Below are 57,671 nucleotides of genomic sequence, written 5' to 3' on the forward strand. Positions count from 1 at the left end.
CCAAGCCGTTGGGCGCCGCGGACGCTGTGTAGAGTCGAGTTTGCTCGACTGATCCCGCGCACGGCAGTCGAGCAAGCTCGACTCTACCAAGCGTGGGCACCATGGACCTCTTCTACCCGTGCGTCTGGCGCACGGCTGGCATCGCATCCACGCCATTTTTCGCAGCAGTGGGCCTGCCTAGACTGCGCTCCCCACATTCACGGAGCGCACGCCATGTCGCTTCACCTGCCGTGCGCTGCACGGATCGGCCGCCGCCGATGAGCACGGTCGCCATGCCCCGGGCCCCGGCCGCCCCCATTGCCCCCGCCTTCGACCGCCGCATCGTGGTCGGCCTGTGCGGCGTGCTGCTGGTGGTGCTGGTGTCGGGCTTCAACGAGAACATCACCAAGGTCGCGCTGGCCGATATCCGCGGCGCGATGGGCTTCAGCGTCGACGATGGCAGCTGGATCATCAGCGTGTACAGCGCGATGTCGGTCAGTGCCATGGCCTTCGCACCCTGGTGTGCCGTGACCTTTTCGCTGCGCCGCTTCGCCCTGGTGATGATCGCCGCCTTCATGCTGCTGGGCGTGCTGTGCCCGCTGGCCCCGAACCTGCCGACCTTCCTGCTGCTGCGCGCGCTGCAGGGCCTGGCCGGTGGCGCGCTGCCGCCGCTGCTGATGAGCGTGGCGCTGCGCTTCCTGCCGCCGGGCATCAAGCTGTACGGCCTCGCCGGCTATGCGCTGACGGCGACGTTCGGACCGAGCATGGGCACGCCGCTGGCGGCGTTGTGGGTCGAGCACGCCGGCTGGCAGTTCGCGTTCTGGCAGATCGTGCCGTTCTGCGTGGCCGGCATGGCCATGGTCGGCTGGGGACTGCCGCAGGACCCGCTGCGGCTGGAACGCTTCGCCCAGTTCAACGGCGTGGGCCTGGCGCTGGGGCTGCCGGCGCTGGTGATGCTGGTGCTGGGCCTGACCCAGGGCGCGCGCCTGAACTGGTTCGATTTACCGCTGATCACGGTGCTGCTGGGCGGTGGCGGCGGCCTGCTGGTGCTGTTCTTCATCAACGAATGGTTCCACCCGCTGCCGTTCTTCAAGCTGCAGCTGCTGGCCCATCGCAACCTCAGCTACTCGCTGGTGACCTGCATCGGCGTGCTGTTCGTGCTGCTGGCGGTCATCTCCATTCCGTCCGGCTACCTGGCCAGCGTGCAGGGCTACCGACCGCTGCAGACCGCACCGATGCTGCTGTGGGTCGCGCTGCCGCAGGTGATCGCGCTGCCGCTGGTGGCCACCCTGATGAACCAGCGTGCGGTGGATTGCCGCTGGGTGCAGGCGACGGGGCTGGTCCTGCTGGCCGCCGCCTGCTTCATCGGCGCGCACCTGGACGTGCAGTGGAACCGCGACAACTTCCTGTGGGTGCAGCTGCTGCAGGTGGTGGCACAGCCGATGGCGGTACTGCCGCTGCTGCTGCTGGCCACCACCGGCCTGGCGCCGCAGGACGGCCCCTATGCCTCCGCCTGGTTCAATACCGTCAAGGGTTTCTCCGCGGTGTTCGCGGGCGGTGTGCTCGACGCGGTCGGGCAGTCGCGGCGCCACCTCCATTCCACCGCGCTGGTGGACCACCTGGGCAACCAGCCGTGGCTGCCGGCCAGCACCGATCTGCCCGCCCGCCTGCACGCCCAGGTACAGGCGCTGACCTCGGCCGACCTGTACTGGCTGGTCGCGCTGGTGGCCCTGGGCTGCCTGCCGCTGCTGGCCTGGGCCACCCGCGTCCATCCGCCACGTGCCGTGGCCTGACCCCTTCGCAAGGAATCCCCCATGACCGTCAACAAGACAATCCTCAATACCGGCCTCGCCCTGGGCGTGCTGGCCCTGGCCCTGTCCATCGGCGGCTGGCTGCTGCTGCGCGACGGCCGCTACCAGCGCACCGACAACGCCTACGTCAATGCCGATTTCACCGTGGTTGCGCCGAAGGTGGCCGGCTTCGTCAGCAGCGTCGACGTGCAGGACAACCAGCGGGTGAAGGCCGGTGACGTGCTGGCGCGCATCGACGACCGCGACTACCAGGTGGCGTTGCAGGCCGCGCGCGCCGATCTGGCCAACGCGCGCGCGCAGCTGGCCAATGCGCAGGCCGCGCTGGCCCAGCAGGGCTCGCTGATCGAGCAGGCCCGCGCCAGCGTCGATGTCAGCCGCTCCGAACTGACCCTGGCCAGCGCCGACCAGCAGCGCTACCGCGAACTGGCCCGCGATGGTGCCGGTACCGTGCAGAACGCGCAGCAGGCGCAGTCGAAGCAGGCCGTGGCCAACGCGCACCTGCAGCAGGGCCAGGCTGCGCTGAGCACCGCACGCCAGCGCACCGACATCCTGGCCGCCGGCGTGCAGTCCGCACAGGCCGCCGTGCAGCGCGCTGAGGCCGCGCAGGCACGCGCGGAGCTGGACCTTTCCCACACCGAACTGCGTGCGCCGATTGACGGTGTGGTCGGCCGCCGTGCGGTGCGCGTGGGCGCCTACCTGACCCCCGGTACGGCGGTGGCCGCGGTGGTGCCGCTGCAGCGCGCCTTCGTGGTCGCCAACTTCCAGGAAACGCAGTTGACCCGCATGCATGCCGGGCAGCCGGTGGAGCTGACGGTGGACGTGTTTCCCGGCACGCGGCTGCACGGCCACATCGACAGCATCGCCCCGGCCACCGGTGTGACCTTTGCCGCCGTCGCGCCGGAGAATGCCACCGGCAATTTCACCAAGGTGGTGCAGCGCATCCCGGTGAAGATCGTGCTGGAGCCGGGCCAGCCGCTGGCGGAGCAGCTGCGCGCCGGCATGTCGGTGGAAGCGCGCGTTGACCTGCAGGGCGGGGAGGGCGCATGAACGCCCCCAGCGTGATGAAGACGCTGGCCAGCGCGGCGCTGTGCCTGGCCGTGGCGGCCTGCACGATGGGCCCGGACTTCGCACGGCCACAGGCCCAGCTGCCGGCACAGTGGCAGGGTGAAGCTGTGACAACTGCGACCCTCGACAACGACGCGGCGTGGTGGGCGGGCTTCGATGATCCGCTGCTGGGGCAGCTTGCGCAGCAGGTATTGCAGTCCAACCTGGACCTGCAACTGGCGGCCAACCGCGTGCAGCAGAGCCGCGCGGCGCGTGGCATCAGCGCGGCGGACCGGCTGCCCTCTGTGGCGGCCGGCGCCAGTGGCGTGCGTGCGCGTAACAGCGAGGTGGGCCTGAGCGATCCGTCCGGCAACGCCGGCCGCGAGGACTACGGCCTGTTCCAGGCCGGCATCGGCCTGAGCTGGGAACTGGACCTGTGGGGCCGCGTGCGCCGCCAGGTGGAAGCCGCCGACGCGCGCGTGCAGATGGCCGAGGAGGATGCGCATGCCGTGCGCATCGCGCTGCTGGCCGAAACCGCCCGGTCCTACCTGCAGCTGCGCGCAACCGCGCAGCTGCTGGCGATCACCGAGGACAACCTGGGCATCGCCGAGGACATCCAGCGGCTGACCGAGGCGCGGCAGCGCCAGGGCGTGGCCAGCACGCTGCAGGTCTCGAGCGCCGCGGCGCAGGTGGCCGCGCTGCAGGCACGCATCGCCCCGCTGCGGCACCGCCAGTCGCAGCTGCGCAATGCACTGGCCTTCCTGCTGGCCAGGCCACCGCAGGCACTGGATGCGCAGCTGCAGGACGTGCGTGCCGATTGGCCGGTGCTGCCGCCGGTGGCGGTGGGGCTGCCCAGCGAACTGGCCGAACGCCGACCGGACATCCGCCGCGCCGAAGCAGCGCTGCATGCGGCCACCGCGAACATCGGCGTGGCCAAGGCCAGCTTCCTGCCGCGCATCACCTTGAACGGTGATGCGGGCTTCCAGGCCAGGCAGCTGGATGAACTGGACGGCTGGGATGCACACCGTTTCAGCATCGGCCCGTCGATCAGCCTGCCGATCTTCCAGGGCGGGCGCCTGAAGGCAAACCTGGCGTTGAGCCGGCTGCAACAGCAGCAGGCCGCGCTGCAGTTCCAGCGCACGGTGCTGCAGGCCTGGCATGAGGTGGACGATGCCATCGATGGCTACGCGTCCGAGCAGCAGCGCACGACGCAGCTGCAGGTGGCGGTGGCGCAGAGCGAGACCGCCTTGGGGGCGGCGCGCCGCCAGTACCAGGCCGGCGTGGTCGACATGCTGGATGTGCTGAGCACCCAGCGCATCGCGCTGGACAACCAGGCTGCGTTGGCCAACAGCCAGGCCACGGCGGCGATAGCGAGAGTGGAGCTGTACCGCGCGCTGGGCGGTGGCTGGTGACGACATGGAATCGCCGGGCATGGCCCGGCGCTACCCGTCGTGGCGGTAGCGCCGGGCCATGCCCGGCGGCTCGGTAGTTGCCAACCTTGGTTGGCAGCCGTTTGCAGGAGCGCCAACCAAGGTTGGCGTCTACCGGGATGCGTCGTGCGCCGGGCCATGCGCTGTGGACCTGGCGGATACATCAACGCCCGTCAGCTACCTCGCCGTAGAACCAGTACTCCTGTTCCAGTCCGTCATCGTGCTCGGTAGGAGAAATACTGACCTGCACGTCGCGCTCCTGAACCCCGTCGGGCAGGACAAGGTGCCACTCGCTGGCCAGGCTGCGCGAGGTAATCGCGGTGACCTCGCCATCCTCAGTAGTGGCCACATGCCCTTGGAAATAGTCTTCGTCCAGATAAAGGCAGATCTCACTTGCAAACATGCCTGGCCAAGCGATGCAGCAGGTTACCCGCACGTCCGCCTGCGAAACAGGGCGTGACTGGATCAGGTTGGTGCAAGCCGTGATGAGCGACTGGGCGCAGGCCTGCTGGATTTACCGAGTGGAGGCAGGGCCTTCGATCAGATCGGCACGGCTGGGAACCTTGTAATTCCAGTAGCGGGTTTCACTCCCAGCGCGTCTGGCCAGGGAAACGCACCGCGGAAGCTGTCAGCCCACTGTTGCAGGTAGCGTAGACGGCGTGGGGCATCGCGCAGCTTCTTTTCGCCGCGCGTACCCGGCCGGGTGATGGCATCTTTGTTTCTCATCCCGACAGTGTGCCAGCCGCATACGCGGTGCGCTGGAAAGCGCCAACCAAGGTTGGCGTCTACCAGAGCATGGCCATCGGCGTCGGGTCGATCACGACACGGGCGCAGGCGGGGGGCCTCAACGCACGTCGCGCAGTTCCCAGTGGTGGCCGGCCAGCAGGCGCAGGCGCTGCTTGAACACATCACTGTCGATGCGGGTGGTGGCCACCAGGTTGATGCGCAGGTCCTTCTGCTCGCCGGTCACGGTGGCGTCCGGGTCGGTCACGCCCCACTGCGGTTCCACCGCGTCCGGGTCGGGCTGCTTGGCCTTCCAGCGCTCGAACAGGGTGCCGCTGCGCAGGGCGTCCTGCAGCTCCTCGGCAAAACCGCCGGCACTCTGCGAATGGAAGGACAGGTCAGGGTCGTTGCCGCGGGCCTTGGACGGGTCGGGCAGGCTGATGTGGTACTGCGCAGGCATGGTTCGTCTCCTTGAGGTGCGGCAAGGCTGGCACAGCCGCAGTGCAATGCTTGTGTACGCCAGAACGGCTTATTCGAAGCGATGCGGCCCATCGGCAAAGCCGATCGTCACCGCGCCCTTGCCGACGTTGACCATGCCGGTCAGGCTCATCACCGACTCGTACACCGCCACGTCGTGGCTGGCGCACAGGTCTTTCATCGCGGCATAGCCGGGCAGGGCACGCAGTTCCTCCAGCTCGCCGCCGTAGCTGACGCAGACGGTGGGGGTCATCAGGCCGTTGCGCACGCGCTGGCCAACCACGCCAAACAGCTTCTGTACGGCGTTGTCGAAGCCCTTGATCTTGGCCACCGGCCCGGTCTCGCCCTTGTAGCCGTGCAGCACCGGCTTGATGTCCAGCGCGCTGCCCAGCGCGGCACTGAGCAGGCCGACGCTGCGGTCGCCCTTGTGGCGGGCGCGGGCGCGCATGTAGTACAGGTCGCGGGTGACCATGTAGCCGTGCACGTTGCCGAACAGTTCTTCCAGCCGCTCGCGGATCTGCTGCACGCTGGCACCGCTGTCGCGCAGCCGCACCGCCTCCACCGCGGTCACCGCCTGGGCGGCGAACAGGTTCTGGGTATCCAGCACGCGCAGCGCGAACGGCGAGTTGTAGCCCGCCGCCTGGCGCACCGGCTTGTAGTCGTTGAGGATGGCGAAGCTGGCCTGCAGCGCGTTGTCGTGGATCGGACTGCGCGTCCTGGTGATGGTCATGCAGAACACGTGGTCGTAGTCGATCACCAGCTGCTGCAGGAACAGATCGCGGATCTGGTTGACGCTGAAGGGGATGGTCTCGGCTTCGGCACCATGCTCGGCCACGTGGGCGTGCAGGAAGCTGAGCGTCGCCTGCTCGTCGCGGTGGTCGGCCAAGACCGCATCGCCGATCCGCACGGTGATCGGCAGCACCACGATGTTGTGTGCGGCAATGAAATCCTGCGGCAGGTCGCAGGCTGAATCGACAACAATTCCGATGCGCATCCGGCTCCCCCTCCAGGGCGGTTGTAGGTTCGGAATGTGAAAGCTATCTCAATTTTATCCGTGGCGCGCGAGGGAATTACGCCACTGCCTGTTCAGCGATTGCGCTGCACCGCCACTGGAAGCGTTACCACGGCCTGCCACTCCGGACGCTGCAGCAGGCCGGGGTCGGCCAGCACGGCGGCCATCATCGGGTGCGCATCGTTGCCCCAGAACAGCTCGCCGTCGATGGACAGGGTCGGCACGCCGAACAGGCCGGCGTCGATCGCGGCCTCGGTATTGCGGCGCAGCTGTTCCTTCACTGACGCTTCGGCGCAGGCCGCCTGCACGTCGTTGATGCCCAGCCGGGCCGCCGGTATGCGCAGCGTTTCGGCGCTGTCACCGGTATTGCCTTCGCGCCAGATCCAGTCGAACAGCACATCCACCGCCTGCGTGCTGGCACCGGCGGCCAGGCACAGGCGCAACGCGGCCAGCGGGTTGAACGGATGGGCGGGCGGGAAGCGCAGCGGCGCGCCCTCGGCCTGCGCCGTCCACAGCAGCTGCCGGTAGGTGAAACGGCGCTTGGCCGGGATCTCGGCCGGGCCGAGGTGGCCCAGGTGGTGCAGCACCGCGCCGAAGGCGATCGGCACCGGCTGGATGGCGGCGAACTGCGGCAGCTGCTTGACCTTCTGCCAGTGCAGGTACGAATAGGGCGAGACAAAATCGAAATACCAGCGCAGGGTCGACATCGGCGGTTCCTCGGGACGGATCAGGGTTGCGCGTTGCGCTGCAGGTAGCGGTCGCGCAGTTCGGTCTGGCGCGAACGCATCGGCATCGCGCGGCCGCCCAGCCAGACCTGTTCGGCGTAATGGGCCACATCCAGCGGGTCGCCTTCCCACAGCACCAGGTCGGCACGCTTGCCCGGTTCGATGGTGCCGATCTGGTCGGCCACGCCCAGCACCTGTGCCGGCACCCGGGTCAGCCCGGCCAGGCCATCGGCCCACGGCAGGCCATTGGCCACTGCATTGCCGGCCAGCTGGCGCATCTTGCGGGCATTGTGCGAGGCATCCTCGCGCTGGGCGAAGCTGACCGGCACGCCCGCACGCTGCAGGCGCGCGGCGTTTTCCAGGGTGGCGCCGATCTGGTCGAAGCTGGTGGGCAGGTTGCCCAGCGCATCGACGAACACCGGCACCTGTGCCGCGGCCAGTTCCGCGGCCATCTGCCAGGCCTCGGCGCCGCCGGCGATGGCGATCTTCACCTTCTCGCGTGCGGCCCAGCGCAGCAGCTGGCGGATGTCGGCAGCACGGTCCACTTCCACCACGATGCGGCCCTGGCCGGCCAGGTAGCGGGCCAGGGTGCGGCGGCCCGCGGGCGTCAGCAGGGCATGCGGCGAATCGGCGGCGACCTGGCCGCGCGCTTCGTCCACCATCTGCTGCAGCAGCATCCACTGCGCCGCACGCGACTGTCCGGTCAGTTCCGAAGCGGCCGCGCCCAGGCGCAGGAACAGCGCACGCGGTCCGATCGGGTCGGCACTGCCATCCAGGCGCATCACCCCGCCTTGGCCGGCCACGAAGCCACCGCCGGTGGCGGCCCCCAGCGCGGTGAAGCCGATGCCGTCCAGGCGCGCCACGGGAATCAGCACCGACGCCGGGTTGTAGGCGAGGGTGACGTCGAATTCCGGGCGCAGCGGCTGCTCGCCGAGCTTCAGCGTGCTGTCCACGGTGCTCGATTCACCGGAGACCTCCTCGATGCCGATCTCGGTGATGCCGCCGAACAGCGCCGGAGTGAGCGGGCGGCCGTTGGCCTCGACCACCGCCACGCCGGCCGGAGCGGCCAGGCCGGGGCCGACGGCGCGGACCAGGCCGCCCTGCACCAGCACATCGGTGTTCTGCAGGCTGCCGCGCGCGCTGGCGGTGTGCACCGTGGCATTGCGCACCAGCAGGTCCTGCGCCGAAGCAGTGCCGGCGATGCCTGCCAGCACCATGACGGTAGCGCCGAGCCATGCGCGGCGGCTCTTGTTCAACACGGCCATCAGCGCACCTCCTGGCCAAGCTGGAAATCCGAGCGCGGCAGCGTTTCCGGCGCGGTGCGGTCGTACAAGCGGCGGCCGTCGACGAACACCTTTTCGGCCAGCGCATACGAACTGAAGGGATTGCCGTTCCACACCACCACGTCGGCCATCTTGCCGGCCTCCAGGGTGCCGGTCTGGCCTTCGATGCCCAGCGCCTTGGCGGCGTTGGCGGTCATCCAGGCGATGGCATGTTCCGGGGCGATGTCCGGCATGCGCGCGCGGCGCGCCGCGGCCATCACCTTGGCGGCCTCCTGGTTGAGGCGCTGGATGCCCTCGGGCGAGTCGGAATGGACGATGGCGCAGCTGTTCTTCGGCCGGTCCACCAGCGCGATGTTCTCGGCGATACCGTCGAAGGCTTCCATCTTGAAGCCCCACCAGTCGGCCCAGAGCGCGCCGCAGACGCCGTCTGCAGCCAGCCGGTCGGCCAGCTTGTAGGCCTCCACGCCGTGGTGGAAGGCGGCCACCTTGAAGCCGAATTCCTTGGCCAGGTCGAGCATGGTGGCCATCTCGTCGGCGCGGTAGCAGTGGATATGCACGCGGATGTCGCCCTGGATGGCGCCGGCCAGCGTGTCCAGCTTGAGGTCGCGCTTGCCGCCGGCATCACCGGCGCTGTCACCCTTGTCGCTGCCGAACCAGCCCTTGCGCTTGGCTGGCTTCGGGCTGTTCCTGGCGATGTAGTCGGCCGCGTCGATGAAGGCGGCGCGGTAGCCGGCCACGTTGCCCATGCGGGTGGCTGGGGCGGTGCCCTTGCCGCCATAGACGCGCTTGGGGTTCTCGCCGCAGGCCATCTTCAGGCCCCAGGGCGCACCGGGGAATTTCATCGCCTGATAGGTGGTGGCCGGCACGTTCTTCAGCACCACGCCACGGCCGCCGACCAGGTTGGCCGAACCGGGCAGCACCTGCATGCTGGTCACGCCGCCGGCCAGTGCGGCGGTGAAGCCCGGATCCTGCGGCCACACCGAATGCTCGGCCCAGACATTGGCGGTGACCGGTGCGGTCATCTCGTTGCCGTCGCTGTGCGCGCTGACGCCGGGGCTGGGGTACACGCCCAGGTGCGAGTGCACGTCGATCAGGCCCGGGGTAACCCACTTGCCCTGCGCATCGATGCGGTTGATGCCCGCATCGGCCTGCAGCTGCGGGCCGACGGCGACGATGCGGCCGTCGCGCAGCAGCACGTCGGCGTGATCCAGGCGCTGGCCGGTGCCGGTCAGCACGGTGGCGTTCTGGATCAGCACCGGGCCGTCGGGATGGGCCTGATAGGTGCTGGGGTAGGGGTCGGCGACGAAGCGCGAGGCGCCCACCGCGGGGGCGGTGCCCAGTGAGGCCAATGCCAGGCCCAGCCCGGCGCGCAACAGCGTGGATGGCATGCGGATTCCCCTGGCAGGCGCGTGAATCCACCGACGCTATCCGGCGCCGGGGGCGGTTGCCAAGTGACGTTGGACAGGGGCGGATGTAGGAATTTTCCTATAGAGAAATTGTGAACGAAGCATTAATTTCTGATGGCGCCTGCGATGTTCGAACGCAGCAGCGTGTGGCTCTCCCCTTGCTGGCAGCCCTGTGCCAACGCGCATGGCTGGCATCGCACTTCCCATGGAATTCAAGGACGTACCTGTTGATGAGCGTTTCCACGTCGTACCGCACCGCCGCTGCGCGCCGCGCCTTCCTGCCCTCGCCGCTGGCGTCGGCCATTGTCGGCTCGCTGCTGGTGGCGGCCTCGCTGCCAGCCCTGGCCCAGGGCAGCAGTGATGAGCTGTCGCGCTATCAGTTCCAGCGCAGCCTGCAGGCCGCCTTCGCCGCCCCGTCGCTGGCGTCGACCGCCGTTCCGTCGTCGGGTTTCGCGCCGGCTGCAGGCGATGATGCGGCCGAGCCGATCATGGGTCAGGCCGGTGATGCCGCCAGCTGGCGTACCAGCGAATTCAACAACGACTGGGGCCTGGGCGCGATCAATGCCGATGCCGCCTATGCCCGCGGCCTGACCGGCAAGGGCATCCGCCTGGGCGTGTTCGACAGCGGCAGCGGCCTGGACCACGGCGAGTTCGCCGGCAAGGACCACCGCAGCATCCATATCGCCGACCTGCTGGAAGACGGCAGCCTGTGCGGCAACACCGGTTTCATCGCCGGCCCGGATGCCTGCTTCAGCAGCGACGGCGACGATGTCTCGATCGAATACACCGCGTTCGACGCCAGCGTCCCGCAGAACATCCGCGACATCATCATTTCCGACCCGCGCTACGTGCAGCCGGGCATTTCCTTCCAGACCCACGGCACCCATGTTGCCGGCACCATCGCCGCCAATCGCGATGGCAACGGCACCCACGGCGTGGCCTTCGGCGCCGACCTGAGCGTGGCCAAGCTGTTCTTCAACAGCGCGCAGGTGTGGGCGCGTACCGCTGCCGGCTACCAGGTCGTTTCCGTCGGCGGCGTTGGCCCGGACAGCACCGCGTTCGAAAGCATGTACGCGCAGATGAACGAACAGGGCGTGCGTGCGCTCAACCACAGCTGGGGCCTGAGCAACGAGCCGACCACCGTGGAAGACGTCGACGGCCTGTACGAATACAACATGGATTACCTGGACATCTTTGCCGAAGGCTCGCGCAGCAACGGCATGATCCAGGTGTGGGCCGCAGGCAACAACCAGGTCTACGCCGACGAGGCGGAAGACGCGCCGATCGCCGGCATCTACGCCACGCTGCCGCGCGCCTTCGCCGACATCGAGCCGTACTGGCTGAGCGTGGTGAACGTGGCCGAAGTGGCGCCGGGCAGCTATGTGCTGGACAGCTCTTCCAACCGCTGCGGGCTGAGTGCCAACTGGTGCCTGGCCGCGCCGGGCACCGACATCCTGTCCACCGTCTACGGCAGCGATTCGGCGCTTGACGCGCAGCTGGTCGACGGCGGCAACGGCAACGTGCTGCTGGAAGTGCTGGAACGCGTGCCGACCTACAGCTACGGCTGGATGACCGGCACCTCGATGGCGGCCCCGCACGTGACCGGCGCACTCGGCCTGCTGTTCGAGCGCTTCCCGTACCTGGACAGCGCGCAGGTCCGCGACATCCTGCTGACCACGGCCACCGACCTCGGCGCCGAGGGCGTGGACGATGTCTACGGCTGGGGCATGATGGACCTGGCCAAGGCCATCGAGGGCTACGGCTCGCTGCGCGTGGACACCGACGTGGTGATGAACCAGAAGGCCGGTGGCTTGAAGGTGTGGGAAGGCGATGCATGGGACGACTGGACCAATGACATCGGCGGCCCGGGCAAGCTGACCAAGAGCGGCATCGGCTGGCTGCGCCTGAGCGGCGACAACAGCTTCAACGGCGCCGTGGTGCGCGAGGGCGTGCTGGAGCTGGACGGCGTCAACGCGCTGACCAGCGCCGTGGAGGTGACCGGTGGCAGCCTGGTGCTGAACGGCACGCTGGAAAGCACCGCGCTGAACGCCAACGGTGGCGTCAGCTTCGTCACCCGCACCGGCGTGCTGGACGGCTCGGACCTGAGCGTGGCCGGCGGCGTGGTCTCGTTCAACGGCGTGCAGACCGGTGGCCAGACCTTCGTCGGCGCCAAGGGCACGCTGAAGGGCGTGGGCGAACTGGGCGACACCACCGTGTCCGGCATCATCGCGCCGGGCAACTCGATCGGCACGCTGACCATCAACGGTGACTACGTGCAGACCGCCAGCGGCGTCTACCAGGCCGAACTGGCCCCGGGCGGCCGCAGCGACCTGCTGCACGTCACCGGCACCGCCACCCTCGGCGGCTCGCTGGTGGCCCTGCCGGAAGCGGGCACCTACTATCTGGGCGAGCAGTTCAACTTCCTGCAGGCCGATGGCGGCACGATCGGCCAGTTCGCGACCACCGATTTCAGCGCGTTCTCGCCCTTCATGCAGTTCAGCCTGGTCTACGGCGCCTCCGGTGCCCGGATCGAGGTGGCCCGCGGCGCCGCACTGGCCACCGCTGCCACCACCGCCAACCAGCGCGCCGTGGCCGGCGTGGCTGACACCCTGGCCGTTGGGCAGGGCCTGCCGCGTCCGCTGACCCTGTTGTTCCCGGAACAGGTGGGTGCGGCGCTCGACGGCCTGAGCGGCGAGCTGCACGCAGCCACCGCGGCCGCGCTGGTGGAAAGCAGCCGCAACGTGCGTGATGCCGCGCTGTCGCGCCGTGCCGGTGCCACCGCACCGGGCGCCAGCGATGCCGATGCAACCGGCGTCTGGGTGCAGGCCATCGGCGGCAGCACCACTCTGGACGGCAACGCCAACACCGCCCGCACCCAGGCCAACAACAACGGCCTGCTGGTCGGCGTGGACCGCGAGTTCGGCGGCTGGCAGGTGGGCGTGCTGGCCGGTACCGGCCGTACCGACGTGAAGCAGCAGCAGGGCCGTCGTGCGCGCTCGAAGATCGACAACACCCACTTCGGCGCGTACGCCAGCCACAACTGGGGCGGGTTCGGCCTGCGTGGTGGCCTGGCGGTGAGCAACCACGACGTGGACAGCACCCGCGAGCTGGCGTTCTCCGGCTACACCGACACGCTGAGCGCCCGCTATGATGCCCGCACCCGCCAGGCGTTCATCGAAGCAGCCTACCGCTTCGGTGGCCGTGAAGCCGGCCTGGAGCCGTACCTGCAGGTGGCCCGCGTGGAAGTGGACACCAGGCACATCGACGAGCGTGGCGGTGCCGCCGCCCTGCAGGGCCGGGTCGATGACGCCCGCACCACCGTGGCCACGGCCGGTGTGCGCTTCGACAAGGGCCTGAAGGCCTCGTTCCAGCAGGACAGCTGGCTGCACGTGACCGGTGGGGTGGGCTACCGCCGGGCCAGCGGCGACCGTGACCCGTCGGCAACGCTGGCCTTCGCCAGCGGCAGCGACGCGTTCGTGGTCAGTGGTGCGCCGATCGCCGACAGTGCGGTGGTGGCCGAGCTGGGCCTGTCGGCCTGGCTGACCGAGCGCCAGCAGCTGGAACTGGGCTACAGCGGCCAGTACGGTGATGAGAGCCGTGACCATGGTGCCAACCTGCGCTGGTCGGTGCGCTTCTAAGCGCCCGGCGCGGCACTAACGGTTCCCGGGCAGGACGTGCCGGGAATCCCCGGGAGGGCGGCCGCAGGGCCGCCCTCCTTTGTTGCGGCGCTGGTGTGGGCCGAGCGCCGCACGCGTAAAATGGCAGCCCCCACGCCGTAGCGGATGCGCCATGAAGAGCAAGCAGGAGATCGTCGACAACTGGTTGCCACGCTATACCGGCGTGCCCCTGGACCAGTTCGGCCCGCACATCCTGCTGACCAACTTCGGCGGCTACCTGCACGCCTTTGCCGAGCTGACCGGGGCGCCCATCGTCGGCCTGGACCGGCCGATGGCCAGTGCCACCTTCGACGACATCACGATGATCAACTTCGGCATGGGCAGCCCCAATGCCGCCATCATCATGGACCTGCTGTCGGCGGTGATGCCCAAGGCGGTGCTGTTCCTTGGCAAGTGCGGTGGGCTCAAGCGCAAGAACCAGCTGGGCGACCTGGTGCTGCCGATCGCTGCCATCCGTGGCGAGGGCACCTCCGGCGACTACCTGCCGCCGGAAGTCCCGGCGCTGCCGGCATTCGCCCTGCAGCGGGCGGTGTCCACGATGATCCGCGACCTGGGCCACGACTACTGGACCGGCACGGTCTACACGACCAACCGCCGGGTCTGGGAGCATGATGAGGCCTTCAAGGAGCGGCTGCGGGCAATGCGCTGCATGGCCATCGACATGGAAACGGCCACGGTCTTCGCCGCCGGCTTCGCCAACCACATCCCCAGCGGCGCCCTGCTGCTGGTGTCCGACCAGCCGATGATCCCTGACGGGGTCAAGACCGAGGCCTCCGATGCCAAGGTCAGCTCCCAGTTCGTGGAGAACCATATCCAGATCGGCATCGAGGCGCTTAAGCTTATCCGGCGCAACGGCAAGTCGGTCCGCCACCTGCGCTTTGACGAATGATGATGATGGTCTGGCGCCAGGCGCCGGCCCTGGAGAGCAGGTGATGGACGTTGCCGCGCAAGTGGTGGAATTCTGGAGCGAGGCGGGCCCGACGAAGTGGTTCGCCCGCGATGACGCGTTCGACGCGCGGTTCCGCGAGCGGTTCCTGGAGGAGCACCATGCGGCCGCGTCGCGTGGGCGCGAACACTGGCTGGGCAGCGCCGAGGGCGCGCTGGCGTTGATGCTGCTGCTGGACCAGTTCCCGCGCAACTGCTTCCGCGGTACCGCCCATTCCTTCGCCACCGATGGCCTGGCCCGGCATTACGCCATGCGCGCCATCGAGGAAGGCCTGGACCTGCAGCTGGTGCCAAAGCTGCGCGCCTTCATCTACCTGCCGTTCGAACATTCCGAAGATCCGTTCGACCAGGATCGTTCGGTGGCCATGTTCGACGTGCTGGGCGACAAGGAATACCTGCAGTACGCCGAAGTCCACCGCGACGTCATCCGCCGCTTCGGCCGCTTCCCGCACCGCAACGCCGTGCTGGGCCGCATGCCCAGTCCGGAAGAACTGGATTTCCTTGCCGAAGGCGGGTTTGCCGGTTGACCGTCGCCTGGCTGCGCAACGAAAAAACGCCGGCGAATGCCGGCGTTTTTCGTGGTGGGGTCAGAGCCCTTTCCTGCAGAAAGGGATCCGACCCCCGGTGTTGCCGATCAGTACTTCGGCACGCCGTTGTCCACTTCGTCCGACCACGCGTCGATGCCGCCGGTGACGTTGAACACCTTGGTGAAGCCCAGGGTGCGGAACTGCTCGGCAGCCTGCGCGCTGCGGCCACCGTGGTGGCACAGGAAGGCCAGCGGGGTGTCCTTGGGCAGGCCTTCCAGCTCGGCGCGGCCGTTGCCGTCGAAGCTCTTGAACGGCACGCCGACCGCGGCGATGGCGCGTTCGTCGGCCGGGCGCACGTCGACCAGGGTCACGTTGCCGGCACGCACCAGATCGTCGGCATCACGCACGCTGATTTCCTGCACCGGCTTGGGCGCGTTCGGGTTGTCGATGGCCAGGCCCTTGCCGCGGATGTCATCGACCCAGTCGATGGTGATGCCGTCGGCGCGGCGCGCGCTGGACAGGTCGAACTGCACGCGCAGGCCGTTGGATTCGGCGGCGATCGCGCTGTCATCGTGCGGGGCCAGCTGGAAGTTCGGCTGGAAGCGCGCGTCGATGGTCAGCTGCAGCGAAGCGCCCGGCGCATCGGCCAGCGCGCCCTTCAGCATTTCCACGGCGGCCGGGGTGACGGTGATGCGCGGCGGGGTGCGGTCCGGTGCGGCCAGGCCGAGCACGGTGCTCAGTTCGCCGCTGGCAGCCATCTGCAGGATGATGTCGCTGCCACCGACCAGTTCGCCGTCGATGTACAGCTGCGGGATGGTCGGCCAGTCGCCATAGGCCTTGATGCCTTCACGGATTTCCTGGTCCGCCAGCACGTTGACGTGGGCGAAATCGACGCCCAGGTCCTGCAGGGCGCCCACGGCCTTGGCCGAGAAGCCGCACTGCGGCATCGACGGCTGGCCCTTCATGAACAGCACGACGCGGTTGTCGTTGAGGAGGGATTCGATGCGCGAACGCAGGGCGGGATCGAGGGACATGGGCTGTCTAGGGTCCGTAAATTCGAATCACCCATTCTACGCCCCATGGCATCATGGGGCATGACCACCGCAGGAACATTGCATCGCATCCCGACCCGGCCGTGGCGCTGGCTGCCCTGGCTGGTGGCGTCGCAGGTAGCGGTGATCCTGGTCTGGGTGCTGGCCGGCTGGCACTGGGGGCTGCCGTTGATGGTGGCCAGCCACGCACTGTTCCTGGTGCCGGTGTTCCTGCCCAACAGCCGCTTCTACACGCCGGTGCTGGACCGCCTGCCCGATGCGGGCAACAGCGTCTGGCTGACCATCGACGATGGCCCCAGCGAGGAGACCCCGGCGCTGCTGGATCTGCTCGACCGGCACCAGGCGAAGGCGACCTTCTTCCTGGTCGGTGAGCGCGCCTTGGCGCATCCGGCCCTGGTGGAGGCGATCCTGCGTCGCGGCCACGACCTCGGCAACCACAGCCATACCCACCCGCAGACCCGCTTCTGGCGGCTGGGGCCGGCGGCGATGCGTGCGGAAATCGAAGGCTGCCAGCAGGCCCTGCAGGCGGTCAGCGGCCGCACGACGCGCTGGTACCGCTCGGTGGTGGGCATGACCAACCCGTTCGTGGCGCCGGTGCTGGCCGCGCTGGGCCTGGTACGGGTGGGCTGGACCGCGCGTGGCTATGACGGCGTGGGCTGCACGCCCGACGGCGTGATGGCGCGCCTGCTGCCGGATCTGCAGCCCGGTGCCATCGTGCTGCTGCATGAAGGTGCCGCACATGGCCACAACCTGGCCATCATCGAGCGCGTGCTGCAGGTGCTGGACCAGCGTGGGCTGAAGGCCCGGCTGCCGTTGCTGTAACGCGGTAGCGCCGGGCCATGCCCGGGCGGCGGCGCAACGCGCTGTAAAGGCAGCCGAGCATGGGCTCGGCTCTACACGTCAGCGGTGGCACCATCTGTAGCGCGCGAGCCTACGCTCGGGCGGCGGCGCGATGCGCCGTAGCGGTGGCACCATCTGTAGCGCCCGAGCCTGTGCTCGGGCGGCGGCGCAACGCGCCGTAGCGGTGGGACCATCTGTAGCGCCCGAGCCTGTGCCCGGGCGGCGGCGCAACGCGCCGTAGCGGTGGGACCATCTGTAGCGCCCGAGCCTGTGCCCGGGCGGCGGCGCAACGCGCCGTTAGGGCAGCCGAGCATGGGCTCGGCTCTACATGGTGGATCGCCGCGCCACCAGCAGCCAGCTGTTGAACGGCGTGCGCCCGTGCAGCGGCCGTCCCTCGCCCACCTGCAACCCGGCCTCGGCCAGCGTCGCCCGCAGCAGTGCCGGGTCGGGGTAATGCCGTGGCCGCGTGCCCATCCAGCCCACCAGCCAGGCCAGACGATCAGCCACGCGCGTGGTGCGGTCGCGGCGGTCGCCGGTGGCCAGTGGCGTGCGCAGCAGCAGGCTGCCGCCGGGCGCCACTCGTGCGCTGGCCGCTTTCAGCAGGTCCAGCTGCGGCTGCGCATCCAGATACTGCAGCACGTCCAGCAGCAGCACGTGTCCGGCCTGCGCAGGCAGGGGCGCCTGCACGTCCAGGCAGTCGAACCGCACATCCTCCAGGTCGCCACCGGCCCGCTGCGCGCGGGCGATCTTGCCGGCATCCACGTCCACGCCCAGGTAGGGCTGGCGGCGGCCGCGCTGGCGCAGCACGTGGGCGAACAGGCCCAGCCCACAGCCCAGGTCGAGCAGCGGCAGGCCATCGTCGGGAAGGTGCTGCAGCACGCCGTCGTACAGCGGATCGCTGCCCAGCTTGCCGCGCGTGTAGTAGTAGTCGCGGCGGTTGCCCCAGGCCTGCACCGGCCGGAACGCCTCGGCGATGGCCTGTGCCTGGCCGCGCTCCAGCGGCGAACAGTTCAGTGGTGTGCCGTTCCCTGGCAGGCCATCCATCGCTCAGTCCGTTCGCTGCAGCAGGCGCGTGGCCTCGGGCAGGGCGCGTGCGGCCCACAACGCATACATCCGCGCGGAGGGATGCAGGCCGTCCTCGGCGATCATTGCCGGGTCGGCCCCGTGCGTGCGGCTGATGTCGGTGATGTCGACGAAGGCCACGCCCTGCTGGGTGCTGATGAGCTCGGCGGCGGCGTTGAATTCGTCGGTCTCGATCTCGATGCGGGCCAGGTCACGGCCGCTGCCGGCACCGAACGGGGTCGCGCCCCAGTCGGGGAAGGACAGCACCAGCACGCGGGCGGCATCGCCACCGGCAAAGCCGATCGCACGCTGCAGCAGCGCCTCGAACTGCTGGCGGTACTCGTCCAGCGGGCGCCCGCGGTACTGGTTGTTGACCCCGATCAGCAGGCTGACGAAGGCGAACGGACCTTGTGGTGCGGCCGCATCGATGCCCGCGTCGAGCTCGTCGGTGGTCCAGCCGGTGGTGGCGATGATCTGCGGGTCGGCCAGGTCCACGCCCTGCGCACGCAGTGCGGCAGCCAGCTGGTGCGGCCAGCGGCCTTCAACCGCGACCGCCTCACCGATGGTGTACGAGTCGCCCAGCGCCAGGTAGGACAGCGCCATGCTCAGGCCACCGAGCGGCGCGGCTTCAGCGGCACGACCTTGGTGGCGTCTTCGGCGCGGCGGGCCAGCACGCGGTCGATGCGCGCGAACACATCGCGCATCACCGAGGCTTCCGGCAGCAGGGTCACGCGGAAGTGGTGGCGGTAGGGCACGTTGAAGCTCGAGCCCGGCACGACCAGCACGCCCTCGTCGTTCATCAGGTCCAACGCGAAGGTGTGGTCGTCGAAGCCCTTGGCGGCGGCACCGATCACGGCCGGGAACGCGTACAGCGCGCCGGCCGGGGCAACCAGCGACAGGTGCTCGCTGGCGTTGCAGGCCTCGATCACCGCGCGGCGGGTTTCATACAGGCGACCGCCGGGGGCGCACAGTCCGGAAATGGTATCCGGACCGTTCACCGCGGCGTCGATGGCGTACTGGCCCGGCACGTTGGCGCACAGGCGCAGCGCGCTGAGCAGGTCGAGCGCGGCGCGGAACTCGCCCAGGCGCGCGTCGTCGCCGGTGAGGTGGGCCCAGCCCACGCGCCAGCCACATGCGCGGTGCACCTTGCTCAGGCCACTGAAGGTCAGGCACGGGTGGTCGCCCGCCAGCGGCGCGACCGGCTGGAACACCGCGTCGTCGTACAGGATCTGGTCGTAGATCTCGTCGACCAGCAGCAGCAGGTTGTGGCGGCGGGCGATCTCGACCACGCGCTCCAGCAGCTCGCGCGGGTAGCTGGCGCCGCTGGGGTTGTTCGGGTTGATCAGCACGATGGCGCGGGTGCGCGAGGACACCAGCGTCTCGATCTCGGTCGGGTCGGGCTGGAAGCCGTTCTCCGACGCGCAGCGGTAGTACACCGGACGGCCGTCGTTGAGGATGGCCGCCGCCGACCACAGTGGGTAGTCCGGCGAGGGCACCAGCACTTCATCGCCGGGGTTCAGCAGGGCGCGCAGCGACAGGTCGATCAGCTCGCTGACGCCGTTGCCGACGAACACGCGGTCCGGATGGGCATCGGGCGCACCACGGCGCGCATACGCGGCGGCGATGGCTTCGCGGGCCACCGGCAGGCCCTGCTGGTGGGTGTAGGGATCGGTGCGGCCCATGTCATCGGCGATGGCATGCTGCAGGTGTTCCGGCGCACGGAAGCCAAAGCTGCCCGGGTTGCCGATGTTCAGCTTGATCAGCTTGCGGCCCTGCGCCTCCAGCTCCCGCGCTCGCCGGGCCAGCTCTCCGCGGATCTCGTAGCGCACTTCGGAAAGGCGCTCGCGGGTGGCCAGGGGCTTGTGCGAGGGGGTGGACATGGGGCTGGGCCGTCAAAAGGCGTGGGGTTTCCATCCTACCGGAATTGCTGCAGTGCATGGCAAGGCCCCAGGGCCTGCCGTTGTTGGGCTGGCAGGGCATCGGGCCGGTTAGAATGGCGGCGATGACCCAGACCCCCGATTTCAATGCCCTGCAGACCATCGGCTGGCCCTGGCCGGGCCCGCCGCAGCAGGCCGACTGGCAGGCCGCGATGGCCGAGCACCCGCAGGCCCGTCCGGCGCGGGTGATCGAACAGCACCGCACCCACTACGTGGTGGCCGATGGCCCGGAGGCCTCGATCAAGGCCGAGTCGCTGCCGGAATGGCAGCGCCCGCGCTTCCCCAGCCATGAACGGCCGGCGGTGGGCGACTGGGTGCTGCTGGACGGCATCCGCATCGTCGCCCTGCTGCCGCGGCGTACCGCCATCAAGCGTGGTGCGGCCGGTGAGCATTATCACCAGCAGGTAATCGCGGCCAACATCGATACGGTGTTCATCGTCTGTGGCCTGGATGCCGACTTCAACCCGCGCCGCATCGAGCGCTACCTGCTGCTGGTCGGCGGTGGCGGTGCCGAGCCGGTGGTGGTGCTGACCAAGGCCGACCAGACCGAGTACAGCGAAGACGCGCTGGCGGTGCTGGAGGAGCTGGAGCTGCAGGGCATCGCGCTGCACGCGATCAACGGCCTGGATGCCGACAGCGTGTCCGTGCTGGAACCGTGGCTGGGCCCGGGCCGCACGGTGGTGCTGGTCGGTTCGTCCGGTGCCGGCAAATCCACGCTGACCAATACCCTGCTGGGCGAGCAGCGGATGAAGACCAATGCGGTGCGCGCCAACGATTCGCGCGGCCGCCACACCACCACCCACCGCGCGCTGATGCCGCTGCCGATGGGCGCGTGCCTGATCGATACGCCGGGCATGCGCGAGCTGAAGCCGACCGGCGAAGAGACGCTGGCCGAAGGCGGTTTCGCCGATATCGAAGCGCTGGCGGCGCAGTGCCGCTTCAACGACTGCATGCACCAGCAGGAACCGGGTTGCGCGGTGCGCGCGGCCATCGATGCCGGTGAGATCGAAGAGAGCCGGCTGCAGAACTACTTCAAGCTGAAGGAAGAAGTGGCTGCCGCCGCTGCCAAGCTGGCCGTGCGCCAGGCCGAGACCGCGCAGGAGCGCGGCGGCAAGAAGGGCAAGGGCCAGCAGTTCCGCCCGGCCAGCAAGAACCGCCGGCGGTAGCACAGCAGCCGAGCGTGGGCTCGGCTTTCCTGTAGCGCCCGAGCCGATGCTCGGGCGGCGGCGCGCAGCGCCGGACACAGCAGGGCGCTATAGTCCGCCCATGGAAACGACCGCGACGCTGGACCATGACGTGGCCCACCATGCGGCGCTCGACGCGCGACTGGTCGAGGCCGTGGGCGGCATCCGCCTGCTGGGGCTGACCAGTTGGCCGGCAACGGTGCAGGCACCGTTCCTGGACAGCGTGGCCCGCGGCCAGCCGGTGCTGCCGAAGGTGGACTATCCGAAGCTGGACTTCAGCGAGGAGCGCCGCGCGCTGGCCGCCATCGCCGCCGAGTGTGATCCCAGCCATCCGCTGGGCCACTACGTGCAGCAGTCCGCGCAGAGCTGGGACCTGGCCGCGCAGCTGCTGGAAGGCCTGGGCACCGCAGCTGTCGATCGCTGCTCCGTGCAGCTGTTCGGAGCACCGGAACAGCCGCTGCCCGGCAACGGCCCGAGCACGCGCGAGGCGGCCCGTCACTTCATCCAGATCGCCAGCGAGCTCGACAGCGAACTGCTGGCCCCGGAAGAACAGGTGCCTGTTTCGGCCATCGCCCTGCAGTTGCAGCTGCAGAACGATCTCGATGGCTTCTTCGAATCGCGCATCATCCAGGTGCAGCTGGACCCGGAACTCGTTTCCAAGGCCGCCGCCGGCCCGACCCGCATCCGCCTGCGCACCAGTGCCCGATTCAGCGCCTACGATCGCGCCCAGCTGTTCCACCATGAAGCGCTGGTGCACTCGCTCACCGCCTTGAACGGCCGCGAGCAGCCGGTGCTGCCCAGCCTCGCGCTGTCCTCGCCGCGGGTGACCGCCACCCAGGAAGGCCTGGCCACCTTTGCTGAGCAGATCACCGGCAGCATCGACATCGAGCGCCTGAAGCGCATCAGCCTGCGCACCGAAGCCATCGCGATGGCGCGCGAAGGTGCGGACTTCATCGAGGTGTACCGCTACTTCTGCGATGCCGGGCAGAACCCGGAGGAGAGTTTCGCCTCCGCGCAGCGCGTGTTCCGCGGCGTGCCACCGAGCGGCGGCCTGGCCTTCACCAAGGACACGGTGTACCTGCGCGGGCTGGTGTCGGTGCACACGTTCTTCCGCCACATGCTGGCCGAGGACCACCTGCAGGTCTGCCGCTGGTTGTTCGCCGGCAAGATGAGCCTGACCGATGCGATCGCGTTCGCACCGTTGTTCGAGAGTGGCGTGTTGAAGCCGCCGCGCTGGCTGCCGCACTGGGTCAGCCGCGCGAACGGATTGGCGGGAATGCTGGCGTTCTCGCTGTTCGCCAACCGCATACGGATGGACCAGCTGGCGCCGGAGTGAAAGGCGCTGGTGTGGTTTCCGCGCCTTCCTGATATCGGCGAGGAGGAGACGGGTCACCCTGGCCAGGACACGCAAAATCCCCTCCATGGTGCTCGATGGCGCCTTGCTTGTGTGCGCTGTCCTGCGCACACGGCAAGACCGGGATTGGGCGTCCTGCCCAACCCGCCCGAGGCATGCCTCGGGCCCATGGCGCCAACGGTCCTGTCCAGGGTGACCCGCCTCCTCCAGACAGTTTCCTGCGGGCGCGGTGTAAATCCCCACCGAAGGAACTCGCAAAAATCAAAATACAGAACAGGGATCTGACCCTGTGCCGACCAACGGTCGTCACCCACCATCAGCAGCAGGCTCCAACAACAGCGGGTTTCAACAGCTCGCAGGAAACTGTCGAAGGCGGGGTGGGTCCGGTTGCGGGGGCGTGAGCCGCATGGATGCGGCGACCGAGCTTACATGGACGTACTTGCAGCGTCCCCCGCAACCGGGCCCACCCCGCCATCACACGGATAGCCGCTCTTGCCGTTGACGTTGATGTTGACGTTGCATCGAGCGGGTGCAGGGCGCAGCCCTGCCGACAGAACCCCACTAACGAGACGCGCGTCACTGCCCGCAGCACCCGCGCCACTTCGTAAACAACCTTTCATCTTCCACTCGCATAGTGGCGGCGCGCCGTGCCGAGTCGCGGCGGACTCCCCCCATGCAATGGATCCACATGCAGACCCGACACCTCACGATCGCCGTGGCGATCGCGCTTTCCGCCGCCAGCGCGCATGCCGCTGAAACCACCGATGCCACCGCCGACGCCGCACTCAGCGCGCAGACACTGGACGCCGTCTCGGTGATCGGTCAGGGCGAGACCCGCCAGGTGCAGCGCATCACCGCCGTCGACAAGCAGGTGCTGCCGCCGGGCAGCAGTGGCCAGAAGATCCTCGACCGCCTGCCCGGCGTGTCGGTGCAGTCCAACGATGCCTTCGGCGCCAACGAAGAATCGCAGACCATCAGCCTGCGCGGCTTCGACAAGAGCCGTCTCGGCTACACGCTCGATGGCATTCCGCTGGGCGACAACAGCTACGGCAATTACAACGGCCTGAGCATCGCCCGCGCGCTGATCGCCGAGAACCTCGCCGGCGCCGAACTGTCGCAGGGCATCGGTTCGCTGGGCGTGGCGTCCACCAGCAACCTCGGCGGCACCATCCAGTACTTCTCGATGGACCCGTCCACTGAATTCGGCGGCCGTGCCAGCGTCACCGTCGGTGACAACAACCAGCGCCGCGGCTACCTGCGCGTGGATACCGGCGACATCAACGGCTTCTCGGCCTATGTCTCCGGCGTGCACCAGGACCAGGACATGTGGGCCGCGCCTTACCAGAACCAGACCACGCGCCAGTTCAACGCCAAGGCCGTGTGGAACGTCGGCGACCATCGCTTCGGTGCGTTCGCCGCCACCTCGCGCGCCAGCCAGGCCAACTATGCGTACCTGTCTAAGGACATGCTGGACCGCGGCCTGGGCTGGGACTGGAACATCTACGCACCGGACTGGGACCGCGCCGTGGCCGCCGCCTATTGTGCGCCCGGTACGCGTGATCCGGCCAAGTGCCAGTTCAGTGGCGGCGTCAACAGCATCGACGATGCCTACTACCAGAGCCGCGCGCTGCGCGATGACAACCTGTACTCGGTCGATGCCGACCTGCGTCTGGGCGAGCAGGGCCGCCTGAAGCTGATGGCCTACCACCACGACAACCGTGGCCAGGGCCACTGGTGGGCGCCGGGCCAGCCGTCCTACCCGGGCACCGACCGCATGCTGCCGATCTCGATCCGCAGCACCAACTACACGATCAACCGCGATGGCCTGACCACCGCGCTGTCGTGGACGGTAGGCATCCACGAGCTGGAAGCCGGCCTGTGGTACGAGCAGAACGACCATAACGTGTCGCGCAATTTCTACTACATCAGCGGGCCGTTCCTGGACGATCTGTACCTGCAGAACCCCGACCGCCTGCTGTTCAACCAGGACTTCGACATCCGCACGCAGCAGTTCTACGTGCAGGACCGCATGCGCTTCCTCGACCAGCGCCTGACCGTGGACGTGGGTCTGAAGAGCCCGAACACGCGCATGCGCGCCACCGCCAAGGGCGGTGTGGAAACCAGCATCGCTTCGGGCACGCTGACCGCCAAGGAATCGGTGCTGCCGCAGGTCGGCGTGGGCTTCAAGCTCACTGCCAACAACGAGCTGTTCGCTTCGTATGCCGAGAACATCGCCGCCTTCGTCGGCGGCGGCAGCGGTGGCCCGCTGCAGGTCTCGCCGGAATCGTTCGCAGCCAGTGCCGGGCTGGAACCGGAAAAGTCGAAGAGCCTGGAAGCCGGCTTCCGCACCTTCGGTGAGAAGTACCAGGCGTCCATCGCCGCGTACAACGTGACGTTCGACAACCGCTTGCTGTCACTCAACCCGTGTTCGAGCATCGAAGTCGGCACGCGCCCGGAGTGCGTCACCCGCTTCATCAACGTGGGTTCGGTGAAGAGCCACGGGGCGGAACTGACCTTCATCCTCAAGCCGATCGACGGCCTGCAGTGGTACAACGCGCTGTCCTGGAACAGGACCACCTATGAGGACAACTACACCTCGGGAGGCGGAATCGTGCCGGTGGCCGGCAAGATCACCGTGGACACGCCGCAGCGCATGGCGTCCAGCGAAATCAGCTGGAACCGCGATGGCTTCTTCGCCAGCCTGCGTGCCAAGTACACCGGCAAGCGCTATTACACCTACACCAACGACCAGTCGGTGCCGGGCGTGACCACCTTCGATGCGGGCGCCGGTTATGACTTCGGCCCGGGCATGGGCCTGCACAACATACGCGTGTCGTTGAACGCGACCAACCTGACCAACAAGCGGTATGCGGGCCAGCTGAGTTCGTTCGCACCGACCGATCCGAACGGCACGCGTTACGCCATCCATGCCAGCGCGCCGCGCCAGGTGTTCATGACGGTGGCGGCGGAGTTCTGATGGGCAGGGGTCAGCGCCCTTTCGCGCGCGAAAGGGCGCTGACCCCGATGTGCCTCAACCCATATACAACCCACCATTCACCGGGTAATCCGCACCGGTCACATACGACGCTTCATCCGAAGCCAACCAGGCCACCAGGCCGGCCACTTCTTCCGGCCGGCCCAGGCGGCGCACCGGTACCGAGGCAGCCAACCTGTCCAGCACGTCAGGCGGGAAGCTGCTGATCGCTTGGCTGGCGATGTAGCCGGGCGACAAGGTGTTCACGGTGACGCCGCGCGAGGCGACTTCGGCCGCCAGCGCACGGCTGAAACCGTGCATCGCCGCCTTCGCTGTCGCGTAGTTCACCTGGCCGATCTGGCCCTTGTGCGCGCTGACCGAACCGATGTTGACGATGCGGCCCCAGCCACGCGTGGCCATGCCGTCGACCACCTGCTTGGTCAGGTTGAACAGTGCGTTGAGGTTCGAGGCGATCACCGCATTCCAATCCTCCACCGTCATCTGCCGGAACAGCAGGTCGCGGCTGCCGCCGGAGTTGTTGACCAGCACGTCCACCTCGCCCACCTCGGCACGTACTTTGGCGAAGGCCGCCGAGGTCGAGGCCCAGTCAGTGGCGTTGCCTTCGGAGGCGATGAAATCGAAGCCCTGTTCGCGCTGTTGGCGCAGCCAGTTGGCCTTGCGTGGCGAGTTCGGTGCGCAGCCGGCGACCACGGTGTGGCCGGAACGGGCCAGGCTCTGGCAGATGGCAGTGCCGACACTGCCCATGCCGCTGGTGACGTAAGCGATTCGAAGCGTCATTGCAGAAGGCTCCTTGGTGTCCGGATCAGGATGCGAAGGGATACAGGCCGAACAGCAGGCCGCCGACCATCAACAGCAGCGAGATGGCGATCGCCCACTTCAGGGTGAACTTCTGGTGGTCGGCGAATTCGACCTTGGCCAGGCCCACCAGCAGGTAGGTGGACGGCACCAGCGGGCTGAGCAGGTGCACCGGCTGCCCGGCCAGCGACGCGCGCGCCATTTCCACCGGGGTGATGCCGTAGTTGCCGGCGGCCTCGGACAGGATCGGCAGCACGCCGAAGTAGAAGGCATCGTTGGACATGAAGAAGGTGAACGGCATCGACGCGACGGCGGTGATGACGGCCAGGTACGGGCCCCACGATTCCGGGATGATCGCCAGGAAGCTGTGCGACATCGCCTCGACCATGCCGGTGTTGTTGAGGATGCCGGTGAAGATACCCGCAGCGAAAATCAACGCGACCACCGACAGCACGTTGCCGGCGTGGTTGACCACGCGGCGGCGCTGTTCGGCCAGGTTCGGGTAGTTGATGACCAGGGCGATGGCGAAGCCGACCATGAACAGCACCGGCATCGGCAGCACGCCCGCGATCAGTGCACCCATCAGGGCCAGGGTCAGTGCCAGGTTCACCCACAGCAGCTTCGGACGCTTGACGTCCTCGGCGTCTTCCACCGACGGCAGTGCGTTGTTGTCATCGGACACGCTGTTGTCCATCCAGCTGCCACCCTGCGGCAGGGTGACCACGCCGAGGCGGCGACGTTCCTTCATGCCCAGGTACCAGGCCAGCAGCAGCACGCCGGCGCAGGCGATCACCATCGACGGGATCAGCGGCACGAACACATCGGCCGGGTCCACGTGCAGCGCGGTGGCCGCGCGTGCGGTCGGGCCGCCCCATGGGGTCAGGTTCATCACACCGCCGGCGAGGATGGTCACACAGGTCATGTTCAGCGCGTTCATGCCCAGGCGCTGGTACAGCGGCAGCATCGCCGAGACGGTGATCATGTAGGTGGTCGAGCCATCGCCGTCGAGCGAGATCAGCATCGCCAGCACCGCGGTGCCGAGCACGATCTTCATCGGATCGCCCTTGACGAAGCGCAGGATGATGCGTACCAGCGGGTCGAACAGGCCCGCATCGATCATCACGCCGAAGTAGAGGATGGCGAACATCAGCATCACGCCGGTCGGCGCGATCTTCTTGATGCCTTCCAGCATCATCTCGTCGATGTTGGCGCCAAATCCGCCGAGCAGGGCGAAGACGATCGGGATGGTGATCAGGGCGACCAGCGGCGACAGTCGTTTGCTCATGATCAAGTACATGAACGTAATGACCATGCCAAAGCCGAGGATGCTCAGCATCATCTGCGGACTCCTTGCGTACTGCGGTTGAAGGGGGAGAGGGGAGGGAGTGCGTGGCTCAGAAGTCGAACTGCAGGCGGCCGGTGACCGCGCGGGTGCGGTCCAGCGTCACCCCGGCCAGGCGGTCGCGGTTGCGGCTCTGGATTACGTCGAGCATGAAGCGCAGGTTGTCGCGCAGGTACCAGTTGCCGCCCAGCGTCCAGGCGGCGGTGCTGCCGCGGCGCAGGTCCGGTGCGCCATCAAGGTGCTGCGCGCCCCACATCTGGTCGTAGCGCAGCGCCACTTCGAAGGCACCGGCCTTGTGGCGGATGTCCTTGACCCGCGCGAAGCGGCCGGTCCTGCGGTCGTAGGCCTTGCTTTCGCCAGTGACGAACCAACTGAGCATGCCGTAGGCGGCCATCACGTCGCCGCGCTGGACGCCGTCATCGAAGGTGGCGCCGCTGAACTCGCCCTGCCAGGACAGTGGGCCGCGCACCTGCGCGTATTCCAGCGACCACTTGTTGACGTCGGTATCGCGGCCGGCGGAGAAGTCGACCAGGGTCAGGCGGCTTTCGTCGGACAGGTGGCCGGCCGGGCGCGGGCGGATCTTCAGGCCCGGGGTGTCGTTGCTGCCGGGGTTGTCGTAGGCCTCATGGGCCAGCGACAGGCCGAAGTGCAGCACGTCGCCGTCGCTGGGCGAGGGTGACCAGGTGACGCGGCCACCGGCGGCGCGACCCTTCACCTGCCAGGCATCGATGCTCTCCAGGCTGTAGAGGCTGGCGGCCCAGGTGAAATCACCCGGATTGGCCTGCCAGGACGCACCCAGGCGGTACAGTGGCGCCAGCGTGGTGCCGGCGTTGCCGCGCTCCAGGAAGCTGCCGTAGTTGGAGCTGGTGCGGTCATCCAGCGAGAAATACTGCTTGAACTGGCCGACCGTCAGCTTGCCGGCGTTGCCGAAGCTGCGGCTGAGGTAGACATCCTTGGCCTCGACGTGGTCACCGGAAAAGTCCGCCTCGGCCTTGTAATCGACCATGAAGAACTTGCCTGACACGTCCAACCAGGCGCGGCGGATCTCGGTGTCGTCCTTGTTCGGGGTGCCGCGGTCGTCGTTGTCGAACGTGGCGAAATCCAGGTGCAGGCGGCCGCCGACGGTCGCAGTGACTGGCCGATCGTCTTCAGCAAAGGCCGGCGCGGCCAGCGCAGCCAGGGCCATCATGGCGGCGGGGCGCTGCCAGGCAAACTTCAGTTCCACAAACCCTCCCAGGTGCGCGCCGGGCGCGCGGCAATCGTGGGCACCGGATGGTGCGCGGCCGCAGTCTGTGTTGCGTTAGCTGTCATCGTCCTGTCAGCGGTTTGTGCGGTGCAGCGTAAAGCGGCCGCTGCGCTCGCCGGGCGTGGCCCGGCGCTACCACCGCGTGGTCATCCCGGAATGCGTCGGCGCCGGGCCCTCCGGTAGCGCCGGGCCATGCCCGGCGAAGCGCGTCGACGCCGCGATCCCCGGTAGCGCCGGGCCGTGCCCGGCGAAGCATGTCGACGCCGCGCCCCCGGTAGCGCCGGGCCGTGCCCGGCGAAGCATGCCGACGCCGCGCCCCCGGTAGCGCCGGGCCGTGCCCGGCGAAGCATGTCGACGCCGCGATCCCGGGTAGCGCCGGGCCGTGCCCGGCGAAGCATGTCGACGCCGCGCCCCCGGTAGCGCCGGGCCGTGCCCGGCGAAGCATGTCGACGCCGCGCCCCCGGTAGCGCCGGGCCATGCCCGGCGGGTTGCCCGCCACACGCCACCGCGCTGCACGCGGTAGCATTCGCTTCTCCCTGCGTCCCTCTGTTGCCCGCCGATGCGCCTGCTGCTGGTCGAAGACAATCCGGATCTGGCCGATGCCATCATCCGCCGCATGCGCCGCAGCGGCCACGCGGTGGACTGGCAGGCCGACGGCCTGGCCGCCGCCAGCGTGCTGCGTTACCAGAGCTTCGACCTGGTGGTGCTGGACATCGGCCTGCCCAAGCTGGATGGCCTGCGCGTGCTGGCCGGCATGCGCGAGCGCGGCGACAGCACGCCGGTGCTGATGCTGACCGCGCGCGATGGCATCGAAGACCGCGTGCAGGCACTGGACGTCGGCGCCGATGATTACCTCGGCAAACCCTTCGACTTCCGCGAATTCGAGGCGCGCTGCCGCGTGCTGCTGCGGCGTGCACGCGGCCAGGCCAGCGAAGTGGTGCAGATTGGTGGCTTCCAGTTCGACAACGCCGCGCACCGCGTCAGCGTGGACGGCGAGCCGATCGAACTGCCCAACCGCGAATACCGCCTGCTGGAAATCCTGGTCGGCCGCCTCGGCCAGGTGGTGGGCAAGGACGAGATCGGCAACGGGTTGTTCGGCTTCGACGACGAAGCCGGTCCGAATGCCATCGAGCTGTACATCGGCCGCCTGAGAAAGAAGCTGGCCGGTGCACCGCTGCGCATCACCACCGTGCGGGGTGTCGGCTACCTGCTGGAAGAAGCCGGCGACGGCGGCAGCGATGGCGATGGCTGAGGCCCGCAGCGCGGCGTCTGCGCCGGGTTCGCTGCGGCGCACCCTGCTGCTGTACCTGGGCACGCTGCTGGCAGTGTTCGCGGTGGCCCTGCTGTTTGCCGCGCGCGACTACGGCCAGCGCGCCGCCAACCGTTCCTACGACCACCTGCTGGTGTCATCGGCCCTGTCCATCGCCGATTCGGTGGCGCTGGTCGATGGCCAATGGCAGGTGGACCTGCCGTACGCCGCGCTGGATCTGCTGGCGATGGCGGCGGAGGACCGCGTGTTCTATCGGGTGGCCGACAGCCGCGGCAACCTCATCACCGGCTATGGCGACCTGCCCGCGCCACCGCGTCGGCCGGGCACGCAGCCGCAGCTGTTCGATGCGTCCTACAGTGGCGAGACCGTGCGCTTCGTGGTGGTCAGCCGCAGTTTCGCCGCCGCGTCCGCGCAGGGCGAAGTGCAGGTGCAGGTGGGGCAGACCCGCCGGGCGCGCGAGGCGTTGGCGCAGGACATGGTCAACCGCGCGCTGCTGGCCATCGGCGTGCTGTCGCTGCTGCTGCTCGCGCTGGTGGCCTTCGGCGTGCACCGTGCCTTCCGGCCGCTGGTGCGGGTGGAGCGCGAGCTGTCACGGCGCGAGCCGTCCGACCTGAAGCCGCTGGATGCACGCGTGCCGCGCGAGATGGACCAGATGGTCGCGGCGCTGAACCGCTTCATGGAACGCCTGTCCAGCAGCAACGAGACGCTGCGTGCGTTCATGGCCGAGGCCGCGCACCAGATGCGCACGCCGCTGGCCGCACTGCGCGCGCAGGCGCAGCTGGCACTGGATGACGACGACCCGGACGACATGCGGCGCAGCCTGCAGGCCATCGAGCGCAATGCCACCCACATGAGTCGCCTGCTCAACCAGCTGCTCAGCGATGCCAGCGTGATCCACCGTTCCAACCTGCAGCGTTTCGCTGCCGTGGACCTGGCCGAGACCGTGCACCAGGCCCTGCACGAAGCACTGCCGCAGGCCGGTCCTGCGCCGCGCGTGCAGCTGGCGATGACCGCCGAGCCGGTGCAGGTGCATGGCGATGCACTGCTGCTGCGCGAAGCGATCAAGAACCTGGTCGACAACGCGCTGAAGTACGGCGGTGACGGCCCGCTGCAGATCGCGCTGACCGTGGAAGGCGGGCAGGCGGTGCTGACTATCGCCGACCACGGCGCCGGCATTGCCGCCGCCGATGCCGGACGCGTGTTCGAGCGCTTCGCCCGTGGCGAGGGCGCACCGGCCGGTGGCGCCGGCCTGGGCCTGGCCATCGTCAAGCGCGTGGTCGACAGCCACGGCGGCCACATCGACCTGAGCAACCGTCCGCAGGGCGGCCTGGTCGCCACCATCCGCCTGCCCCGGAGCAGTTCATGATCCGCCTGTTCGCCACCGCCTTCGCCCTGCTGCTGGCGCTGCCGGTGCTGGCCGCGCCCGGCGACGTGCGCCGCTTTGCCGCGCAGGGCCCGGCCACCGCGCAGCTGCGCATCCACGGCAGCACCGACATCGAGGTGTTCGCGGTGGTCATCGCCGATTACCAGCGCCTGCACCCCGGCACCGAAGTGGTGTACGAGGACATCATCACCCAGGATCTGTACGCGCGTTACCTGCACGATCGCGCCGGGCCGGATTCGCCGGACTTGCTGATTTCCAGCGGCATGGACCTGCAGACCAAGCTGGTGAACGACGGCCACGCGCTGCCGCACCGCTCGGCGCAGACCGCCGCGCTGCCGGCCTGGGCGCAGTGGCGCAGCGAGGCATTCGGCATCAGCTACGAGCCGGTGGTGATGGTCTACAACACCCGGCGCCTGCCTGCCGCCAAGGCCCCGCATACGCGGCGCCAGCTGCTGGACCTGCTGCGCGCCGAAGGCACGCCGCTGGGCGGCAGGGTCGGCACCTACGATATCGAGCGCAGCAGCGTGGGCTACCTGCTGGCCACCCAGGACGCGCAGCGTGGCAGCATCGCCGGTGCGCTGCTGGGCGCGCTGGGCGACAACGCGGTGCTGCGCGAGGGGCGCACTGGCGTGCTGCTGGACAAGGTCGCCAGCGGCGAGCTGTCGCTGGTCTACAACGTGCTGGGTTCGTATGCCCAGGCACGCATCGATGGCGGTGCGCCGCTGGCCATCATCGAGCCGGAGGACTACACCCTGGTGGTGCTGCGCACGGCGGTGATCCCGCGTACCGGGCCGCACCCGGAAGAAGCGCGCCGCTTCCTTGATTACCTGCTGTCGCCGCGTGGCCAGCAGGTGCTCTCGCGCGAGGCACGGCTGATGCCGATCGTCACCGGCAACGCGCGCAGCGACGACGCGCCGGGACGCAGCCGCCGCCCTATCCAGCTCGGCCCGGGCCTGCTGGTGTACCTGGACGCGCTGAAGCGACGGCAGTTCCTCGATGCCTGGCGCAGCAGCGTGGAGCCGGCCGGGCGCTGACCGCACCGGCCTGCACGTACAATGGCCCCATGAGCGAATACACCATCCTGATCGCCGATGACCACCCGCTGCTGCGTTCGGCGGTGGTGCAGTCGCTGCGGCAGAGCCTGCCGCTGGCGCAGGTGCGCGAGGTGGCCAGCGCCGATGCCCTGGCCGAAGCCCTCGACGCCCAGCCCGAGGTGGACCTGGTGCTGCTTGACCTGACCATGCCCGGTGCGCACGGTTTTTCCGCGCTGCTGCACGTGCGCGGCTCGCATCCGGATATCCCGGTGGTGATCCTTTCCTCCAACGACCACCCGCGGGTGATCCGCCGCGCGCAGCAGTTCGGCGCCGCCGGTTTCATCCCCAAGTCCGCCCCGGCCGAGACCATCGGCCAGGCGGTGCAGGCCGTGCTCGACGGCAGCCTGTGGTTCCCGGCGATGGCGCCGGAGCGCAGCGAGTCCGACGCCCTGCTGGCCGCGCGCCTGGCCCAGCTCACCCCGCAGCAGTTCCGCGTGCTGCTGTGCCTGGCCGATGGCCTGCTCAACAAGCAGATCGCCTACGAACTGGGCTTGGCAGAGAACACGGTGAAGGTGCACGTGACCGCCATCCTGAAGAAGCTCGAGTGCCACAGCCGCACCCAGGCGGCAGTGCTGGTGAAGGCGCTGGAGCCGGAAGGCGACGCCGGCGCTGGGTTGGAACGTTGAAAATGGGCTGTTGACTGAACGGTGGATTGGTCAAACTAAGCTTGCTCCGAGCGCAATGCGCTTCGAACAATGGAATCTAGTCCGTCGTTGCGCGGCGACCAAGATAGCTCTCTGCGAGCGCTGGACGAGTCTGCTACTAGGACAGACACATCGCCACTGCGCTGCTCTGCCTCAAGAACTGGAACTCTAGCGCCAGAAATTTGCTCTACTGCATGTAGCACTTCCCGAACAGAGTAGCCTCTTTCGGAGCCGCAGTTGAGGATCAATGAACTGCCTCCACGGTTCAAGTGATCGATTGCTCTCAGGTGAGCTGCTGCGATGTCATCGACATGAACGTAGTCGCGAATTCCTGTGCCGTCAGGTGTTCGGAAATCCGTGCCGAATATGGTGACTGAACCTTGCCTTTCATTTGCGACCCGGCATGCCGCCATGACTAGATTCTTAGCATCCTTCGCGGGCCTGAAGAAATGCCCCGACATGGTGGCGCCCGCTACGTTAAAGCACCTTAGCGATACGTACCTGAGGCCCGTTGCAAATGACACGTCCAGTAGGATCTGCTCGGCGATGAGCTTTGACATCCCATAGGGATTTGCGGGTCTCTTCGAATGAAGCTCGCCCACAGGAGTCTGGTCACAAGCAGAGCCATACACAGCGGCAGTTGACGTGAAAACGAATTTCGATACCCCGCAATCCTTGCAGCATGACAGAAGGTTGAGAGTTCCCGCTGTATTTTCCGAATAGTAGTGAAGAGGATCTAGTTTCGAGCCTGTGGCGTCAGTTCTTGCCGCCATGTGCACAACTGTTCCAATGGCAAATTCAGAGAGGATGCTCTTGACGAGGGTGTGATCTGAGATGCTGCCGATGACGAGGTGGGCATTCTCAACTCGTTTCGCTTTGCCAGTGCTTAAGTCATCCAGGACGACAACCGTAAAATTTCGGTCTAGCAGCTGATGGACTACGTGGCACCCTATGTATCCCGCGCCACCAGTGACAAGTGTCGCTTCGCTCACGCGGCAATCTCTTCGGCTGATATCGAAAGATGCGGATCACTCGCGGATTCGCTGCTACGGGCATGTATCGCATAGCTGATGGGGAGTTGGTGCCTCCATAGTCTGAGATCTTGGTCGTATTGTAGATGTCCATCCGCTGAGAGCGTTTTTAACTCCTGAATTGACAGCTCACGCATGGAGTGTACGGATCCGTCTGCCGAGTGGCATGAGACGAGTACTGAGGTCGGATGTCGATGATGGTCGCTGGCTAGATGGACGCTGATACGTACAGTCCGGAAATAGATCAACCGCAGCTCCCAATCGATTCTGTCCAGTAGTGATAGGGATGCGTCCGGCTCGTGTGGGGTCAGAGAGTCAGGTTGCACCGCGCGATTGCGGAAGCTCAGTCCGACGTATCTCTCGTACTCAGGTAGGGTGCGGATCGACCCCAAGCCAAATTTTCCTGGATCGTTAGGGGTTGGATCTAGGGAAATTTCAAGCAAGGTTAGAGTCTTCTGCAGCGCTGCAAGTGATCGGCTCCGTGCAGACTTCTCAAGTACCCCTTCGGAAACCTGGGCTTCGCTATGGTCGTCCCACACTTTCTGAGCAAGGTTATGGTACTGATGCCATAGCATGGTTTCGTAGGGGTGGAAGAAATCATAGCCGTGTGTGAATGCTCTGAGTGACAGCGATATTTCTTCTGTACAGAAAAATTGATCAGGATCGCTCATGACATCGCTGACAAAAGTACCGTCGGAGAAGATGAACCCGCCTGCGATGAATTTAGCTCTGAATGCGACGCTTCCTTCGGGTCGGGGTGGGAGGCGGATTGATCTAAGCTTGACAACGCCGGTCGGAGAAAAGCAGTCGAAGACAATTCCGCTGGTGTACTCTTGGCGGTCGAGAGGGTAGGTGGCTGGGTTGAAATCAGGAGGGTGTCCGGTTATGAGTGGCTTCGGGGTGCGTGATCGAAGTAACTCAAGGAGGTCTCCCATCTTTACATCCCACTGATCTGAAAACCGGTGGTGTGAATCGATCTGCAGATTGTAGGTTTCGCCGCGATATCGGCTCTGAGCCAGATGTCTAGCCCAGCCACACCCCTTTGAGTGCGAGTAATGAACGTCGATCACATCAATGGTTGCGCCATTTTTATGATAGATATGGACTGGGTAGATTCCGCCCACTTCAGTCTCTCTGTATTCAAGGCCAACGGATGCTAATCCCGAAGTGCCTTCCTCAGTCCCGTGCTGCCAGCATATGGAGATGTGCAACAGGCCGGGAAATGATGCTGTCTCTATCATGTCCAGTAGAGTGGGTAGAAGTTGAGGGTCTCTGTAGCTGGGTATCTGGACAAATATGGATTTGCCTCGGTTCATGTTCCGCCTCTAATTTCTCTGCTGCTCTACTGGGTATTGTTTTTTTGAACTAGTCGTTCAGTTTCCGCTTATTGAATTTATCGATGGGTCGGTGGAAAATATGAATCTGTTCTCATATGTTCCTCCGACGTTTTCAAGTGACTCGACGTAGCTGTACATGGGGGAGGATCGGTCTGCGGCGAGCCGGTTGTTCCAAGCCTCATGCTGATCTTCGCTTTGCGTGCGCGCCATGCCAATACAGATGCTAAGGCCGCACGATAGCTGCTCAAGAATTCCGTCTTTTCCGATTGCACGCGTCAACGATGCACGGTAGTGCTCCGCCAGATCCTGTGCTTCTGGGCTGGAAGCAGCTTCCTGGGTGATTTTCGATATTGCGCTCGACATGCTGTGGTTTGATTGCAATAGGTCCTGAGCTTCCTGGCTGGAGATTCCTTGGTTGAATATGAAGCCGGATTCGCTAGGAAGGTGTTGCGCTGATTTTGTTTGGATGCCATGAGCTTGTGTTGAAGAGAGCCTGTCAGCTGTGCGCGAATTGCCTTTTTTTCTCGCGATCTCTTCTTTTGTATTATTCGAATTGACGTCAGGATGCGCTGATTTTTCTAAGGCTGTTGAGTCTGAAGTGGCCTTGTGGTCATCCGAGCAGCTTGCTAGCGATGCTGAGAGTAAAATTGCTAAAAGAAGTTTGATGGAATTTTGCGATTGCAAGAATAATGGCGGCGCAGTCATGACTATTCCTTTGTTTGGAGTTTTGTTTTTTTACATTGAACATTCGTACGGATTTTGATTGCAGTCCGGTGGCCGAGTCGGGTTGATGACAGTGTTGACTCGTCCTCCGCAGCAGTCGGTGACTCTCCAGTTTCCCGCTGTGTCTACATTGACGACGCATGTGTTTGTGCACCTGTATCTGACCCCGTTAAAAACGGTTTCGCTTGCTGCCTTAACATCGCCTGCTGCAATTGACATGGCTGCTGCAACAACGAGCCCGCTAGCTGTCTGATATTTCATTTTATTGCCCCTTTGTGATTAATGGAGTGCCTGCGTGTGAATTATCTGATTTATATAAGTTTCGATCAGTAGGTGAAGTCTGATTCTGTCTCAGGGGCAATACCGTGTGGTGTGTCACGGTAGTTCTATATTTGAAACTATTCCTAAAAGGCGCTGGTCGAGCGCTTGCGTCCCGAGGAGAGGGCGCTTGAGGCGCGGCCTTCCTGAGCCTTTGCTGCATGTGTCGTGTGCTAGGCAGAGCTTCTGATGTCGTCCGGCAGGCAGGGCTGCAATGCGGCTACGGCCAGAGTTAGCTCATGTCAGGTTCTAGAGTGCACTTGGTTGGAGCTCCTCAACGCGCTTATATGTAGATGAGCGCATCGCCGATGAGATCGCGTGGAGCTTCCTGCTGGATGCTTGGAGCATCTTTTGTTGCAGGCTCTATTGCATGATTCCGAAACGGCGAGTGACGGTCAGCAGCTGCTCGCCGCACCCGCACAGCTGCGGAAATGGGAGTTCCAGATGGAATACGACCTCGACTGGGCTTTGGCCCAGCCCGAACTGGACCTGCCGCTGCAGGGTCCCCGGGTGTAGAGCCGAGCCCACGCTCGGCTGATCCCTGTCAGGCGCTGATCGAACGCAGATCGATGCACGGACGCATGCGCTCCGTGCCATCCCACTCGGCAGGCAGTCCCACGCTGGCGAAGGCGTCGACGATGGCCTGGCCGATCTGCTCCATGGCGCCGCTGTCGGGCGGGCCCCAGAAGCCAATGGACAGATCACTGGTGCGCCTGGCGCGCTTCATGTCATCGCCGGAATAGAAGCAGAACCCTTTGAGGCCTGCGCCTGTGCCGCCGCGCTGCCAGAAAAGTTCATTGGTGTCATCGGCAGCGTCGCCTGGTGTATCGCCGCACCCACCAGTGGCAACGATGCCTGCTGCTTCCAGCACTGCAAATGCCGCATCGATCCTGACCCGTGCCAGTTTCCACGCAGCAGCGGACATCTTCCGGTCCGGCTTGCGCACCACGACCGCGGGAATGGCGTGGCCGGTCAGCGCGGAAAGCAAGGTCTTCACCTGCGGTGACCATGCGTTTTCCACGATGTGGTTGCCATGTGCGTCACACACATCGGGCTGTGCACCGGCATCGATCAGCAGCTGCACCGCCTCGGGCCCTTCCGGCGAGAACTCTGCTGCCAGGTACAGCGCTGTGCGTCCGCCCGCGCCGATGTGCTCCAACGGGCTGCCGGCATCGATCAGCAGGCGCAGGGTGGCAAGGGTGTGTTCCATCGGCGCACAGTCCTGGCTGGATGCGGCCCTTTCCAGCGCCGTGAACCCAAAGGCATCCACCGCGTGTACGTCCGCACCGGCCGCGAGGAAGGCTGCGGTGGCGGCTGCGTTGGCGTTCCAGGCTGCTTCAAAGATATCCGCGGGAATTTTCACCTTCGGGGACTTCTGCATGCTCAGCGATCCTTGCACGGGTAGGGGGCGATTGTAGGCAATGCAGCCGAGCGTGGGCTCGGCGCTACAACGAGCGGAGCAATGCAGTCGAGCAAGCTCGACTCTACCCCCGATGCCGCAACAGCATCTGCGTCATCAGCGCCCGCAGCGCGGGTGGCTTCACCGGCTTGGCCACAATGCCCCAGCCCTGCTCGGCGGCGTGCGCCTTCAGCGCGTCATCGCGCTCGGCGGTCACCAGGATCACCGGCGGCCGCGCCTGCCACAGCGTGCACAGCGCCTCGTACAGATCCGGCCCGTGCCATTGCCCCATGCGCACGTCCAGCAGCAGCAACTGCGGCACGTTCAGTGCGCTGGCGATCTCCAGCGCGCCTTGTGGGCCATCGGCCAGTTCCACGTTGCAGCCCCAGCGCTCCAGCAGGGCGCGGGTTGCCGCGCACACGCGCGGGTCATCGTCGATGCTCCACACCCGGCACTGGCGCAGCGGGCTGTCGTCGGACGGTTCGGCCGCCAGCACGGGCGGCGGTGCCGGCGCGGCCACATCGTCGGCGTGCCCCAGCGCCACGCTCACCGCGAACATGCTGCCCTTGCCCAGGGTGGAGCGCAGGCTGATGCGATGGCCGAGCAGGCGGCCGATGCGCTCGACGATGGCCAGGCCCAGGCCGGCGCCGCGTTCCTGTTCGACGCCGTCGTTCAGGCGGCGGAATTCCTCGAAGATCTCGCCTTGCAGGCTTTCCGGAATGCCTGGGCCCTGGTCGTGCACTTCGATGCGCAGCTGGTCGCCCACGCGCCGGCAACCGATCAGCACGCGCCCGCGCGGGGTGTAGCGCAGCGCATTGGACAGGAAGTTCTGCAGGATGCGGCGCAGCAGGGCCTCATCGCTGACCACCACCGCGCGGGTATCGACCCAGTCCAGCTGCAGGCCACGGCTCTGCGCGGCGATGCCGAACTCGCGGGCCAGGGTTTCCAGCAGCGGCGACAGCGCGAAGGCGCGCACCCGGGTCTGCAGGGAGCCCGATTCCAGTCGCGATATGTCCAGCAGGCTGTTGAGGATGGCGTCCTGCGCGGCCAGTGCGGCATCGACGTGCTCGCTCAGTTCGCGCGCCTCACCACTCAGCCGCGCGCGCAGCACCGAAACGAACATGCGCGCGGCATTCAGCGGCTGCAGCAGGTCGTGCACCGCCGAGGCAACGAAGCGGGTCTTGTAGCGGTTGGCCTGCACGGCCTCGCGGCGCGCTTCGTCCAGGTCATGGGTGCGTTCGGCCACGCGGTGTTCCAGCGCATCGGCCAGTGAGCGCAGTTCGCGCGCGGCGTTCTTGTAGCTGGTGATGTCTGCATAGCTGGTGACGAAGCCGCCGTCGGGCAGGGGATTGCCGCGGATCTCCAGCACCGTGCCGTCATCCTTCTCGCTTTCGCGCATGTGCGGGCGGCCGCTGCGCAGGTGGTTCAGGCGGCGCTCGATGGCATCGTCGATCGGCCCGGGACCGAGCAGACCGCGGCGGGCGTTGAAGCGGAACAGCTCCTCGATCGGCCGGCCCACCCGCACCAGCCCCTGCGGGAAGCGGAACAGTTCGATATAGCGCGAATTCCACGCCACCAGGCGCAGTTCGCGGTCGATGATGACCACGCCCTGCGGCAGGTGCTCGAGGCTGCGGCTGAGCCCGCTGTCGGCATCGGTGGCGGCCTGCAGCAGGCCGTCCTGGGCGGTGCGCAGTTCCTGCGCGTGCTGCTTGAGCAGGGTTTCCAGCTCGCTGCGGCTGCGCTGGCGGTGCCGCGACAGGCGCCGGCGCTGCTGTACGAACAGCGTCAGGAAGCCCAGTGCCAGCCACACGGCGGCACCGGCCATGGCGGCGGCGCGGCCCGCGCTGGAGGCACCGCCGGCATCGTGCAGCAGGTGCAGGCTCCAGTCCTCGTCGGGCAGCGGCAGTGTCTGCCACAGCATCGCCTGCGGCAGTGCCGGATCGAGCAGGCGCACCATGCGCCCGCCATCGGCCAGCACGTCCTCGGTGCGCACGCGCAGCGGCTGCAGCGACCGGTCGGCGTACTGGCGGGCGTCGAGCATCTCGCGGCGCTCGTCGGCCCCCAGCGGGCGCAGCAGGCGGTAGCGCCATTCATCGCGGTTGGCCAGGAACACGACGTCGTGGTTGTCGCTGGCCAGCACCACGTCGGGGCTGCCCAGCCATTCCTGTTCCAGTGCGGACAGCTCGATCTTGATGACGATCACGCCGATGCGCTGGCCGTCGCCATCGACGATCGCCTCGGACATGAAGTAGCCCGGCACGCCGGTGGTCATGCCGATGCCGTAGAAGCGGCCACGCCCATGCGCCAGCGCCTGCTGGTAGTAAGGGCGGTAGGCGTAGTCCTCGCCGACATTGGTCGAGGGCTGGTCGAAGTTGCTGGCCGCCACGGCCACGCCATTGCGGCCGACCAGGGTGAGGGTCGAGGTGCGGGTCACCTGGTTGGCGCGCTGCAGCTTGAGGTTCAGGCGCTGCGTTGCGGCGGGTGTCAGTGGCGCGCGCAGTGCCTGCAGCAGGTCCGGGTCGAGCGCCATCACCTGCGGCAGGGTGCCAAAGCGGTCAATGCGCTGCTGCAGGCCCTGGCCGTACAGCTGCAGCTGGCGCTGCACCTGGTTGCTTTCGGCGGCCAGCGCGCTGCGCCAAGCGAAGTGGCCGGCGGCGATCGCGCACAGCACGGTGCCACCAACCATCACCGCGATGGTCAGCAACAGCATCCGATGGCGGCTGAGCCAGTACATGGGCGCAGTCTACGCAGGGCCGTCGGGCGTGGCATGCACGCCCGCCGGCTTCTGGTCCGTGGAAGGGATCAGAAGTGCATCTGCGCGCGCAGTTCGAAGATTTCCGGGGTGCTGTGCACGCCACGGCGGCTGGCATCGACCTTCACGTAGTTCGCCTGGAACTTGAAGTGGCTGGTCAGGTACCAGTTGGCGCCCACGGTCAGGTCGTGCTGGCGGCCGCCGAGGATGCTGCCATCGTCCAGGTCCAGGCGGCTGTAGCGGGCCAGCAGCTCGACCGCGCCGTAGCTGTGGGCCGGCTTGATGTTGGCCACCGCGCCAGCGCTGTACGGGCGCGATTCGCCGGTCAGCACCCAGCTGGCCATGGCGTACTGGCCGCTGCCGGTGTAGTCGGGCAGGCCCTTGCGGGTCACCGTGGCCTGCAGGGCTTCACCCTGCAGTGAGAACGGGCCGCGGATCCAGATGCCTTCCAGGCCGGTGCGGCGGATCTGGTCGGCGGTGACCAGGGCGCCGGAGTCGACCAGCCGGATGTCGGTCAGGCCGGCTTCCGGGCGCGCACGCAGGCGGGCGCTGGCTTCGTGGTGCACGTCGCGGCCGTCGCGGTAGCCGCGCGGGTTTTCCTGCGAATAGGCCAGGCCCAGGTGGACCACGTCGCCCGGTGCCTTCACCGGGGTCCAGACCGCACGCACGGCCTGCATGGTGCCCGGGTTGTCACCCTGCAGGTCCTTGCCACCGTAGGCGCCGGCCTGCAGCAGGTACTGCGGGCGTTCCAGCACCCACTCGGCACCGGTGCGACGGGCGGCGTAGAAGGCCTGCACGGGCAGGGCGGTTTCCAGGAAACTGCCGGCACGCGAGGAGGTGTTGCCGTCCAGGCCGACCGGGGTCTTCATGTAGCCGAAGCGGAAGCGGCCGACATCACGGCCGAAGAAGGCCTTGCTCTCGAAGCGCACGAACACGTCCAGCCAGGTATCGGACTGGAAGTCGTAGTACACCATCGCGTCGTACACCCCCTTCTTCTTCAGGGTCGCGCCGAACTCCCTGCGGCGCACGGCGTCATCGTCTTCGATCCCGCTGCCAGAGGAGAAGTCGTTGTAGTCATAGGCGATGTTGCCGGTGGCGGCCAGTTCGGTTCCGTCGCCGAAGGCGTACTTGGTCGGCCAGTTGTCGAAATCGGCGGCGGAGGCGAAGGCGGGCAGGGCGGCCAGCGACAGGGCCAGCAGGGTCGGAATGGGGCGCATGGGGTGCGGCTCTCTCTCTCGGAATGCGTGTGGACAGGACAACAACGGCCGCGCTGGCCGGAACTTTCGCAGGGGAGCGCCCGGTCGTTCAGTTCGGGCCGGTGGCCGTCCCCGGCACAGGCGGTGCGGCGCCAGTGTAGGCACCCGAGCCACCTGAACCGGGGAGCTAGTACCAATAGGTTATCTGCGGCGGCGTGCCCTGCGCGTACAAAGGCGTCCATTGGTTGCACCACCAGGCACGCCGTGCCGGGCCTGCAGCCAGTTCCACGGAGGCGGTCCCTGCGCAGCAGGGATCGTTCGCGCCAGAACTCTCCCCTTCCGGAGTCCGCCATGCACATCCCGACCACCCCGGCGCTGCCCAGCAAGCCGCTGCCGATCTACCGCCAGCTTTATTTCCAGGTGATCGTGGCGATCATCCTGGGCGCCGTCCTCGGCCACTACGAGCCGATGATCGGCGAGAAGATGAAGCCGCTGGGCGATGCCTTCATCAACCTGGTGAAGATGATCATCGCGCCTGTGATCTTCCTGACCATCGTCACCGGCATCTCCGGCATGACCCACCTGCGCACGGTGGGCCGCGTCTTCGCCAAGGCGATGGCGTACTTCCTGTTCTTCTCCACCCTGGCCCTGATCGTCGGCATGATCGTGGCGCACGTCGTGCAGCCCGGCGCGGGCATGAACATCAACCCGGCCGAGCTGGACCAGACCGCGGTCCACAGCTACGTCGAGAAGTCGCATGACCTGACCCTGGTCGGCTTCCTGATGGACGTCATCCCGAAGACATTGATCAGCGCCTTCGTCGACGGCAACATCCTGCAGGTGCTGTTCGTGGCCGTGCTGTTCGGCATCGCGCTGGCTTCGGTGGGTGAGAAGGGCAAGCCGATCGTGAACTTCCTGGAGGCGCTGGTCGCCCCGGTGTTCAAGCTGGTGCACATCCTGATGAAGGCCGCCCCGATCGGTGCCTTCGGTGCCATCGCCTTTACCATCGGCAAGTACGGCGTCGGTTCGCTGATCAACCTGGCCTGGCTGGTGGGTTCGTTCTACCTGACCGCCTTCCTGTTCGTGGCCGTCATCCTCGGCGTGGTCTGCCGCCTGTGCGGGTTCTCGGTGTTCAAGCTGGCCCGCTACCTGAAGGCCGAGCTGCTGCTGGTGCTGGGCACCTCGTCCTCGGAATCGGCGCTGCCGTCGCTGATGGAGAAGATGGAACGCGCCGGCTGCAGCAAGTCGGTGGTCGGCCTGGTGGTCCCCACCGGCTACTCGTTCAACCTGGACGGCACCAACATCTACATGACCCTGGCCGCGCTGTTCATCGCCCAGGCCACCAACACCGAACTGACCCTGGGCCACCAGATCGCCCTGCTGCTGGTCGCCATGCTCAGCTCCAAGGGCGCGGCCGGCGTCACCGGTGCCGGCTTCATCACCCTGGCCGCCACCCTGGCCGTGGTGCCGGAAGTGCCGGTGGCCGGCATGGCGCTGATCCTGGGCGTGGATCGCTTCATGAGCGAATGCCGCTCGCTGACCAACTTCATCGGCAATGCGGTGGCTACGGTGGTGGTGTCGCGCTGGGAAGGCGCGCTGGACCGTGACCGCCTGAAGCTGGCGCTGGACGGCCGCGAGAGCGAGCTGCCGCTGCCGGTCGATGCCGTGCCGGAGGCACTGCCCGCCAAGGGCTGACACAGGTGTGTGGTACCGCGGGGCCGGTCACGCGAGTGACGCGGCCCCGCGACGTTTCAAGGCGACCCATGGCCGTCATGGGCAACGCCGAAGCTGGTCCCTGGACTGGTCGCATACGGCACGGAATTGTGCGGTCGCAGCATGGTTGCGACAGGATAGCGACAGGTCCAGGCTCTCCAACGGGGGTATCATCCCCTGTCCCCCTTGCCCATTCATTAATCCACGTCGATGTCCAACGAAGATTTCAAACAGGCCGCCCTCGATTACCACCGGATGTCCCCGCCGGGCAAGATCAAGGTCTCTGCAACCAAGCCCATGCTGACCCAGCGCGACCTGTCGCTGGCGTATTCGCCGGGCGTTGCGTACGCCTGTGAAGCGATCAAGGCCGACCCGCAGCAGGCCAGCGAGCTGACCGCGCGCGGCAACCTGGTGGCGGTCATCTCCAACGGCACCGCGGTGCTCGGCCTGGGCAACATCGGTGCACTGGCCGGCAAGCCGGTGATGGAAGGCAAGGGCGTGCTGTTCCAGAAGTTCGCCGGCATCGATGTGTTCGACATCGAAGTGGACGAGACCGACCCGGACAAGCTGGTCGACATCATCGCCTCGCTGGAGCCGACCTTCGGCGGCATCAACCTGGAAGACATCAAGGCCCCGGAATGCTTCGTGGTCGAGCGCAAGCTGCGCGAGCGCATGAAGATTCCGGTGTTCCATGACGACCAGCACGGCACGGCGATCATCGTCGGTGCAGCGGTGCTCAACGCCATGGCGATCACCGGCAAGAAGATCGAAGACGTGAAGCTGGCGACCACGGGCATGGGCGCGGCCGGTATTTCCTGCGTGAACATGCTGGTGCAGCTGGGCCTGAAGCCGGAGAACATCCTGGCCTTCGACCGCGAGGGTGTCATCCACACCGGCCGGACCGACCTGGACCCGGAAAAGCAGCGCTATGCGCGCGACACCGACAAGCGCACCCTGGCCGAGATCGTCGACGGCGCGGACATCTTCCTGGGCCTGTCGGCCCCGGGCATCCTGACCGCCGAGATGGTCAAGACCATGGCGCCGGATCCGGTGATCTTCGCCCTGGCCAACCCGACCCCGGAAATCATGCCGGAGCTGGCGCGCGCCGCCCGTCCGGACGCGATCATCGGCACCGGCCGTTCGGACTATCCGAACCAGGTCAACAACGTGCTGTGCTTCCCGTACCTGTTCCGCGGCGCGCTGGATGTCGGCGCCACTGCGATCAACGAGGAAATGAAGATCGCCTGCGTGCGCGCCATCGCCGCGCTGGCCCGCCGTGCGGCCACCGACATGGGCTCGGCCTATGGCGGCGATACCCCGAGCTTCGGCCGTGAATACCTGATCCCGCGTCCGTTCGACCGCCGCCTGCTGGTGGAGCTGTCGGCCGCCGTGGCCCAGGCCGCGATGGATTCGGGCGTCGCCGCCCGTCCGATCGCCGACATGGGCGCCTACCGCGACAAGCTGGCCCAGTTCGTCTACCGCACCAGCCTGATGATGAAGCCGGTCTACGACCGCGCGCGCAACGACAAGCAGCGCGTGGTCTACGCCGAGGGCGAAGAAGAAGTGGTGCTGCAGGCCGTGCAGAACGTGGTCGACGAAGGCCTGGCGCATCCGATCCTGATCGGCCGCCCGGACGTCATCGAATCGCGCATCGAGCGTCTCGGCCTGCGCCTGAAGGTCGGCGAGAACATTGAAGTCACCAACATCAATGACGACCCGCGCTTCAACGAATACTGGCAGTACTACCACGGCCTGACCGGCCGCCGCGGCGTGACCGTGGCTGCGGCGAAGAACCTGATGCGTTCGCGCCCGACCCTGATCGCCGCCGTGATGGTTGCCCGTGGCGAAGCCGATGCGATGCTGACCGGTATCGTCGGCCGCTTCCACAAGAAGCTGGGCTACGTGCGCAGCGTGCTGCCGCTGGAATCCAAGGTCACCTCGACTTCGGCCATGACCGGCGTGATCAACCAGCAGGGCGTGTTCTTCTTCGTGGACACCCACGTGCAGGAAGACCCGACCGCCGAGCAGCTGTGCGAAGCGACCCTGCAGGCCGCCTACCGCATGAAGCTGTTCGGCATCGAGCCGAAGGTGGCGCTGCTGTCGCACTCCAACTTTGGCAGCCACGATTCGAAGGATGCGCTGAAGATGCGCCAGGTGCGCGAGATGCTGCTCAAGCGCAACCCGCGTCTGAACGTGGACGGCGAAATGCAGGGCGACACGGCGTGGGACGAAGCCCTGCGCCAGAAGCTGCTGCCGGGCTCGACCCTGCAGGGCCGTGCCAACCTGTTCGTGCTGCCGAACCTGGAAGCGGCCAACATCGCCTACAACCTGGTGCGTGTGTTCACCGACGGCGTGGCGATCGGTCCGATCCTGATGGGCGTGAACAAGCCGGTGCACATCCTCACCACCAGCGCGACCTCGCGCCGCGTGCTGAACATGACCGCGATCGCCGCGGTGGATGCGCAGATCCGCAAGCAGCTGGAAGCGGAAAGGAAGGCGTAAGCCTTCGTTGCCGCGACCGCTGCAGAAACGCGCCCCAGGGGGCGCGTTTCTGTTTCCGCGCAGTGGAAACCGGATCGGGTAGCGCTCGCCGCGTCGTGAGCGGAAACCGGTAGAGTCGACTGTCAGTCGACTGCTGCTTGTCTCCGCCATCGACAACCCCGCGCTTCGCGCGATAGTCGACTGACAGTCGACTCTACCCAGCAATCAGCCACGGGGCGCGTTTCTGTTTCCGCGCAGCGGAAACCGGATCGGGTAGCGCCGGGCCGTGCCCGGCGAGCGCGCAGCGCGGCGGATCAGGCATTCCGCCGGGCATGGCCCGCCGCTACCGGTCAGCGCTTGCCGCGTCGTGAGCGGAAACCGGTAGAGTCGACTGACAGTCGACTCTACCCAGCAATCAGCTACGGGGCGGGTTTCTGTTTCCGCGCAGCGGAAACCGGAACGGGTAGCGCCGGGCCATGCCCGGCGAGCGCGCAGCGCGGCGGATCAGGCATTCCGCCGGGCATGGCCCGGCGCTACCGGTCAGCGCTTGCCGCGTCGTGCCGGTGTCGGCGGCGGGGCATCCGAGCGCGGCTTGGCGTACTCAGCCCACAGGGCCGGCAGTGCCTTGCCGGCGTGCTTCTGCCACAGCGCCGGGGTGTACTGGCCTGCACGCAGGGCCTTGTCCAGCGCCAGTACCAGGCCGGGGTGTTCGCCCTCGGCCCACTTCAGGAACGCACCGGTCACCCGGTAGCCGCTTTCCACGGTCTGCCCCTTGCCCACCTTCTGCGGCAGCGCCCAGCCGGCCGCAGCGTTGCCCATGCCATAACGGTCGCGTGCGTAGTCGGCGATGCCTTCCACCAGCCAGCCCGGCACGCGCTTGTCGCCGTAGCTCGGGTAGCCCTGCACGATGTGCATCGCCTCATGGGTCACCAGGTCGATGTCATCGGGGTGCTGCAGCAGCCAGCCCGGGTTGATGGTGATCGTGCTGGCCTTGTCCTTGTCGCCCACGTAGGCCACGCCGTTGTAGGCCGGGTCGATCACGATGCGCACGTCGGCCGGCGCCTCCGGATGGAAATCCGCCCGTTCGCGCAGGTAGGCGAAGTAGAACGTGTCGATGATCCGCTTCCGCACCGGTGCGGGCAGCGCGCCGGTGGGATCCTGGTAGGAGAGGGTCACGCGTTCGCGGGTGACCTGGCCATCAAAGGCATCGGTCTGCGATGGCTGGGCCTGCGCCATGCCGGGCAGGGTGAATGCAGTGAGGGCGAGAGTCAGCAGGCGAAGGCGCATGGGATCAGTTTACGGTGGAGGGCGACAGCAGTTCGATCTCGGCCAGCTGCAGGCGCCCCGGCGCAGCGACGCGCAGACGGTACTCTGCAAAGCGTGAGGGCGAGGCGATGCGGAACGGACGCGTCTGCCGCGGCGAGGTGAAATCTTCGCTACGGCGCTCATCCAGTGTCGTCCAGCGGCCGCCGGCGGTACGCGCTTCCAGCGTCCATCCGGCCCCGCGTATCGCGCCTTCGCCGCTGGTCAGCGTGTACATCGTCGGTGCGCCCTCGCCCACCGCGCTCAGTGCGATGGTGGCGCCCGTGCCCAGCGGCACGGCCGTGGTTGCATCGTCGTCCAGCAGCGCTGGCACGGCACGGCCATCGGCCAGCGCCGCGCGGGCACCGTTGCCGAGCAGGTCATGCAGCATCTGCGGGCGCTTGCCCGGCGCGGTCAGCGAATGCGGCACATCATCCACGCCGGTACCCCAGCGCGAGGGCTGCGGACCCATCACGAAGTCCAGCGTCGCGCCCTTGGCGATCACCTCATGCGGCACCCAGGTCTTCGTCCACGGCTTGCCGTTGATCTTCAGCGACTGCACGTAGACGTTCTGCGCCGAGTTGTTGGCCGCGTTGACGGTCAGCACCGCGCCGCCCTGCAGTTCCACCCGGGCATGCTCGAAGGCCGGCGAGCCGATCACGTACTCCGGCGCGCCCATGCGCAGCGGGTACAGGCCCAGCGAGGCCAGCACATACCACGCCGAAGTCTCGCCGTTGTCCTCATCGCCCGGGTAGCCCTGGCCGATCTCGCTGCCGACATACAGTCGCGACAGGATCTCGCGCACGTGCTGCTGGGTCTTCCATGGCTGCCCGGCGTACAGGTACATCCACGGGATGTGGTGCGCCGGCTGGTTGCTGTGGGCGTACATGCCCATGCGCACGTCGCGCGCTTCGGTCATCTCATGGATGGTGCCGCCGTAGGAACCGGCCAGCGCCGGGTCGGCGGTTTCCGGGGTCGAGAAGAACGTATCCAGCTTGGCGGCCAGCTTGTCGCGGCCACCGTACAGTGCAGCCAGGCCCTCGCCATCGTGCGCGGCGGTGAAGGCGAACGTCCAGCCATTGGATTCGGTGTAATCGTAGCCCCACACGCGCGGGTCGTAGCCCTTCGAATCCAGGCGCCAGCTGCCATCTTCCTTGCGGCCCTGGAAGAAGCCGGCGGCCGGGTCGAACAGGGTCGAATAGCCGGCCGCGCGGTAGCGGAAGTAGTCGGCCTCGGTGCTGTAGCGCTCGCGTTCGGCGGCGCTGGCCGCGCGCTTGGCCAGGGCCTCGGCCATGTTGGCGATGCCGAAGTCGTTCAACGCACCTTCCATCGTCCACGACATGCCTTCATGCACGTCGGCGCTGGCGTAGCCGCGGAAGGTCGAACGGTCCATGCCCTTGCGGCCGACATGGCGGTCCGGCGGCACCACGGTGGCGTTCTTCAGCGCGGCGGCATACGCCTCGGCCGGGTCGAAACCACCGATGCCCTTCAGCCACGCGTCGGCGAAGGCCACGTCCGAGCTGGTGCCGACCATCAGGTCCGCATAGCCCGGCGAGGACCAGCGTGCGATCCAGCCGCCCGCGCGGTACTGCTCGATGAAGCCCTGCACCAGCTTGCCGGCATCGTCCGGGGTGAACAGCGCATACGCCGGCCACGTGGTGCGGAAGGTGTCCCAGAAGCCGTTGTTGACGTACACCTGGCCATCGCGCACCGGCGCGAAGCTGCGGCTGGCGCTGCCGTCGGTGTTGTTGTCCTCGGCACTGGCCTGGCTGGCGTAGCGCCAATCGGGTGCGGCCGCCGTGCCGGCATTTTCATGGCCGGAATTGGGGTACAGGTACAGGCGGTACAGGCTGGAATACAGCGTGGTCTTCGCATCGTCGCTGGCATTGCCGATGTCGAAGCGGGCCAGGCGTGCATCCCAGGCGTCCTGCGCGCGGCCGGCCACGCTGTCGAGCGTATCGGCGGCGGCGATTTCCAGGTCCAGGTTGTGCCGCGCCTGCTCGACCGAGATCAGCGAGGTGGCGATGCGCATGGTCACCTGGCGGTCGCTGCCGGCGTCGAACTTGATGTAGCCGGTGGGGCGGCCGGTGTCGATGCGGCCGCTGCTGCGCCACGGCTTGTCGAAGCGGGCGACCACGTACATGCGGGTCGCACCGTTGGACAGCCCGCTGCGGGTGTCGGTGTAGCCGCTGAGGGTCTGCGTGGCTGTATCCAGGGTCAGGCCGCCGCGTGCATCGACGTTGTCGAACAGCAGGTTGGCATCACCGCCCTCGGGGAAGGCGAAGTGGAACAGTGCGGCATGGTCGGTCGGCGCGATGGCGGCGGCGATGCCGTTGTCGAAGCGCACGTCATAGCGGTACGGCCGCGCGCGCTCATGGCTGCGGTCGAAGGACAGCGCGCGCTTGCCTCGGTCGGCCTCGGGCACGCCGCGGCTGGCCGAAGGCATCACCTGGAAGGTCTGGCGGTCACCCATCCACGGGCTGGGCTGGTGGCTCAGTGCCAGTGCCTGCAGCTGCGGGCGGTTCTTTGCGTCGTTCTGCTCGTTCCAGCGGTACAGCCAGTTCAGTGCACCGGCGTCGGTCACCGGGGTCCAGAAGTTGAAGCCGTGCGGTACTGCGGTGGCCGGGAAGTTGTTGCCACGCGAGAAGGTGCCGTTGGCCTGGGTGCCGCGGGTGGTCAGCACCCAGTCCGAAACCCGCTGCGGCACGGTGCGCGGCTGCGCATCCAGGCGCACGTCGTCGATCCAGCCGGAGACCGGCGCACCGTCGGCGCTGGCCACCTCCAGTTCGATGGCGACCACGCGGCGGCCGCGCAGCGCCGGCACATCGCCCAGGCGCACCGCCTTGCGTGCCCACTGCTGCGGGTACAGCGTCTTCGATTCGCCCTGCGCGCGTGCACCCAGCGCGATGCCGTGCTGGTCGCGCGCGCTGCTGGCGGAAACGCGGCTGCCATCGTCCAGGCGCAGGTCCAGCGAGACATGGGTGGAGGCCACGGTGTCCCTGCCGACGATCTCCGGCAGCACCAGCCAGGACAGGGTGGTCTCGGCATCGATGGCCAGGTCGGTGCTGAACAGCTCGCGCCGCGCGCTGCCACCGGCAGCCTGGTAGTGCAGGGCGCGCAGGCCGCTGTAGCCGACGTTGCGCTTGGCCGTATAGGGCTCGGCCGGGCCGTTGCCGATCTGCACCTTCAGGGCGCCGCCGGCCTTGGCCGGTGCCGGTTCCCCCGCTTCGAACGAGGTCTGCAGGCCCTGTGCCAGTGCGGGCAGGGCGGGGGTGGCGCAGGCCAGGGCGAGGGCAAGCGGAAGCAGGGCGCGGCGCGGATCGGACAGGGTCATGCAGGGTCTCCCGGTAGGGCAGGCGGCAGGCAGAACCCGCATCGGCACGCACCACGGACAGCATCGCGCCCGCCGCCCAAGGGCAGTGGAAAGGGGCGATGCCGGTCCGGTGGGGGTCGGGCCGTGCGATCGGGTCAGGGTCGGAATCGTCCCGATCCTGCCTCAGCCCATTGCCCCCTGACAAGTGCAATTAGTTCGATCCAAATACGGCAAAACCGTTTCATTTCAAATTATTGACAGGTTGCCTTGGATCGATTTAAAAGTGGCCAGCTCACCCCCTGTACCGGAATGCCCCGCATGTCCTGATCCGGGCCGGCCCCCGCCGCCCGTTGTTGCCCACCACTGCCGTCCATCCACGACCTTCCCGTCCGCCCCCCACCGGCTGGACCGTCATCCGCCTCTGGAGAGAGCTTGATGAAACCCCGGTTGTTGTCGTTGTTGATGTCGTCGTTGCTGTTGTCGCCGCTTGCCGTACAGGCCCAGTCCACCCCGCAGGGGGAGGGCACCGATCCCCCGCGCACCCGCGACCTGGATGCGGTCAAGGTCACCGGCTCGCTCATCCCGCGGGCGCAGGTGGAGGGTCCTTCGCCGGTCACCACCATCACCGCCGAGCAGATCCAGGCACAGGGCTTCACCACCGTGTTCGACGCGCTGCGCTCGCTGCCGGTGTCGAACGGCTCCGTGCAGGATTCGCAGGGCACCGGCTTCTACACCCCGGGCGCCAAGACCATCAGCCTGTTCGGCCTGGACCCCAGCTACACCCTCACCCTCATCAACGGGCGGCCGATCAACAGCTACCCGCTGGCCTACAACGGCAACACCAGCATCGCCGACATCGCCAACATCCCGTTGGGAATGGTCGAGCGCATCGACGTGCTCACCGGTGGCCAGTCCTCGGTGTATGGCTCCTCGGCCATTGCCGGCGTGGTCAACATCGTGCTGAAGGACCGCGTGGAAGGCACCCACCTGCGCTACCGCGTCGGCGGCTACAGTCAGGGCGGCGGCTCCAGCCAGCGCTTCAGCGCCAGCAGCGGCCAGACCTTCGGCAACCTCGATATCAGCTACGGGCTGGAATACACCAACCAGAAGGCGATCCATGCCTTCGACCGCAGCCGCATCGACAGCGTCAACGACAACCCGACCGGCCCGCAGGATCCTTCGCGCAGCTTCCTGCGCATGCGCATGGGCCCCAACGCCTACATCGACCCGGGCGCGGCCACCTGCGCGCCCCTGTCGGACCTGTTCGGCGGCAGCACCGTGTACGCGCACCGCGACATCTCTGGTGGCGGCTACTACTGCGGCACGCCTGACAACGTCGGCACCGCGTCGCTGTACAACTCGAGCCAGGACGTCAACGCCACCACCTTCCTGCGCTACCACCTCAGCCCGGAGACCGAGCTGTACTCGGACATCCTGTTCGGCTTCGGCCGGCCCACCTACAGCGGTGGCAGTCCGTTCTGGAACAAGACCTTCTACAACCAGACCAGCGGCCAGTATGAGCAGTGGCAGCGCATCTACGCGCCGGAGGAGGTCGGCCTGGATGCCAAGGACCAGCGCGTCTACACCCGCTCGCTCAACATCACCGCGGGCGTGCGCGGTGTGCTCGGCGGCTTCGACTACGACGTCTACGTCAACCGCTCCAGCACCGACGTCACCCGCAAATCCACCGATTTCCTGGCGAAGAACGGCGTTGACGACTACTACCTGGGGCCGATGCTCGGCTTGCAGGATGGCTACGAGGTCTACGCGCCGGATCTGTCGCGCCTGTACCAACCGATCAACCGCGAGCAGTACGACAATTTCAGCGGCCTCAATCGTGCCGCATCCAGTGCGTCGCGCACCGCAGTGACCGCGCTGCTGACCGATCGTTCGCTGTTCACCTTGCCGGCCGGCGACGTCGGCTTCGCGCTGATCGCGCAGGGCCAGCGCGAGAAGTTCTTCAACCAGTCGGCCGATCCCAATGCGGGCGTGCTGTTCCGCGGGCAGACCGCCGGCACCTCGGCGCAGGGCCAGCGTGACCTGTACGCGCTGGGCGCCGAACTGCAGGTGCCGATCATCGATACGTTCAGCGCCAACCTGTCCGGTCGCTACGACAAGTACGCGCTGCAGGGCGGCGGTGGCAACGGCAAGGCCACCTGGAAGCTGGGCCTGGAATACCGGCCGGTCGAATCGCTGCTGCTGCGCGGCAGCTACGCCACTGCGTTCCGCTCGCCGGACATGTTCTACCTGTTCTCGCGCGAAAGCAGTGGCTACACCACCAACACCGATTTCTACCAATGCCGGCAGGCCGGGTACACCTCCGACAACTTCGACGAGTGCGACCAGTCCGGCCTCTCGGTGCTGTCCTCCAGCACCGGCAACCGCGACCTGAAGGACATCACCGCGCGCACCTTCACCTATGGCGTGGTGTGGTCGACGCTGGACAACGCCTTGACCCTGTCGGTGGACTACAACTCGGTGGTCATCGAGAACGAAGTACGCATCCTCGGTACCGACAGCATCCTCGACACCGAGGCCAACTGCCGCCTGGGTGTCTCGGAGAACGGGCAGACCCAGTTCGACGTCAACTCGCCCACCTGCCAGCAGGTGCTGGGCCAGGTGCAGCGCAAGCCGGCCACCGATCCGCTCAACCCGAATGGCGTGGACAAGGTGTTCTCGTACCCGATCAACATCGCCAGCCAGCGCCAGAACGGCGTGCAGGCGGCGCTGGACTACCGCTGGGGCACGCAGTCGGTGGGTGATTTCACGGTCAATGCCGGCTACTACCGGCCGCTCAAGCACACCACCCAGGACAAGGAAGGCGACCCGGTCTACGACCAGCTGTGCTGCGCCAACTCCAATGAACTGCAGTACCGCGCCACCCTGGGCGTGAACTGGAAGCGCGGGCCGTTCACCGCCAGCGCCTTCGGCATACGCAATGCCCCCACCTGGGACAGCCGCGGCGAGCAGCGCAACATCGGCCCCTGGACCACCTGGAACGCCACGGTCGGCTACCGCATCAACGACCTGGCCAGCCTGCTGCTGACGGTCAACAACCTGACCGACGAGATGCCGCCGATCGACCGCAGCAACGGCAACTGGCCGTACTACGACCAGGGCGTCTACAACGCCTTCGGCCGTTCGGCCTTCCTGGAACTGTCGCTGGACTTCCAGTAGGGCCGCTGGCCCCCGGGTACGCCCGGGGGCCTTGAACGGGCAGGGGGGCGGCCGGACCGCCCCAAGGTGCTAGAATCGCAGGCCTCGCAATCCGTTCATCGACACCCGCCATGAGCCATACCGCCACCGCGCCCGCCAACGCCGAAAAGCGCTACACCGTGCACCGCAGCGACCTGCCGCTGAGCTGCCCGACCCCGGAAATGGCGCTGTGGAACTCGCATCCGCGCGTGTACCTGCCGATCGAAGATGAGCCCAACGGCGAGGCGAAGTGCCCGTACTGTGGTTCCACCTTCGTGCTGGCCGACTAAGCAGGCACCTCGATGCGCCGACTGACCGTGGTGCAGTTGCTGCCGGCGCTGCACTCCGGTGGCGTCGAGCGCTCCACCCTGGAAATCGCTGCAGCCCTGGCCGCCGCCGGCCATCGCGCGCTGGTGGTGTCCGCCGGTGGCCGCCTGGTGAAGCCGCTGCTGGACAGCGGTGCCGAGCACCTCACCCTCGATATCGGCCGCAAATCGCTGCTGACCCTGCGCCACCTGCCTACCCTGCGGCGGTTGTTCGCCGAGGTCGGCGCGGACATCGTGCATGCGCGCTCGCGCCTGCCGGCGTGGCTGGGCCTGTACGCGATCCGCGCGATGCCGGCCGCGCAGCGCCCGCACTGGGTGACCACCGTGCACGGCCTGAACTCGCCCAGCCGCTACAGCGCGGTGATGACCAGTGGTGAGCGCGTCATCTGCGTTTCCAACACGGTGCGCGACTACGTGCGCCAGCATTACCCGACGGTGCCGGAACAGCGCCTGCAGGTCATTCCGCGCGGCGTCGATGTCAGCCAGTTCCCCCGCGTGGCCCGTGCCGACCGTCGGCCGCGGCTGGCGCTGGCCGCCGATTACCCGTGGCTGGCCCAGGTCGACGGCCCGCTGCTGCTGCTGCCGGGCCGTGGCACCCGCCTGAAGGGCCATGCGCACGCACTGCAGCTGCTGGCCGATGTGCGCGCTGCCGGCGTGCCGGCACAGCTGTGGATGCTGGGCACCGACGAGCCCGGCCGCGAAAGCTACGTGGCCGAGCTGCGGCGCCGGGCGGCCGCGCTGGGCGTGGCCGAGGCGGTGCAGATCAGCACCCCGACCGCGCGCATCGCCCAGGCCTATGCGGCCAGCGATCTGGTCCTGCAGCTGTCGGACAAGCCCGAGGCGTTCGGCCGTACCGTGGTCGAGGCGCTGTCGGTCGGTCGCCCGGTGCTGGGCTGGGACCATGGTGGCGTGGGCGAACTGCTGCAGCAGCTGCAGCCGGCCGGCGCCGTGCCGCTGGGCGATGCAGGGGCGCTGGGTGAACGTGCGCTGGCCCTGCTGGCGCAGCCACCGTCCTTGCCGAGCCGTATCCCGTTTACCCTGCAGACCATGCAGCGCGACACCCTCCGCCTCTATGCCGACCTTGCACGCTGACGCCGCACCCATCGCGGGTGACGAGCGCGCCGGGCGCTGGGCGCCGTGGTGGGTGCTGGCCTACGTGGCCCTGTGGCCGTTGCCGGGCATCGCCGAAACCGTGCTCGGCCTCGGCGCGGTGTATGCCGCGGTGCGCATGATCATGCGCCGCCTGCAGCGCCGGCCGCACCTGCTGACACCCGCCGCGTGGGCGCTGACCTCGATCCTGTTCCTCGGTTACTGGCTGCCGCAGGCGTTCTCCGCGTTCGATGCGATCGACCCGGCGGCGTCGTGGACCAAGGCGGCCGCCGGCCTGCGCTACCTGCCCTTCATGTGGCTGGTGGCGATCGCCGTGGCCACCCCGCAGCGGCGCCGCCTGATCTTCGGTGGCCTGGCGCTGATCACCGCCCTGTGGACGCTGGATGCATTGGTGCAGGCAGTGGCGGGCACCAGCCCGTGGTTCTGGTCGCTGCAGCAACTGAAGCTCGTCGTCAGCGGCCATGCACTGTGCCCGGCCGAGGAAATGGCTTTGGCTGACCGCCTCAGCGGTCCGCTGGGGCCCTGCAATCTCAAGTTCGGGCAGGTCCTGGCCAGCCTCTCGCCGTTCCTGCTGCTCCCCGCCGCACGCCGCTTCGGCACGCCGGGCTGGCTGCTCGCCGGCGCTGCGATGGCCATCGTGCTGCTGCTGGCCGGTTCGCGCGCGTCGTGGATCACCTTCGCGGTGATCGTGGCCTACAGCGGCGTGCGCCAGCTTGGTTGGAAACGGCTGGGCCTGCTGGCGGTGGTCGGCCTGCTGGCCGCGGCGGCACTGACCGCCAGCGTGCCGCAGCTGCGCGAGCGCGTGGCGCGCACCGCGATGGCCTGGGACGGCGGCACCGAGGGCGTCGACCAGGCGCTGTCCGGGCGCGGGCGCATCTGGAGTGCGGCCGGTTGCATGATTGCCGGGCACCCGATCAACGGCGTGGGCGCACGCGGCTTCCGCGATGCGTACCCGCAGTGCGTCGGTGACGATGGGCCCGCGGTGTGGGGCGCCGAACCGGCGCTGCACGCACACCAGATCGTGCTGGAAATCCTCGCCGAAACCGGCGTGCTGGGCCTGCTGCTGTGGCTGGCCGCCGTCGCCCAGGCATGGCGCGCCTGGCGCTTCGCACCGCCCGCGGCCCGTGACCGCGCGCGCCCGGCAATGCTGGCCCTGGCCGCCACCGTGTTCCCGCTCAACACCCACCTCGCGTTCTATTCCACGTTCTGGGGCGGGGTGACGGTGTTGTTGGCGGCGTTGTTCGTCGGCACCCTGCTGGCCCGCGAACCGGAGGCGTTGCAGTAGATCCACGCCATGCGTGGATGGAGCTTTCCCGACACCAGTAAGGGCAACCCCCCAATACCGACGCTCGCGTGCCTATCGCACGCTGGCGCCATGGCCAGCCCAAAACTCCGCTACGGTCGCCACTCCTGCACCGGCATCGTGTACTCGTTGACCACGACCACCCTTGGCCGTGAGCCCTTCTTCTCCGATGCCGCCAACGTCGCGGTGCTGGTCGACGCCCTGCGTTTCGTCGAGCGCGCCGGCATCAGCCACAGCCTTGCCTGGGTGGTCATGCCCCATCTGCATTGGCTGATGGAACTGCAGCAAGGCACGCTCGCCGAATGCATGTCCCTGCTCAAATCCCGCAGCAGCCGCCTGCTGAACCAGCAGCTGGGCCGACGCGGTGCGGTGTGGCAGCACGGGTACCACGATCACGCGGTGCGCACCGACGAGTCATTGCACGAGAAGGCGATGTACATCATGGCCAACCCGATCCGCGCCGGGTTGGCCGGCGAGGTGGGGGAGTACCCCTATGCGTGGTGCCGGTGGCCGCTGTAGATCCACGCATGGCGTGAATCTACTTGTAGAAATCGCTGCGGCCGCCGGGCTGGCGCTTGAACCGCCGATGGATCCACAGGTACTGGTCCGGGGCCTCGCGCACCATCTGTTCGATGGCCTGGTTGACCCGCGTGGTATCGGCTTCCACGTCCTCGCTGGGGAAGTTCTCCAGCGGCGCGCCGATCCTCAGGAAGTACTTTCCGCCTTCGCGGCGGTGGAAGTAGGGAATGACCGCGCAGCCGGTCATCCGCGCCAGCTGGTGGGTGGCGGTGATGGTAGCGGCGGTGTGGCCGAAGAACGGCACGAACACGGTGTCCTTGCCGCGCATGTCCTGGTCTGGCGCGTACCACAGGAAGCCGCCCTTCTTCAGGTGGCGCACGGTGGCACGGATGTCCTCGTTGGCATACATCGCCTT

The 57,671-nt window shown here is 67.3% G+C and carries 44 protein-coding genes (1 of these 44 cut by a window edge); 22 read left to right on the forward strand and 22 right to left on the reverse strand.

The genetic code is table 11. The annotated features are described in order from the left end of the window. Positions 1 to 257 precede the first annotated feature (257 nt). The 3 genes from FJU31_RS01435 to FJU31_RS01445 are packed head-to-tail and all read left to right on the forward strand — an operon-like array spanning position 258 to position 4,246. Positions 258 to 1,772 (forward strand): MFS transporter, encoded by a 1,515-nt coding sequence (locus FJU31_RS01435; protein ID WP_150453188.1) that lies wholly within the window; start codon positions 258 to 260, stop codon positions 1,770 to 1,772. 21 nt (positions 1,773 to 1,793) lie between these two features. Then, a complete protein-coding gene (locus FJU31_RS01440) occupies positions 1,794 to 2,837 on the forward strand; it encodes an HlyD family secretion protein (protein ID WP_150453189.1) in 1,044 nt (347 codons plus the stop codon). Further along, complete coding sequence (locus FJU31_RS01445; RefSeq protein ID WP_150453190.1) at positions 2,834 to 4,246, forward strand: efflux transporter outer membrane subunit; 1,413 nt, start codon at positions 2,834 to 2,836, stop codon at positions 4,244 to 4,246. The genes FJU31_RS01440 and FJU31_RS01445 overlap by 4 nt, the downstream gene beginning before the upstream one ends. A 181-nt stretch (positions 4,247 to 4,427) precedes the next feature. On the opposite strand, the gene FJU31_RS19385 is transcribed toward FJU31_RS01445, so the two are convergent. The 6 genes from FJU31_RS19385 to FJU31_RS01475 form a co-directional block, all read right to left on the reverse strand. Beyond that, entirely contained in the window at positions 4,428 to 4,778 is a 351-nt protein-coding gene (locus FJU31_RS19385; RefSeq protein WP_342788313.1) for a DUF3916 domain-containing protein, read from the reverse strand. A 330-nt stretch (positions 4,779 to 5,108) separates the two neighbouring features. Then, positions 5,109 to 5,447: a hypothetical protein gene (locus FJU31_RS01455; protein WP_079223285.1), complete on the reverse strand. Its 339-nt coding sequence runs from the start codon at positions 5,445 to 5,447 to the stop codon at positions 5,109 to 5,111. 69 nt (positions 5,448 to 5,516) lie between these two features. Next, positions 5,517 to 6,458, reverse strand: coding sequence for a DegV family protein (locus tag FJU31_RS01460; RefSeq protein WP_150453191.1), 942 nt, complete (start codon positions 6,456 to 6,458; stop codon positions 5,517 to 5,519). Positions 6,459 to 6,550: 92 nt separating this feature from the next. After that, positions 6,551 to 7,183, reverse strand: a complete 633-nt coding sequence (locus FJU31_RS01465) for a 2-hydroxychromene-2-carboxylate isomerase (RefSeq protein ID WP_150453192.1) — start codon at positions 7,181 to 7,183, stop codon at positions 6,551 to 6,553. A gap of 20 nt (positions 7,184 to 7,203) precedes the next feature. Continuing rightward, the gene (locus FJU31_RS01470; RefSeq protein WP_150453193.1) at positions 7,204 to 8,466 is read right to left on the reverse strand and encodes an amidohydrolase family protein; all 1,263 of its coding nucleotides are present in this window, start codon (positions 8,464 to 8,466) and stop codon (positions 7,204 to 7,206) included. Next, a complete protein-coding gene (locus FJU31_RS01475) occupies positions 8,466 to 9,872 on the reverse strand; it encodes an amidohydrolase (protein WP_150453194.1) in 1,407 nt (468 codons plus the stop codon). The genes FJU31_RS01470 and FJU31_RS01475 overlap by 1 nt, the downstream gene beginning before the upstream one ends. A gap of 248 nt (positions 9,873 to 10,120) precedes the next feature. Here FJU31_RS01475 and FJU31_RS01480 point away from each other — a divergent pair, with 248 nt between their 5' ends. The 3 genes from FJU31_RS01480 to FJU31_RS01490 all read left to right on the forward strand — a co-directional run bounded on the left by FJU31_RS01480 (position 10,121) and on the right by FJU31_RS01490 (position 15,039). Next, positions 10,121 to 13,528, forward strand: a complete 3,408-nt coding sequence (locus FJU31_RS01480; protein ID WP_150453195.1) for an autotransporter domain-containing protein — start codon at positions 10,121 to 10,123, stop codon at positions 13,526 to 13,528. 151 nt (positions 13,529 to 13,679) lie between these two features. Then, a complete protein-coding gene (locus tag FJU31_RS01485) occupies positions 13,680 to 14,456 on the forward strand; it encodes an AMP nucleosidase (protein ID WP_150453196.1) in 777 nt (258 codons plus the stop codon). Between the two features lie 43 nt (positions 14,457 to 14,499). Beyond that, a complete protein-coding gene (locus FJU31_RS01490) occupies positions 14,500 to 15,039 on the forward strand; it encodes a DUF924 family protein (protein ID WP_150453197.1) in 540 nt (179 codons plus the stop codon). Positions 15,040 to 15,146: 107 nt separating this feature from the next. Here the strand turns inward: FJU31_RS01490 and grxD are convergent, their stop codons facing one another. Continuing rightward, positions 15,147 to 16,073, reverse strand: coding sequence for a Grx4 family monothiol glutaredoxin (grxD, locus tag FJU31_RS01495; RefSeq protein ID WP_108769965.1), 927 nt, complete (start codon positions 16,071 to 16,073; stop codon positions 15,147 to 15,149). 60 nt (positions 16,074 to 16,133) lie between these two features. Here grxD and FJU31_RS01500 point away from each other — a divergent pair, with 60 nt between their 5' ends. Continuing rightward, entirely contained in the window at positions 16,134 to 16,913 is a 780-nt protein-coding gene (locus tag FJU31_RS01500; protein ID WP_150453198.1) for a polysaccharide deacetylase family protein, read from the forward strand. Between the two features lie 342 nt (positions 16,914 to 17,255). Here FJU31_RS01500 and FJU31_RS01505 read toward each other — a convergent pair whose 3' ends face one another. The 3 genes from FJU31_RS01505 to FJU31_RS01515 are packed head-to-tail and all read right to left on the reverse strand — an operon-like array spanning position 17,256 to position 19,873. Next, positions 17,256 to 17,975, reverse strand: coding sequence for a class I SAM-dependent methyltransferase (locus FJU31_RS01505; protein ID WP_150453199.1), 720 nt, complete (start codon positions 17,973 to 17,975; stop codon positions 17,256 to 17,258). Between the two features lie 3 nt (positions 17,976 to 17,978). Further along, complete coding sequence (locus FJU31_RS01510) at positions 17,979 to 18,596, reverse strand: SGNH/GDSL hydrolase family protein (protein ID WP_150453200.1); 618 nt, start codon at positions 18,594 to 18,596, stop codon at positions 17,979 to 17,981. A gap of 2 nt (positions 18,597 to 18,598) precedes the next feature. After that, entirely contained in the window at positions 18,599 to 19,873 is a 1,275-nt protein-coding gene (locus FJU31_RS01515; RefSeq protein ID WP_150453201.1) for a pyridoxal phosphate-dependent aminotransferase, read from the reverse strand. A gap of 113 nt (positions 19,874 to 19,986) precedes the next feature. On the opposite strand from FJU31_RS01515, the gene rsgA reads away from it, so the two are divergent. The 3 genes from rsgA to FJU31_RS01530 all read left to right on the forward strand — a co-directional run bounded on the left by rsgA (position 19,987) and on the right by FJU31_RS01530 (position 25,445). Beyond that, positions 19,987 to 21,096, forward strand: coding sequence for a ribosome small subunit-dependent GTPase A (gene rsgA / locus FJU31_RS01520; protein WP_150453263.1), 1,110 nt, complete (start codon positions 19,987 to 19,989; stop codon positions 21,094 to 21,096). A gap of 100 nt (positions 21,097 to 21,196) precedes the next feature. Then, positions 21,197 to 22,450, forward strand: a complete 1,254-nt coding sequence (locus FJU31_RS01525) for a flavohemoglobin expression-modulating QEGLA motif protein (RefSeq protein WP_150453202.1) — start codon at positions 21,197 to 21,199, stop codon at positions 22,448 to 22,450. A 706-nt stretch (positions 22,451 to 23,156) separates the two neighbouring features. Further along, positions 23,157 to 25,445 (forward strand): TonB-dependent receptor, encoded by a 2,289-nt coding sequence (locus FJU31_RS01530; RefSeq protein ID WP_150453203.1) that lies wholly within the window; start codon positions 23,157 to 23,159, stop codon positions 25,443 to 25,445. A 54-nt stretch (positions 25,446 to 25,499) separates the two neighbouring features. Here the strand turns inward: FJU31_RS01530 and phbB are convergent, their stop codons facing one another. From phbB to FJU31_RS01545, 3 genes are read right to left on the reverse strand one after another with little or no spacing between them, the layout of a single operon-like run. Further along, positions 25,500 to 26,240 carry an acetoacetyl-CoA reductase gene (gene phbB / locus FJU31_RS01535; protein WP_150453204.1) on the reverse strand — a complete coding sequence of 247 codons (741 nt, stop codon included), beginning with the start codon at positions 26,238 to 26,240 and terminating at the stop codon, positions 25,500 to 25,502. Between the two features lie 25 nt (positions 26,241 to 26,265). Continuing rightward, complete coding sequence (locus FJU31_RS01540; protein WP_150453264.1) at positions 26,266 to 27,594, reverse strand: CitMHS family transporter; 1,329 nt, start codon at positions 27,592 to 27,594, stop codon at positions 26,266 to 26,268. 58 nt (positions 27,595 to 27,652) lie between these two features. Then, entirely contained in the window at positions 27,653 to 28,789 is a 1,137-nt protein-coding gene (locus FJU31_RS01545; RefSeq protein ID WP_150453265.1) for an OprO/OprP family phosphate-selective porin, read from the reverse strand. A 616-nt stretch (positions 28,790 to 29,405) separates the two neighbouring features. Here FJU31_RS01545 and FJU31_RS01550 point away from each other — a divergent pair. Genes FJU31_RS01550 through FJU31_RS01565 form a run of 4 tightly spaced genes read left to right on the forward strand, consistent with a single transcriptional unit; the run spans position 29,406 to position 33,220 of the window. Next, positions 29,406 to 30,098, forward strand: a complete 693-nt coding sequence (locus FJU31_RS01550; RefSeq protein ID WP_150453205.1) for a response regulator transcription factor — start codon at positions 29,406 to 29,408, stop codon at positions 30,096 to 30,098. Continuing rightward, entirely contained in the window at positions 30,091 to 31,482 is a 1,392-nt protein-coding gene (locus FJU31_RS01555) for a sensor histidine kinase (RefSeq protein WP_150453206.1), read from the forward strand. Before FJU31_RS01550 ends, FJU31_RS01555 begins: the two co-directional genes overlap by 8 nt. Further along, positions 31,479 to 32,534, forward strand: coding sequence for an ABC transporter substrate-binding protein (locus tag FJU31_RS01560; protein WP_150453207.1), 1,056 nt, complete (start codon positions 31,479 to 31,481; stop codon positions 32,532 to 32,534). The genes FJU31_RS01555 and FJU31_RS01560 overlap by 4 nt, the downstream gene beginning before the upstream one ends. 29 nt (positions 32,535 to 32,563) lie before the next feature. Beyond that, on the forward strand, positions 32,564 to 33,220 hold the full coding sequence (locus FJU31_RS01565; RefSeq protein ID WP_150453208.1) for a response regulator: 657 nt from the start codon (positions 32,564 to 32,566) through the stop codon (positions 33,218 to 33,220). 35 nt (positions 33,221 to 33,255) lie between these two features. Here the strand turns inward: FJU31_RS01565 and galE are convergent, their stop codons facing one another. From galE to FJU31_RS01580, 3 genes are read right to left on the reverse strand one after another with little or no spacing between them, the layout of a single operon-like run. Continuing rightward, on the reverse strand, positions 33,256 to 34,230 hold the full coding sequence (galE, locus tag FJU31_RS01570; protein ID WP_150453209.1) for a UDP-glucose 4-epimerase GalE: 975 nt from the start codon (positions 34,228 to 34,230) through the stop codon (positions 33,256 to 33,258). Next, on the reverse strand, positions 34,227 to 35,585 hold the full coding sequence (locus FJU31_RS01575; protein WP_150453210.1) for a GlcNAc-transferase family protein: 1,359 nt from the start codon (positions 35,583 to 35,585) through the stop codon (positions 34,227 to 34,229). The genes galE and FJU31_RS01575 overlap by 4 nt, the downstream gene beginning before the upstream one ends. Before the next feature lie 57 nt (positions 35,586 to 35,642). Next, positions 35,643 to 36,311 carry a hypothetical protein gene (locus FJU31_RS01580; protein ID WP_150453211.1) on the reverse strand — a complete coding sequence of 223 codons (669 nt, stop codon included), beginning with the start codon at positions 36,309 to 36,311 and terminating at the stop codon, positions 35,643 to 35,645. A gap of 654 nt (positions 36,312 to 36,965) precedes the next feature. On the opposite strand from FJU31_RS01580, the gene FJU31_RS01585 reads away from it, so the two are divergent. Then, positions 36,966 to 37,163, forward strand: a complete 198-nt coding sequence (locus tag FJU31_RS01585) for a hypothetical protein (RefSeq protein ID WP_150453212.1) — start codon at positions 36,966 to 36,968, stop codon at positions 37,161 to 37,163. Between the two features lie 28 nt (positions 37,164 to 37,191). On the opposite strand, the gene FJU31_RS01590 is transcribed toward FJU31_RS01585, so the two are convergent. The 3 genes from FJU31_RS01590 to FJU31_RS01600 all read right to left on the reverse strand — a co-directional run bounded on the left by FJU31_RS01590 (position 37,192) and on the right by FJU31_RS01600 (position 42,015). Next, positions 37,192 to 38,046 carry an ankyrin repeat domain-containing protein gene (locus FJU31_RS01590; protein WP_223176394.1) on the reverse strand — a complete coding sequence of 285 codons (855 nt, stop codon included), beginning with the start codon at positions 38,044 to 38,046 and terminating at the stop codon, positions 37,192 to 37,194. 85 nt (positions 38,047 to 38,131) lie between these two features. Continuing rightward, positions 38,132 to 40,780: a hybrid sensor histidine kinase/response regulator gene (locus tag FJU31_RS01595; RefSeq protein ID WP_150453213.1), complete on the reverse strand. Its 2,649-nt coding sequence runs from the start codon at positions 40,778 to 40,780 to the stop codon at positions 38,132 to 38,134. 68 nt (positions 40,781 to 40,848) lie between these two features. Continuing rightward, positions 40,849 to 42,015, reverse strand: coding sequence for an OprO/OprP family phosphate-selective porin (locus FJU31_RS01600; protein ID WP_150453214.1), 1,167 nt, complete (start codon positions 42,013 to 42,015; stop codon positions 40,849 to 40,851). Between the two features lie 330 nt (positions 42,016 to 42,345). Between FJU31_RS01600 and FJU31_RS01605 the strand changes: the two genes are divergently transcribed. Together FJU31_RS01605 and FJU31_RS01610 are read left to right on the forward strand one after the other, a co-directional pair. Then, positions 42,346 to 43,689 carry a dicarboxylate/amino acid:cation symporter gene (locus FJU31_RS01605; protein WP_150453215.1) on the forward strand — a complete coding sequence of 448 codons (1,344 nt, stop codon included), beginning with the start codon at positions 42,346 to 42,348 and terminating at the stop codon, positions 43,687 to 43,689. Between the two features lie 228 nt (positions 43,690 to 43,917). After that, positions 43,918 to 46,209, forward strand: a complete 2,292-nt coding sequence (locus tag FJU31_RS01610) for an NADP-dependent malic enzyme (RefSeq protein WP_150453216.1) — start codon at positions 43,918 to 43,920, stop codon at positions 46,207 to 46,209. Positions 46,210 to 46,728: 519 nt separating this feature from the next. On the opposite strand, the gene FJU31_RS01615 is transcribed toward FJU31_RS01610, so the two are convergent. After that, the gene (locus tag FJU31_RS01615) at positions 46,729 to 47,475 is read right to left on the reverse strand and encodes a basic secretory protein-like protein (RefSeq protein ID WP_150453217.1); all 747 of its coding nucleotides are present in this window, start codon (positions 47,473 to 47,475) and stop codon (positions 46,729 to 46,731) included. A 4-nt stretch (positions 47,476 to 47,479) separates the two neighbouring features. Beyond that, the gene (locus FJU31_RS01620) at positions 47,480 to 50,824 is read right to left on the reverse strand and encodes a GH92 family glycosyl hydrolase (RefSeq protein ID WP_150453218.1); all 3,345 of its coding nucleotides are present in this window, start codon (positions 50,822 to 50,824) and stop codon (positions 47,480 to 47,482) included. 414 nt (positions 50,825 to 51,238) lie between these two features. On the opposite strand from FJU31_RS01620, the gene FJU31_RS01625 reads away from it, so the two are divergent. The 5 genes from FJU31_RS01625 (at position 51,239) to FJU31_RS01645 (ending at position 57,256) form a co-directional block, all read left to right on the forward strand. Next, positions 51,239 to 53,980 (forward strand): TonB-dependent receptor plug domain-containing protein, encoded by a 2,742-nt coding sequence (locus FJU31_RS01625; RefSeq protein ID WP_150453219.1) that lies wholly within the window; start codon positions 51,239 to 51,241, stop codon positions 53,978 to 53,980. A 110-nt stretch (positions 53,981 to 54,090) separates the two neighbouring features. Beyond that, positions 54,091 to 54,288, forward strand: coding sequence for a zinc-finger domain-containing protein (locus FJU31_RS01630; protein WP_108769947.1), 198 nt, complete (start codon positions 54,091 to 54,093; stop codon positions 54,286 to 54,288). A gap of 12 nt (positions 54,289 to 54,300) precedes the next feature. Next, positions 54,301 to 55,416 carry a glycosyltransferase gene (locus FJU31_RS01635; protein ID WP_150453220.1) on the forward strand — a complete coding sequence of 372 codons (1,116 nt, stop codon included), beginning with the start codon at positions 54,301 to 54,303 and terminating at the stop codon, positions 55,414 to 55,416. Further along, positions 55,397 to 56,719 carry an O-antigen ligase family protein gene (locus FJU31_RS01640; RefSeq protein WP_150453221.1) on the forward strand — a complete coding sequence of 441 codons (1,323 nt, stop codon included), beginning with the start codon at positions 55,397 to 55,399 and terminating at the stop codon, positions 56,717 to 56,719. The genes FJU31_RS01635 and FJU31_RS01640 overlap by 20 nt, the downstream gene beginning before the upstream one ends. A gap of 90 nt (positions 56,720 to 56,809) precedes the next feature. Then, positions 56,810 to 57,256, forward strand: a complete 447-nt coding sequence (locus FJU31_RS01645) for an REP-associated tyrosine transposase (protein WP_150453222.1) — start codon at positions 56,810 to 56,812, stop codon at positions 57,254 to 57,256. Positions 57,257 to 57,275: 19 nt separating this feature from the next. Here FJU31_RS01645 and FJU31_RS01650 read toward each other — a convergent pair whose 3' ends face one another. Further along, positions 57,276 to 57,671, reverse strand: the end of a protein-coding gene (locus FJU31_RS01650) for an LpxL/LpxP family Kdo(2)-lipid IV(A) lauroyl/palmitoleoyl acyltransferase (protein ID WP_150453223.1). The gene runs 522 nt beyond the window's last position; the window shows 396 of its 918 coding nt (coding positions 523-918); its start codon lies off the right edge, out of view; its stop codon occupies positions 57,276 to 57,278.

The organism is Stenotrophomonas cyclobalanopsidis (genome assembly GCF_008710035.1).
Classification (GTDB): domain Bacteria; phylum Pseudomonadota; class Gammaproteobacteria; order Xanthomonadales; family Xanthomonadaceae; genus Stenotrophomonas; species Stenotrophomonas cyclobalanopsidis.

What these genes read in the sequence shown, in the direction of transcription:
- FJU31_RS01435 (WP_150453188.1), top strand. Translation starts at nt 258, where the DNA reads ATGAGCACGGTCGCCATGCCCCGGGCCCCGGCCGCCCCCATTGCCCCC.
- FJU31_RS01440 (WP_150453189.1), top strand. Translation starts at nt 1,794, where the DNA reads ATGACCGTCAACAAGACAATCCTCAATACCGGCCTCGCCCTGGGCGTG.
- FJU31_RS01445 (WP_150453190.1), top strand. Translation starts at nt 2,834, where the DNA reads ATGAACGCCCCCAGCGTGATGAAGACGCTGGCCAGCGCGGCGCTGTGC.
- FJU31_RS01455 (WP_079223285.1), bottom strand. Translation starts at nt 5,447, where the DNA reads ATGCCTGCGCAGTACCACATCAGCCTGCCCGACCCGTCCAAGGCCCGC.
- FJU31_RS01460 (WP_150453191.1), bottom strand. Translation starts at nt 6,458, where the DNA reads ATGCGCATCGGAATTGTTGTCGATTCAGCCTGCGACCTGCCGCAGGAT.
- FJU31_RS01465 (WP_150453192.1), bottom strand. Translation starts at nt 7,183, where the DNA reads ATGTCGACCCTGCGCTGGTATTTCGATTTTGTCTCGCCCTATTCGTAC.
- FJU31_RS01470 (WP_150453193.1), bottom strand. Translation starts at nt 8,466, where the DNA reads ATGGCCGTGTTGAACAAGAGCCGCCGCGCATGGCTCGGCGCTACCGTC.
- FJU31_RS01475 (WP_150453194.1), bottom strand. Translation starts at nt 9,872, where the DNA reads ATGCCATCCACGCTGTTGCGCGCCGGGCTGGGCCTGGCATTGGCCTCA.
- FJU31_RS01480 (WP_150453195.1), top strand. Translation starts at nt 10,121, where the DNA reads ATGAGCGTTTCCACGTCGTACCGCACCGCCGCTGCGCGCCGCGCCTTC.
- FJU31_RS01485 (WP_150453196.1), top strand. Translation starts at nt 13,680, where the DNA reads ATGAAGAGCAAGCAGGAGATCGTCGACAACTGGTTGCCACGCTATACC.
- FJU31_RS01490 (WP_150453197.1), top strand. Translation starts at nt 14,500, where the DNA reads ATGGACGTTGCCGCGCAAGTGGTGGAATTCTGGAGCGAGGCGGGCCCG.
- grxD (WP_108769965.1), bottom strand. Translation starts at nt 16,073, where the DNA reads ATGTCCCTCGATCCCGCCCTGCGTTCGCGCATCGAATCCCTCCTCAAC.
- FJU31_RS01500 (WP_150453198.1), top strand. Translation starts at nt 16,134, where the DNA reads ATGACCACCGCAGGAACATTGCATCGCATCCCGACCCGGCCGTGGCGC.
- FJU31_RS01505 (WP_150453199.1), bottom strand. Translation starts at nt 17,975, where the DNA reads ATGGATGGCCTGCCAGGGAACGGCACACCACTGAACTGTTCGCCGCTG.
- FJU31_RS01510 (WP_150453200.1), bottom strand. Translation starts at nt 18,596, where the DNA reads ATGGCGCTGTCCTACCTGGCGCTGGGCGACTCGTACACCATCGGTGAG.
- FJU31_RS01515 (WP_150453201.1), bottom strand. Translation starts at nt 19,873, where the DNA reads ATGTCCACCCCCTCGCACAAGCCCCTGGCCACCCGCGAGCGCCTTTCC.
- rsgA (WP_150453263.1), top strand. Translation starts at nt 19,987, where the DNA reads ATGGCGGCGATGACCCAGACCCCCGATTTCAATGCCCTGCAGACCATC.
- FJU31_RS01525 (WP_150453202.1), top strand. Translation starts at nt 21,197, where the DNA reads ATGGAAACGACCGCGACGCTGGACCATGACGTGGCCCACCATGCGGCG.
- FJU31_RS01530 (WP_150453203.1), top strand. Translation starts at nt 23,157, where the DNA reads ATGCAGACCCGACACCTCACGATCGCCGTGGCGATCGCGCTTTCCGCC.
- phbB (WP_150453204.1), bottom strand. Translation starts at nt 26,240, where the DNA reads ATGACGCTTCGAATCGCTTACGTCACCAGCGGCATGGGCAGTGTCGGC.
- FJU31_RS01540 (WP_150453264.1), bottom strand. Translation starts at nt 27,594, where the DNA reads ATGCTGAGCATCCTCGGCTTTGGCATGGTCATTACGTTCATGTACTTG.
- FJU31_RS01545 (WP_150453265.1), bottom strand. Translation starts at nt 28,789, where the DNA reads ATGATGGCCCTGGCTGCGCTGGCCGCGCCGGCCTTTGCTGAAGACGAT.
- FJU31_RS01550 (WP_150453205.1), top strand. Translation starts at nt 29,406, where the DNA reads ATGCGCCTGCTGCTGGTCGAAGACAATCCGGATCTGGCCGATGCCATC.
- FJU31_RS01555 (WP_150453206.1), top strand. Translation starts at nt 30,091, where the DNA reads ATGGCTGAGGCCCGCAGCGCGGCGTCTGCGCCGGGTTCGCTGCGGCGC.
- FJU31_RS01560 (WP_150453207.1), top strand. Translation starts at nt 31,479, where the DNA reads ATGATCCGCCTGTTCGCCACCGCCTTCGCCCTGCTGCTGGCGCTGCCG.
- FJU31_RS01565 (WP_150453208.1), top strand. Translation starts at nt 32,564, where the DNA reads ATGAGCGAATACACCATCCTGATCGCCGATGACCACCCGCTGCTGCGT.
- FJU31_RS01575 (WP_150453210.1), bottom strand. Translation starts at nt 35,585, where the DNA reads ATGAACCGAGGCAAATCCATATTTGTCCAGATACCCAGCTACAGAGAC.
- FJU31_RS01580 (WP_150453211.1), bottom strand. Translation starts at nt 36,311, where the DNA reads ATGACTGCGCCGCCATTATTCTTGCAATCGCAAAATTCCATCAAACTT.
- FJU31_RS01595 (WP_150453213.1), bottom strand. Translation starts at nt 40,780, where the DNA reads ATGTACTGGCTCAGCCGCCATCGGATGCTGTTGCTGACCATCGCGGTG.
- FJU31_RS01600 (WP_150453214.1), bottom strand. Translation starts at nt 42,015, where the DNA reads ATGCGCCCCATTCCGACCCTGCTGGCCCTGTCGCTGGCCGCCCTGCCC.
- FJU31_RS01605 (WP_150453215.1), top strand. Translation starts at nt 42,346, where the DNA reads ATGCACATCCCGACCACCCCGGCGCTGCCCAGCAAGCCGCTGCCGATC.
- FJU31_RS01610 (WP_150453216.1), top strand. Translation starts at nt 43,918, where the DNA reads ATGTCCAACGAAGATTTCAAACAGGCCGCCCTCGATTACCACCGGATG.
- FJU31_RS01615 (WP_150453217.1), bottom strand. Translation starts at nt 47,475, where the DNA reads ATGCGCCTTCGCCTGCTGACTCTCGCCCTCACTGCATTCACCCTGCCC.
- FJU31_RS01620 (WP_150453218.1), bottom strand. Translation starts at nt 50,824, where the DNA reads ATGACCCTGTCCGATCCGCGCCGCGCCCTGCTTCCGCTTGCCCTCGCC.
- FJU31_RS01625 (WP_150453219.1), top strand. Translation starts at nt 51,239, where the DNA reads ATGAAACCCCGGTTGTTGTCGTTGTTGATGTCGTCGTTGCTGTTGTCG.
- FJU31_RS01630 (WP_108769947.1), top strand. Translation starts at nt 54,091, where the DNA reads ATGAGCCATACCGCCACCGCGCCCGCCAACGCCGAAAAGCGCTACACC.
- FJU31_RS01635 (WP_150453220.1), top strand. Translation starts at nt 54,301, where the DNA reads ATGCGCCGACTGACCGTGGTGCAGTTGCTGCCGGCGCTGCACTCCGGT.
- FJU31_RS01640 (WP_150453221.1), top strand. Translation starts at nt 55,397, where the DNA reads ATGCCGACCTTGCACGCTGACGCCGCACCCATCGCGGGTGACGAGCGC.
- FJU31_RS01645 (WP_150453222.1), top strand. Translation starts at nt 56,810, where the DNA reads ATGGCCAGCCCAAAACTCCGCTACGGTCGCCACTCCTGCACCGGCATC.